This window comes from Nocardioides sp. Root140, assembly GCF_001426745.1.
Classification (GTDB): domain Bacteria; phylum Actinomycetota; class Actinomycetes; order Propionibacteriales; family Nocardioidaceae; genus Nocardioides.
On the sequence record NZ_LMFI01000001.1, the window covers coordinates 1,303,254 to 1,360,924 of the forward strand.

General features: G+C 69.5%; 42 protein-coding genes and 1 riboswitch (2 of these 43 cut by a window edge). Of the genes, 20 read left to right on the forward strand and 22 right to left on the reverse strand.

The window, feature by feature from the left end:
* The 3 genes in view from ASD30_RS06385 to ASD30_RS06395 are tightly spaced (at most 32 nt apart) and all read left to right on the forward strand, a layout consistent with a single transcriptional unit that may run on beyond the window.
* Positions 1-1,666, forward strand: the 3' portion of a protein-coding gene (locus ASD30_RS06385; RefSeq protein ID WP_056678384.1) for an AAA family ATPase. The gene continues 1,334 nt to the left of window position 1, outside the view; the window shows 1,666 of its 3,000 coding nt (coding positions 1,335-3,000); its start codon lies beyond the left edge, outside the window; its stop codon occupies positions 1,664-1,666.
* 32 nt (positions 1,667-1,698) lie between these two features.
* On the forward strand, positions 1,699-3,225 hold the full coding sequence (locus ASD30_RS06390) for a TldD/PmbA family protein (RefSeq protein ID WP_056678387.1): 1,527 nt from the start codon (positions 1,699-1,701) through the stop codon (positions 3,223-3,225).
* Positions 3,225-4,610, forward strand: a complete 1,386-nt coding sequence (locus ASD30_RS06395) for a metallopeptidase TldD-related protein (protein WP_056678390.1) — start codon at positions 3,225-3,227, stop codon at positions 4,608-4,610. Before ASD30_RS06390 ends, ASD30_RS06395 begins: the two co-directional genes overlap by 1 nt.
* A 529-nt stretch (positions 4,611-5,139) precedes the next feature.
* Here ASD30_RS06395 and ASD30_RS06400 read toward each other — a convergent pair.
* From ASD30_RS06400 to ASD30_RS06445, 11 genes are all read right to left on the reverse strand, one after another.
* Complete coding sequence (locus tag ASD30_RS06400) at positions 5,140-5,946, reverse strand: hypothetical protein (RefSeq protein ID WP_056678394.1); 807 nt, start codon at positions 5,944-5,946, stop codon at positions 5,140-5,142.
* A gap of 305 nt (positions 5,947-6,251) precedes the next feature.
* Positions 6,252-6,449 (reverse strand): hypothetical protein, encoded by a 198-nt coding sequence (locus tag ASD30_RS06405; RefSeq protein WP_056678397.1) that lies wholly within the window; start codon positions 6,447-6,449, stop codon positions 6,252-6,254.
* Positions 6,450-6,833: 384 nt separating this feature from the next.
* On the reverse strand, positions 6,834-12,023 hold the full coding sequence (locus ASD30_RS06410; RefSeq protein ID WP_056678400.1) for an ExeM/NucH family extracellular endonuclease: 5,190 nt from the start codon (positions 12,021-12,023) through the stop codon (positions 6,834-6,836).
* A gap of 259 nt (positions 12,024-12,282) precedes the next feature.
* Positions 12,283-12,885: a CDP-diacylglycerol--glycerol-3-phosphate 3-phosphatidyltransferase gene (gene pgsA, locus ASD30_RS06415; protein ID WP_056678404.1), complete on the reverse strand. Its 603-nt coding sequence runs from the start codon at positions 12,883-12,885 to the stop codon at positions 12,283-12,285.
* A complete protein-coding gene (gene rimO / locus ASD30_RS06420) occupies positions 12,885-14,384 on the reverse strand; it encodes a 30S ribosomal protein S12 methylthiotransferase RimO (RefSeq protein WP_056678407.1) in 1,500 nt (499 codons plus the stop codon). Before rimO ends, pgsA begins: the two co-directional genes overlap by 1 nt.
* Positions 14,385-14,534: 150 nt before the next feature.
* Complete coding sequence (locus ASD30_RS27825) at positions 14,535-15,554, reverse strand: sunset domain-containing protein (RefSeq protein ID WP_056678408.1); 1,020 nt, start codon at positions 15,552-15,554, stop codon at positions 14,535-14,537.
* A complete protein-coding gene (locus ASD30_RS26420) occupies positions 15,554-15,703 on the reverse strand; it encodes a hypothetical protein (protein WP_156393519.1) in 150 nt (49 codons plus the stop codon). Before ASD30_RS26420 ends, ASD30_RS27825 begins: the two co-directional genes overlap by 1 nt.
* 10 nt (positions 15,704-15,713) lie before the next feature.
* Entirely contained in the window at positions 15,714-16,391 is a 678-nt protein-coding gene (locus ASD30_RS06430; RefSeq protein ID WP_162250921.1) for an OmpA family protein, read from the reverse strand.
* Between the two features lie 245 nt (positions 16,392-16,636).
* Entirely contained in the window at positions 16,637-18,250 is a 1,614-nt protein-coding gene (locus ASD30_RS06435) for an AMP-binding protein (RefSeq protein ID WP_056678414.1), read from the reverse strand.
* A 100-nt stretch (positions 18,251-18,350) separates the two neighbouring features.
* On the reverse strand, positions 18,351-20,204 hold the full coding sequence (locus ASD30_RS27420; RefSeq protein WP_056678417.1) for a helix-turn-helix domain-containing protein: 1,854 nt from the start codon (positions 20,202-20,204) through the stop codon (positions 18,351-18,353).
* Between the two features lie 26 nt (positions 20,205-20,230).
* Positions 20,231-22,807: a DNA translocase FtsK gene (locus ASD30_RS06445; RefSeq protein ID WP_082563586.1), complete on the reverse strand. Its 2,577-nt coding sequence runs from the start codon at positions 22,805-22,807 to the stop codon at positions 20,231-20,233.
* 168 nt (positions 22,808-22,975) lie between these two features.
* On the opposite strand from ASD30_RS06445, the gene ASD30_RS27830 reads away from it, so the two are divergent.
* Both ASD30_RS27830 and ASD30_RS06455 read left to right on the forward strand, forming a co-directional pair.
* Entirely contained in the window at positions 22,976-25,828 is a 2,853-nt protein-coding gene (locus ASD30_RS27830) for a M4 family metallopeptidase (RefSeq protein ID WP_056678423.1), read from the forward strand.
* Positions 25,829-26,056: 228 nt separating this feature from the next.
* Positions 26,057-29,446, forward strand: coding sequence for an Ig-like domain repeat protein (locus ASD30_RS06455; protein WP_156393521.1), 3,390 nt, complete (start codon positions 26,057-26,059; stop codon positions 29,444-29,446).
* 67 nt (positions 29,447-29,513) lie between these two features.
* Here the strand turns inward: ASD30_RS06455 and ASD30_RS06460 are convergent, their stop codons facing one another.
* Both ASD30_RS06460 and ASD30_RS06465 read right to left on the reverse strand, forming a co-directional pair.
* A complete protein-coding gene (locus ASD30_RS06460; RefSeq protein ID WP_056678428.1) occupies positions 29,514-30,410 on the reverse strand; it encodes a M56 family metallopeptidase in 897 nt (298 codons plus the stop codon).
* Position 30,411: 1 nt separating this feature from the next.
* On the reverse strand, positions 30,412-30,876 hold the full coding sequence (locus ASD30_RS06465) for a BlaI/MecI/CopY family transcriptional regulator (RefSeq protein WP_082563587.1): 465 nt from the start codon (positions 30,874-30,876) through the stop codon (positions 30,412-30,414).
* Between the two features lie 83 nt (positions 30,877-30,959).
* Here ASD30_RS06465 and ASD30_RS06470 point away from each other — a divergent pair, with 83 nt between their 5' ends.
* From ASD30_RS06470 to ASD30_RS06490, 5 genes are all read left to right on the forward strand, one after another.
* Positions 30,960-32,429 (forward strand): cytochrome ubiquinol oxidase subunit I, encoded by a 1,470-nt coding sequence (locus ASD30_RS06470; RefSeq protein WP_056678435.1) that lies wholly within the window; start codon positions 30,960-30,962, stop codon positions 32,427-32,429.
* Positions 32,430-32,438: 9 nt separating this feature from the next.
* Positions 32,439-33,458 (forward strand): cytochrome d ubiquinol oxidase subunit II, encoded by a 1,020-nt coding sequence (gene cydB, locus ASD30_RS06475; protein ID WP_056678439.1) that lies wholly within the window; start codon positions 32,439-32,441, stop codon positions 33,456-33,458.
* Positions 33,455-36,877: a thiol reductant ABC exporter subunit CydD gene (gene cydD, locus ASD30_RS06480; RefSeq protein ID WP_056678443.1), complete on the forward strand. Its 3,423-nt coding sequence runs from the start codon at positions 33,455-33,457 to the stop codon at positions 36,875-36,877. The genes cydB and cydD overlap by 4 nt, the downstream gene beginning before the upstream one ends.
* An 81-nt stretch (positions 36,878-36,958) precedes the next feature.
* Positions 36,959-37,762 (forward strand): class I SAM-dependent methyltransferase, encoded by an 804-nt coding sequence (locus tag ASD30_RS06485; protein WP_056678446.1) that lies wholly within the window; start codon positions 36,959-36,961, stop codon positions 37,760-37,762.
* Positions 37,759-38,196: a GNAT family N-acetyltransferase gene (locus ASD30_RS06490; protein ID WP_056678449.1), complete on the forward strand. Its 438-nt coding sequence runs from the start codon at positions 37,759-37,761 to the stop codon at positions 38,194-38,196. The genes ASD30_RS06485 and ASD30_RS06490 overlap by 4 nt, the downstream gene beginning before the upstream one ends.
* An 88-nt stretch (positions 38,197-38,284) precedes the next feature.
* Here ASD30_RS06490 and ASD30_RS06495 read toward each other — a convergent pair whose 3' ends face one another.
* The 5 genes from ASD30_RS06495 to ASD30_RS06515 form a co-directional block, all read right to left on the reverse strand.
* Entirely contained in the window at positions 38,285-39,973 is a 1,689-nt protein-coding gene (locus ASD30_RS06495) for a ribonuclease J (RefSeq protein ID WP_056678455.1), read from the reverse strand.
* Positions 39,974-39,983: 10 nt separating this feature from the next.
* A complete protein-coding gene (gene dapA, locus ASD30_RS06500; RefSeq protein ID WP_056678459.1) occupies positions 39,984-40,883 on the reverse strand; it encodes a 4-hydroxy-tetrahydrodipicolinate synthase in 900 nt (299 codons plus the stop codon).
* 79 nt (positions 40,884-40,962) lie between these two features.
* Complete coding sequence (locus ASD30_RS06505; protein WP_056678462.1) at positions 40,963-41,886, reverse strand: LLM class F420-dependent oxidoreductase; 924 nt, start codon at positions 41,884-41,886, stop codon at positions 40,963-40,965.
* 41 nt (positions 41,887-41,927) lie between these two features.
* The gene (locus ASD30_RS27440) at positions 41,928-42,857 is read right to left on the reverse strand and encodes a dihydrofolate reductase (RefSeq protein WP_082563588.1); all 930 of its coding nucleotides are present in this window, start codon (positions 42,855-42,857) and stop codon (positions 41,928-41,930) included.
* A 49-nt stretch (positions 42,858-42,906) separates the two neighbouring features.
* A complete protein-coding gene (locus ASD30_RS06515) occupies positions 42,907-43,716 on the reverse strand; it encodes a thymidylate synthase (protein ID WP_056678465.1) in 810 nt (269 codons plus the stop codon).
* A 34-nt stretch (positions 43,717-43,750) separates the two neighbouring features.
* Here ASD30_RS06515 and ASD30_RS06520 point away from each other — a divergent pair, with 34 nt between their 5' ends.
* Positions 43,751-44,518 carry an acyl-CoA thioester hydrolase/BAAT C-terminal domain-containing protein gene (locus ASD30_RS06520; protein WP_056678467.1) on the forward strand — a complete coding sequence of 256 codons (768 nt, stop codon included), beginning with the start codon at positions 43,751-43,753 and terminating at the stop codon, positions 44,516-44,518.
* 472 nt (positions 44,519-44,990) lie between these two features.
* On the opposite strand, the gene ASD30_RS06525 is transcribed toward ASD30_RS06520, so the two are convergent.
* A complete protein-coding gene (locus ASD30_RS06525; protein ID WP_056678470.1) occupies positions 44,991-45,251 on the reverse strand; it encodes a hypothetical protein in 261 nt (86 codons plus the stop codon).
* Positions 45,252-45,352: 101 nt separating this feature from the next.
* A riboswitch (cobalamin riboswitch) is annotated at positions 45,353-45,404 on the forward strand.
* A gap of 105 nt (positions 45,405-45,509) precedes the next feature.
* Here ASD30_RS06525 and ASD30_RS06530 point away from each other — a divergent pair.
* From ASD30_RS06530 to ASD30_RS06555, 6 genes are read left to right on the forward strand one after another with little or no spacing between them, the layout of a single operon-like run.
* On the forward strand, positions 45,510-46,241 hold the full coding sequence (locus tag ASD30_RS06530) for an SCO2322 family protein (protein WP_056678474.1): 732 nt from the start codon (positions 45,510-45,512) through the stop codon (positions 46,239-46,241).
* A gap of 10 nt (positions 46,242-46,251) precedes the next feature.
* Positions 46,252-47,376 carry an energy-coupling factor transporter transmembrane component T gene (locus ASD30_RS06535; protein ID WP_056678475.1) on the forward strand — a complete coding sequence of 375 codons (1,125 nt, stop codon included), beginning with the start codon at positions 46,252-46,254 and terminating at the stop codon, positions 47,374-47,376.
* Entirely contained in the window at positions 47,373-48,941 is a 1,569-nt protein-coding gene (locus ASD30_RS06540) for an ABC transporter ATP-binding protein (RefSeq protein ID WP_056678478.1), read from the forward strand. The genes ASD30_RS06535 and ASD30_RS06540 overlap by 4 nt, the downstream gene beginning before the upstream one ends.
* Positions 48,938-49,738, forward strand: a complete 801-nt coding sequence (locus tag ASD30_RS06545) for an ECF transporter S component (RefSeq protein ID WP_056678481.1) — start codon at positions 48,938-48,940, stop codon at positions 49,736-49,738. Before ASD30_RS06540 ends, ASD30_RS06545 begins: the two co-directional genes overlap by 4 nt.
* A complete protein-coding gene (locus ASD30_RS27445) occupies positions 49,735-51,153 on the forward strand; it encodes a bifunctional adenosylcobinamide kinase/adenosylcobinamide-phosphate guanylyltransferase (RefSeq protein WP_235532520.1) in 1,419 nt (472 codons plus the stop codon). Before ASD30_RS06545 ends, ASD30_RS27445 begins: the two co-directional genes overlap by 4 nt.
* Positions 51,150-51,965 carry an adenosylcobinamide-GDP ribazoletransferase gene (locus ASD30_RS06555; RefSeq protein ID WP_200951077.1) on the forward strand — a complete coding sequence of 272 codons (816 nt, stop codon included), beginning with the start codon at positions 51,150-51,152 and terminating at the stop codon, positions 51,963-51,965. The genes ASD30_RS27445 and ASD30_RS06555 overlap by 4 nt, the downstream gene beginning before the upstream one ends.
* Before the next feature lie 138 nt (positions 51,966-52,103).
* Here the strand turns inward: ASD30_RS06555 and gcvT are convergent, their stop codons facing one another.
* Entirely contained in the window at positions 52,104-53,231 is a 1,128-nt protein-coding gene (gcvT, locus tag ASD30_RS06560; RefSeq protein WP_056678483.1) for a glycine cleavage system aminomethyltransferase GcvT, read from the reverse strand.
* Between the two features lie 32 nt (positions 53,232-53,263).
* On the opposite strand from gcvT, the gene ASD30_RS06565 reads away from it, so the two are divergent.
* A complete protein-coding gene (locus tag ASD30_RS06565; RefSeq protein WP_056679432.1) occupies positions 53,264-54,805 on the forward strand; it encodes a leucyl aminopeptidase in 1,542 nt (513 codons plus the stop codon).
* Between the two features lie 55 nt (positions 54,806-54,860).
* On the opposite strand, the gene ASD30_RS06570 is transcribed toward ASD30_RS06565, so the two are convergent.
* Positions 54,861-55,667, reverse strand: coding sequence for an NYN domain-containing protein (locus tag ASD30_RS06570; RefSeq protein WP_056678486.1), 807 nt, complete (start codon positions 55,665-55,667; stop codon positions 54,861-54,863).
* Positions 55,664-56,014 (reverse strand): hypothetical protein, encoded by a 351-nt coding sequence (locus tag ASD30_RS06575; protein WP_056678488.1) that lies wholly within the window; start codon positions 56,012-56,014, stop codon positions 55,664-55,666. The genes ASD30_RS06570 and ASD30_RS06575 overlap by 4 nt, the downstream gene beginning before the upstream one ends.
* Before the next feature lie 76 nt (positions 56,015-56,090).
* On the opposite strand from ASD30_RS06575, the gene lpdA reads away from it, so the two are divergent.
* Complete coding sequence (gene lpdA, locus ASD30_RS06580) at positions 56,091-57,521, forward strand: dihydrolipoyl dehydrogenase (protein WP_082563590.1); 1,431 nt, start codon at positions 56,091-56,093, stop codon at positions 57,519-57,521.
* 50 nt (positions 57,522-57,571) lie between these two features.
* Positions 57,572-57,671, forward strand: partial view of a 2-oxoglutarate dehydrogenase, E2 component, dihydrolipoamide succinyltransferase gene (gene sucB, locus ASD30_RS06585; RefSeq protein ID WP_056678491.1) — the 5' portion only. 1,733 nt of this gene lie beyond the right edge of the window; only the first 100 of its 1,833 coding nucleotides appear in the window; its start codon is at positions 57,572-57,574; its stop codon lies beyond the right edge, outside the window.

Here is a 57,671-nt window from a genome sequence, read left to right on the forward strand (position 1 = left end):
CGCAGAGCGCGGCGTCCTCGATGCTCGCCTCGAGGCCCACATGCGTGCGGCCGAACTGCGTGACCAGCTGACCCTTGCCGTCGACGAGCGCCGGGCCAGCATCGACGAGTGCCAGCTCCTCAAGGAGCAGTGGCTTCAGCTGTGCGAGGCGCGCATCCGCGGGATGGCCGCCGAGATCGCCACCGATCTGGCCGTCGGTGCCAGCTGTCCGGTCTGTGGCTCTGCCGACCACCCGCACAAGGCCGAGGCCGCACCCGGTGCGCCTACGGCCGCAGCGGAGAAGGAGGCTCGTCGTCTCCTCGACGACGCCGAGGTCGACCGGGTGGCCCGTGACGCGCGGGTGCACGAGCTCAGCGCCACCCTCGCCGTGGTCGAGCAGCAGCTCGGCGACGACTCCAGAGAGACAACCCGGGCCGAACGCGCACGCATCGAAGCAGCGCGTTCCGCGGCTGCTCACGCGGCCCGGGCCACGGGCGAGTTCGAGCCGGCGCTCATCCTGGCCGAACGCAGCCTCCAGTCCGCCGCCAACGCACTCTCGACCTGCCGGGTCGAGATCGCGAGCAGGCGGGCGCGCCTCGAGTCGGACAGTGCGTCCGAAGAGCGGATCGCCGGCGAGATCAACGACCTGCTCGCCGGCACCGGGCACGACGACCTGGCCGCACTCGCCGCCCATCACGAGCGCATCGCCACCGCCTGCGACGAGGCATTGCGACTTGAGCGGGCCCGCGAGACCGCTGTCGAACAGGCCGACAAGGCAGTGCAGGCTCTCGACACCTGGCTGCACGAGCACGACTTCGCCGACGCCGCGCAGGCACTCGACGCGGTCCTGTCCGACCGTGAGACACACGAGCTCGAGTCGGCGATCTCCGCCCATGACTCCCGATCGGCCGCCGCCAGCGCCGTGCTGGACGACCCCGTCGTGGCGCAGGCCCTCGAGCTTCCGGCACCCGACGTCGACGCGGTCGACGCAGACCATGCCCGGGCACTCGACGAGCTCGGCAGCGCCCGCACCCTGGCCCAGACCCGACGCACCCGTTCGACCCGGCTCGGTGATCTCCACGAGCAGCTCGGCCTCGCGCACAGTGCGTGGCTGCCCGTGCACTCGGCGTACGCCGTCGCCGCGGAGCTGGCCTCGTTCGTGGAGGGCAAGTCTGCCGACAACGAGCTGCGGATGCGCCTCTCGGCCTATGTGCTGGCCTGGCGGCTCACCCAGGTGGTGGCCGCAGCCAACGAGCGACTGCTGCGCATGAGCGACCAGCGCTACTCCCTCGAACACACCGGCCACCGCGGTGCCGGCGAGTCGCGCGGTGGGCTGAGTCTGCTGGTGCTCGACGAGTGGTCCGGCGAGCGGCGCGATCCGGCGACCTTGAGCGGCGGCGAGACGTTCGTGGTCTCTCTGGCCCTCGCCCTCGGCCTGGCCGACGTGGTGACCCAGGAGGCTGGCGGGGCCGAGCTCGACACGCTCTTCGTCGACGAGGGGTTCGGCTCCCTCGACTCCGACACCCTCGACGACGTCATGGACACCCTCGACACCCTGCGCGACGGCGGGCGCGTGGTCGGGGTGGTCAGCCACGTGGCCGAGATGCGCAGCCGCATCCCGACCCAGCTGCGCGTGGCCAAGGACCGCACCGGGTCGTCGGTGACGATCTCGCGCGTCGACGGCTGACCTTCCCCGCCCGACCGGCTACGTTTGTGCGCATGTCAGCGCCAGGCCTCGACCCGACGTTCATTGCACTCCCCTATCGCAAACTCGCCGACGCGGCCCTGAGTCGCGCCCGTGACTTCGGCGTGACGCACGCCGACTTCCGGTTCGAGCGGGTGCGCTACCAGGACCTCGAGGTCCGCGACGGGGTGCTCCAGGATGCCAGTGAACACGTCGACCTCGGCTTTGCCGTGCGAGTGATCCACAACGGGGCCTGGGGATTCGCCTCCGGCATCCGGCTGACCACCGACGACGCGATCCGTATCGCCGAGGAGGCCGTGCAGGTGGCGCAGGTCGCGGCCGGCATGACGCGGCGCGAGATCGTGCTGGCCCCCGAGCCGGCGTACGACGACGCCACCTGGGTCTCCGCCTACGAGGTGAACCCCTTCGACGTGCCGACCGCGGAGAAGTCGGCCCTGCTGATCGGCTGGACGAATCGTTTGCGCGAGCACGACGCCGTCGAGCACGCCAGCGCCTCGCTCCAGCAGGTGCAGGAGAACAAGTTCTATGCAGATCTCACCGGGACCGCGACCACTCAGCAGCGCATCCGCCTGCAGCCGCACTTCGAGGCGATGGGATCACACCCCACCAGCGGGGTCTTCGACTCGATGGCCAGCATCGCGCCGCCGGTGGGCCGCGGTTGGGAGTTCCTCACCGGAGACCTCTACGACTGGGACGCCGAGCTCGCCGAGGTGCCTGCGCTGCTCGAGGAGAAGCTGGCCGCCCCGAGTGTCGAGTCCGGCACCTACGACCTGGTCATCCACCCGTCGAACCTGTGGCTGACCATCCACGAGTCGGTCGGCCACGCCACCGAGCTTGACCGGGCGATGGGCTACGAGGCCAACTACGCCGGAACCTCCTTCGCCACGCCCGACAAGCTCGGCTCCCTGCAATACGGGTCCCCCGCGATGAACGTGACCGGCGACCGCACTGTCGAGCACGGGCTGGCCACCATCGGGTACGACGACGAGGGCGTCGCCACCCAGCAGTGGGACATCGTGCGCGACGGCGTACTCGTGGGCTACCAGCTCGACCGGCCGATCGCCGGCCGGAGCCCCGAGCTCGCCGGACCCGACGGTCGCTCCAACGGCTGTGCGTACGCCGACTCCCCCGGCCACATCCCGATCCAGCGGATGGCCAACGTGTCGCTCCAGCCCGCGGACGACGGACCATCGACGGAGGAGCTGATCGGCCGCGTCGAGCGAGGGCTGTACGTCGTCGGCGACAAGTCGTGGTCGATCGACATGCAGCGGTTCAACTTCCAGTTCACCGGCCAGCGGTTCTTCCGGATCGAGGACGGCAAGCTCGCCGGGCAGGTCCGGGACGCCGCCTACCAGGCGACCACGACCGACTTCTGGAACTCCCTCGAGGCCGTGGGCGGGCCGCGGACGTGGCAGCTGAACGGCGCGTTCAACTGCGGCAAGGCCCAACCCGGGCAGGTCGCGTCCGTCAGTCACGGGGCCCCGACCTCGTTGTTCCGCGGAGTGCGGATCCTCAACACGACCGAGGAGTCAGGCCAGTGATGACCACGCCCCAGGACCTCGTCGAGCACGCCCTGGCCGCGAGCCGGAGCACCAACTGCATCGTCATCGCGCGGGTCTCCACGTCCGCGAATCTGCGCTGGGCCAACAACACCCTGACCACCAACGGGGTCATGCACGGTGGCACCTTCACGGTGATCGCGTTCCACGAGCGCCGCGACGGCATCGCCACCGGGTCGGTCACGGGCAGCGCCACCACCAAGGACCAGGTCAGCGCCCTCGTGGAGTCGGCGGACAGTGCGGCCCAGATCGCGACCCCGGCCGAGGACGCCCAGCCGCTGACCGAGGCAGCCGCCGCCTCTGGGTGGGCGGAGCGCCCGGCCGAGACTTCCATCGGCGTCTTCGCCGACTTCGCGCCCCAGCTCGGCGAGGTCTTCCAGCGCGCCGAGGCCGCCGACCGCGTCCACTACGGTTTCGTCGCGCACGACGTCGTCACGACGTACGTCGGCTCGACCACGGGCCTGCGCCTGCGCCATTCACAACCGACCGGACACTTCGGCGCCACCGGCAAGACAGCCGACCTGGCCAGCAGTGCCTGGGTCGGCGGGGCGACCCGCGACTTCAGCGATGTCTCCGCCCATGACCTCGACGACGTCCTCGCCCAGCGGCTGGGCTGGGCACGGCGCCGCGTCGACCTCCCGGCCGGCCGCTACGACACGATCCTCCCGCCGACGGCGGTCGCTGACCTGGCCATCTACGCCTACTGGGAAGCCGGTGCCCGTGTCGCCCACGAAGGCCAGTCGGTCTTCTCCCGTCGAGGTGGCGGCACCCGCATCGGAGACCGGATAGCGGATCCCCGCGTGCACCTCTTCAGTGACCCGTCGTACGCCGGCCTGGAGTGCGAGCCCCACGTAGTGGCCGCGTCGTCGAGCAACACCTCGAGCGTGTTCGACAACGGCATCCCCCTGGACCGTACCGACTGGATCCGTGGCGGTGAGCTCGCCGCCCTGCACCAGACCCGGCACTCCGCAGCGATGACCGGCCAACCGGTGACCCCCGCCATCGACAACCTCGTGCTGTCGGTCGACGGTGGCGAGGGCGACGTCAACGACCTGGTGGCCGGCACCGAGCGGGGGCTGCTGCTGACCTGTCTCTGGTACATCCGCGAGGTCGACCCGCAGAACCTCCTGCTGACCGGCCTCACCCGCGACGGGGTCTACCTGATCGAGAACGGCGAGGTAACCGGGGCGGTGAACAACTACCGCTTCAACGAGAGCCCGGTCGAGCTGCTCAACAGGTTCAGCCACGCCTCCGCCACCGCGCCCGCGCTCAGCAGGGAGTGGGGCGAGGACTACTTCTCCCGCACCGCCATGCCTGCGCTGCGCGTCCCCGACTTCAACATGTCGAGCGTGTCCCAGGCCCAGTAACTGCTGCCTCACCCCGATGGCCTCGGCCCTCTGCGGCTGAGGAGGTCGCCGGTGCCCTCGGTGGTTGAGGAGGCCCGCGTCCTCTCGGTGGTTGAGGAGGTCGCTCTGGCGACCGTCTCGAGACCACGCTTGGCCGGGCCAGTGCAGTTGCTGTGGGCGGGTGTGGGCGTGGCGGTAGCCCCGGTCACCGTGTTCTGTGGTGGCGGGCTGCGCTGGTGGTGCTGTGGGGCCGGTGCTGCTTGTGCTGTTCCCGAAGCTGCGGATGACGTTGCCCGCGGATGAGGCTGCAGGTGTCGGGGTTCAGTTGGTGGGGAGTTCGATGGTCCCGTGGGTGGTGACCAGCCAGGTCCGGCGGTACTGGTTAGTCCAGGTATAGGTGCCGTCCTTGTTCCTGACGTACGACCACCGGCCATGCGTTTTGGCGAGGTGATGTCGCCGACACAACGGGGCAAGTCTGTCGGGGCTGGTCTGGCCCGGTGGCCCGTGGTCGTCGTAGGACTCAATGTGGTCGAGGTCGCAACGCCTCGAATCAACCGAACAGTGCGGGAAGACCTTCGGGTGGGTCGTGCTGGTCGACGGCCCAGGTCTGGTTGAGGTCGAGGACTGGGGTGAGGGTGGCGTCGGGGCCGAGGTCGCGGATCCAGTCGAGGATCTTCTTGACGGTGACGGCTCCGAACAGGTTAGTCTCCGCCATCCCCGGTGCCGGCTCGTGGTCACCGGCGCAGTCGGTTCCAGCGGTGCCAGTGGCTGAGGCGGTGGTTCCAGAGGACGTGGTGGTTCCAGTGGTTGTGGTGCCGTTGGTGGCGAGGTCGGCGAGGTTCACGTGGATGTAGAGCCGGGTCTTGAGGTAGGACTTGCGCGGCGTGACCTGCTTGCCCGCACTGGCTCCGTCGCCGTCGCCGTCGGGGATGAGGCCGAGGAGGTCTGCGCTGGCCTGCCGATCCGCGATCACACCGAGGGCTTTGGCCCTGCGTTGCCCCAACGTGTCGGTGTCACCCAGGCGGCCCATGGTGGTGGCCTCATCACTGATGAGGTCGTGGAACTTCGCCAGGTCCACCGAGTCACCCATCGCATCCAGCCGGCTGGTGCCGTTCCCTGCACCGGCGCCGTGGTCGACGGTGACGTCCCACTGGTCCTTCCCGGGCACCGGCGACGGCTCGTTGTCGAGTTTGTCGGGGTGGAACTTCACGATCGCAGACCTGATCGTCTTCTCGATGGTCGGGATCCCATACCTACCCAACCGGGCGAGTTCGGTGTCGATCCACTCGGCGGCCTCGGCGGAGAGGTCGTGGGTGTCTTCGGCGATCTTGCAGCCCCGCCACGCCTCCAACTCCAACGCATCGACCGCAGCCCAGGTTCGGGGCGAGTTCGGTGTCGATCCACTCGGCGGCCTCGGCGGAGAGGTCGTGGGTGTCTTCGGCGATCTTGCAGCCCCGCCACGCCTCCAACTCCAACGCATCGACCGCAGCCCAGGTCTTCGGGAGCCGGTGGTGCAGGTCCAACGTGTTCGCCAGCAGCCGTTTTGCGGTCCAGGAGGCCACGGCGGTGGCGGTGGCCCAGGACTCGTTCACGAACACCGCCACCAACGGTGTCCCTTCACCACCCAACGCTTGGTCGTAGTCGGCCAGTCCGGGGATCCCGTCACCCCACGTCGCCGCATCCACCCCGGGCCCCGGCCGGGTTGGTCACACACAACTGGTAGGCGAGGCGGAGCTTGCGGCGCTCGGCACGCCAGGCGGTGTCCTTGGCGTCGGTAATCAGGTCGAGCAGGACCGCACCTTCGAGGTCGTCGACCTCGAAGACCTCGAAGGGTTGGGCTCCTGCATCGGTTTCGATCATGGGTCCATTGCATCAGGCACCACCGACAGCCGACACCCCCAAAACCGGTTGTCCACAGGCCCCGGAGAAGATTCCTCGAACTACTTTCTGGGAGTGGTGTCGAGACAGTCGCAGACCGATTTCCCCAACCAGCGAAGGGTGCCGGGCGGGGTGGCTTCGAGACAGGCACGGGGAGCGACTTCCTCAACCACCGAGCCACCAAGGATCCAGTGTTCGCGCATCAAAAGCACACGGTTCGCGCATCAAAAACGCACGGCTCGCGCATCAAGAATGCACGGTTCGCGCATCAAGAATGCACGGTTCGCGCAGAAGACAGCCGGCGCCCGGGAGAGGAGATCCCCCGGACGCCGGCTGGGTGGTGCTACAGCGTGACCACCTGCGTGACTACTTCACGACCCGGATCGTGACCGTCTTGCTCACCGGGTTGTTGAGTGCGTTGCCGGCGTACTTCACGACCGCCTTCTTCGCACCCGTGGTCGGGAACTTCGCCAGCGTGATCGTGGCCCGGCCGCCAGAGAGCGACCTGGCGTACGTCCTGCCGCCGACCTTGACCGTCACCTTGCCGGCCACGACCTGCCCGGCCGCCTTCAGCGTCACGGTGACCTTGGCCGCCGTCCTCTTCGCGTGGATCACGCGAGGCCCGACGGTGACGGTCATCTTCGGCGTGGCCTTCACCACGGTGACCTCGTGCAGGCTGTACGCCGACTTGGTGTGGTCGTCGCCGATGTAGAGCACGTGGATCGTGTGCTTGCCGACCGTGTCGAACGGGTTGACCGCCAGGCGCGCCTTGCCGTTGACCAGTTCGGCCGCCGTGGTGAGCTCACCGTCGATGTACACACCCACGTAGCCGGTCGGCGTGAAGCCGAGCGCCGTGACCGTGGTGTCGATGATGATGCGACCCGACTTGACCACCGGCTTGGTGGTGCTCAGCTTGCTGGTCACCAACGGAACGGCCTTGGTGACCTTCACCTGGATCGTGGTCTCGGAGGCCAGGTTCTGCTCGTCACCCGCGAAGCGGACGGTGAGCGTGTTGTTGCCCATGTCGAGACCCAGGGTGTCGAACTGCACCGTGGCCGAGCCGTCGGTCAACGTGCCGGTTCCAATGACCTCGTCGTCGAACAGCACCTCGACCTCGCCGGTCGTGGGGTTGGCGGAGGTCAGTTCGGCGACCACCTCACCCGTGCTGCCGTAGGCGACGTCGTCGGCCTCTGCCGTGATGCTGGTCGGCGTGGGAGCCAACGGCAGACCGACCTGGGTCAGCGTCGGGTCGGCAACCGCGCCGACCGTCCACGTGCCCTGGAGGTCGGCCGGAGCGGTGAACGCCACCGTGGCCGAACCGTCGGTCACCGGGAACGTGCCCATCGGCACCGAGTCGGTGTCGTTGCGCAGGAACACGCGCAGCTCGGTGTTGTCCGGGCTGCCACCCGACGTCAGGTCGAGGTTCGACAGCGTGAACGAGACCTCGTCACCGGCCGAGACGCTGGCCGGGAGGCCACTCTCGACGACCTGCTGACGCGCGAAGTCCGGGGCGACCGGCTTGTGGCCCTGGAGGTAGCTGATCCACAGGTCGCGGTCGACCAGGCCGGTGTCGCTGGCCTGCCCGTCGGTGAAGGCGAAGAAGTTGTCTCCACCCGCCGCCAGGAACGAGAACGTCGACACGGTGTACGTCGCCGTGGGGTCGAGTGCCACACCGTCGATGATCACCGACGTGATGCGCGAGCCACGCGGCTTGGTGGCGTCCTGCGTCACCCGGACGTTGTCCGAGAGGCCCAGGGCCAGGAACGGACGCGAGGCGCCGTCGGGCTGCCACTGCTGCTCGAGGATCTCCTTCAGCTGTGCACCGGTCACGTCGACCAGCGACACGTTGTTGACGAACGGCAGCACGGCGTTGGCCTCGGCGTAGGTGACCACGCCATCGGTGTTGGCCGGGTTGCCCGCCGTGTTGCCGGCGTACGTCATGTCGGCACGCAGGCCACCCGGGTTGACGATGCCGAGGTCGGCCTCGAAGTCCGAGGGCAGGCCGTCGCGCAGGGCGTTGCCGACCAGGTCACCGAGCGTCGACTCGGCGGCACGGTCCTCGGCCCCCGCCGGGGTCTTGGCCCGGGTGATGTCGGCGGTCACCTCACCGACCGGCTGGTTGCCGATCTCGGCGGCGTGCGCGATGGCGGCGTCGACGATCGTCTTGACCTGGGCCACTCGCGGGTACGCCGCGACCAGATCGGCGTCCGGCACGGTCGTGCGGGCCACGTTGCGCGACTGGTAGGAGACGACGGCGCCGGTGGCGGAGTCCACCGTGAGCGAGACCTGGCCCACGTTGTCGGCGTACTGCCCGGTCTGGATGATCGGGCGGGTGACACCGGCCTGGCCGGGGACCGGAGCGTCCCAGGCGTAGGTCTGGTGCGTGTGGCCGTTGAAGATCACGTCGACGGACGCGTCGAGGGTCGCCATCTCGGCGAACTCGCCGCCCTTGGCGATCTCGTCCTCGTAGCTGGACCCGACACCCTGCGTGGCGCCCGCGTGGAAGCTGGCGATGATCACGTCGGCCTCCCCGTTGGCGTCGTCGCCGTCGCTGAGCTCACCGGCGACCCGGTTGACCGCCTCGACGGGGTCGCCGAAGTCGATGTCGACGATGCCGGCGGGGCTGACCAGCGAAGAGGTCTCCTCGGTCACGGCACCGACCACGGCGACGGTGACACCGTCGACCTCGAAGGTGGCGTACTCCGGGAGCACCGGGTCGGTCGTGCCCTTGGCGTAGACGTTGGCGCCGAGGTAGTCCCAGTTGGCGTTGCGGGCGTTGTCCGGACCGATCACGCGGTCGCGCAGGTCGGGCCAGCCCTTGTCGAACTCGTGGTTGCCGACCGCGGACGCGTCGAGGCCGAGCGCGTTCATCACGTCGATGGTCGGCTGGTCGCCGTCCACCGCCGACGCGAACTCGGAGGCACCGATGAGGTCACCGGCACCCACCATCAGCGTGCTGTCGGCACCGCCCTGCTCGGTCAGCTGCTCGACCGTGCCGGCCCACTTCACCGTGTTGGCGTTGATGCGGCCGTGGAAGTCGTTGACCCCCAGCAGGTTGAGCGTGACCTCGCCCGCGACCGGGGTGTCGTCGGCGGAGATGCCGACGATCTCAGGGTCGTGGTCGGAGCTGCGGTAGACGTTGGGCTCGTAGAAGTCCGTCACGTTGTAGTTGTGACGGCTGTACTCGAAGGCCACCGACTCGCCGGAGTTGATGTTCCAGACGTCGGCGCCCTGGACGGTCGCGAGAGCCGCGTCGTTGGCGAGCACGTGGTCCAACGAGCCGGAGAGCCCGCTGAAGCTGTACGTCGACTCACCGGGGGTGTTCGACTCGACGTTGGTGAACCCGCCGTCGTACAGCACGTGCATCGGGTCTTCTTCGGTGTAGGAGTTGAAGTCTCCGGTGAGGAAGACCTTCTCCGTGCCGCGGGCGGCCGCGAACTCGTCGGCGAACGTCAACAGCGACGCGGCCTGACGGGTGCGGTCGCCGTTCCAGCCGCCCTGGCCGTCACCGGAGTCGGCGTTGTCGCCAGTGCCGGGGCTGCCCTTGGACTTGAAGTGGTTGACGATCACCGCGAACGCGGCGGAGTCTGCAGCGCCGGCGGGCTTGAAGGCCTGGCCCATGGGCTCACGAGCGTTGGCGAAGTCGGCGTTGCCGACCAGCACCTCGGAGGCACCGACCAGGTCGACGCTCGCGGGCTTGTAGATGAACGCCGTGCGGATCACGTCCTGCTCGGCGGTCGGCGGCAGGTCGGCCGCCGCGGGCGACGGGGCGAAGGCCCAGACGTCGGAACCGGCGGCGGCGTTCAGCGCGTCGACCAGGGTGGAGAGGGCGTCGTCACGGTCGGCCTCGCCGAGGGCGACCGAGTTCTCGATCTCCTCCAGTGACACGACGTCGGCGCCGAGGGCGTTGATGGCGGCGACGATCTTCGTCTGCTGGCGCTCGAGGTCCTCGGCCTCGGCGGCACCACGCGGACCGTTGTTGGCGCAGGTGTTGTCGGTGACGGGGTCACCGGCGCGGTCGTTGTAGTAGGTGCAGCCGGGAGCCCAGTCGACACCGAGCGTGTTGAAGTAGTTCAGCACGTTGAAGGTGGCGATGTGCAGGTCGCCGTCGACGGCCTCGGGGGCCGGCGTACGCGTGTTGGTGAAGGTCGCCGTGGAGGCACCGTTGTCGGTGACCTGTGCGGTCGGCTGGAACTTCCACACGTTGTTGCGGTACTCGAGGATCACCGGGCCGGTCAGGGTCGCGGTCGCGCCGACCCGTACCGGGTTCGCCTTCGAGATCCACGGCAGGGCGGTCCCCTGGTTCTCCGCGCTGAAGAAGTTCAGGCTCGCTCCGTCGTCGAGCACGACACCGCGGGCGAGGTTGTCGGCCTTGACGGCGTCAGCCTCCGGGGTGCCCGGGCGGGCGACGTCGGTCCACTGGATCAGCGGCTTGGTGCCGGTGGCCAGGCCGAGCTCGCCGTACTGGTTGGAGGAGTAGGTGTTGGAGACCGTGAACGTGTCGGTGGGAGCGAGCAGCTCGCCCTCGTGTGCCTCGCGGTCGGCCTCCGTGGTCGGGTACGCCGCGGCGAGCGGGGTGACCGGGTCGTGTGCGTCGGGCAGCACCGTCACGTCGGCCGCAGCCGCCGGGGTGATCTCGGTCGTGCCGCTGAACTCGGAGACCAGGCCCTTGACCTCGACCAGGTCGCCCACGGCGAGCGTGGACTCGTCGACGTTGGGCCCGTAGACGAAGACCGCGTCGGAGGCGCCCGGGGTGGCGTCGGTGGCGCCTCCGGTGCCGGCGGTCTGGATGTAGAAGCCGTTCAGGCCGCCCGCGGGGTACGTCGCGGTGACGACGCCCCGCGTGGTGGCGATGTCGCCGACGTGCGGCGAGGTGGCCGTCGTGCCCTGGACCTCGGCGATGCTGGCGACGACCTCGGCCGGCGGCTCGGGCTCGACGTAGACCGTGCCCGGCGTCGGGACCGAAGCGATGAAGTCAGCCGAGTTGTCGTTGGTGTCGGCGTTCTCAGCGCCGCGGGTGGCGGACGTGCCGTTTGCCGTGGCCGGCGCCTTCGCGGTCTCGAAGCTCGTGGTCGTGCTCCCCCAGCCGAGGAAGTCGACGACCGCCGGGTTCGTGACGTTGCCGGTACCGGGATCGATGCCCGTGGTTCCGTCAGCGAGGAAGACCTGCCCGCCGGTGCCGGAGAGGTTCAGCGTCGACGTGGCATCGGGAGTGTTGGGCAGGGCGACGCCGTTGGCGCCACCGCCTCCTTGAACCACGTAGTACCCGCCCGCGGGGACGTTCGCTCCCGCGGGGAAGGGGAAGACATTGCCCGAAGCCGTCGTGCTGGTGGCGGAACGGTACTGAAGGCTCTTGCCGGTCAGCACGATCGGTTCGGCGGTCGGGTTGTGGATCTCGATGAAGTCGACGTTGTAGGCGGCGCCGGAGTTGCCGCCTCCGCCGTACGCCTCGCTGATGACGAGGCCGCTGCCGTCGGGGGCGGCGGATGCGGACGGGGCAATGGCGAGCGTCGTACCCACCAGTGCGAACGCGGAAATGGCAGCCAGCGCAGACATGCGCGGCCGCCGGGTCAGGCCAGACAATGGGACTCCCAGGAACGTCTCGGACAGAACGGTCAGGGGAAGTGCCAGCCCGAACTGGCATATGACCGGGATTGGTCATGTTGCCCCATCATCCGCAACGTGACCAGCGTTACCGGCAAACTTTCGGTAACACCCTGATGCACGGATCAATCTTCCGGGACCGGCCTGTGTTCAACACCGGGAGAAGCGCGACAATTGCGGCAAGGTCTGCCCTTGACAGGGCCCTGCGAGCTCAGGCAGAAGTGCGCATCTGGTGCCGTTGACGCCAGGCGTCACGGAAGAACTCGTAGCCCGACCAGAGCGTCATCGCGACCGCGCCGGCGAGCAGCACCTGGCTGATGTAGAACAGCACGTCGCCGGGCACGTCGAGCGCACCGTCGACCTGGCGCAGGGGCAGGCAGAGCCCGGAGAGCGCGAGGGCCTGCAGCACGGTCTTGATCTTGCCGCTCTGGGCGGCAGCGATGACCACGTTCTTCATGATCGAGAGCCGGAGCAGCGTGACGCTCCACTCCCGGACCAGCACCACGATGGTCACGATCCACCAGATGTCGCCGACGACCGAGAGCCCGATGAAGGCCATGCCGGTGATCGCCTTGTCGGCGATCGGGTCGGCGATCTTCCCGAAGTCCGTGACCAGGTTGCGGGCCCGCGCGATGTCACCGTCGACCTTGTCGGTGATCATGGCGGCCACGAACAGCGCGAAGGCGACCAGACGCCACGTGATCGAGTCGCCGCCGTCGTGGAGCAGTGCCCAGCCGAAGAACGGAACCATGAGGATCCGCAGGGTGGTCAACGCGTTGGGCACGTTCCAGTTGCTGGCGGTGGCGTCGGTCATCAGGCCCCATCCTTAGTGCCGCTCGTCGTCGCAATCAGGTCCACGCCGTCTGTGCGGATGACCGTCGCTGTGATGATGTCACCCACCGCCACACCCGCGGGCGCCTGCTCGATCAGGGTCGTGCCGTCGACCTCGGGTCCCTGGTGCGCTGCCCGGCCTTCGGCGCCGCCGTCGACCAGGGCCTCCACGAGTACGTCGACGGAGCTGCCGATGCGCTCCTCGGCCCGTTGGCCGTTCAGCTCCTCGACCAGCGCGGTCACGTGCTCGGTGCGCTCACGGACCTCGTCGGGGTCGAGCTTGCCGTCGAAGGACTCGGCCTCGGTGCCGTCCTCGTCGGAGTAGCCGAAGACGCCGGTCACGTCCATGCGCGCGGCCTCGAGGAAGTCGCACAGGGTCTGGAGGTCGTCCTCGGTCTCGCCGGGAAAGCCGACGATGACGTTGGACCGGACGCCGGCCTCGGGGGCGATCTCGCGGATCTGCTCGAGCAGGCCGAGGAAGCTCTCGGGATCACCGAAACGACGCATGCGCCGCAGGACGCTGGCGGACGCGTGCTGGAAGGAGAGGTCGAAGTAGGGCACGACGCCCGGGGTGCCGGCGATCGTCTGGATCAGTCCGGGTCGCGTCTCGGCCGGCTGCAGGTAGGAGACCCGCACCCGCTCGACACCGTCGACCGCAGCGAGCTCGGGCAGCAGTGTCTCGAGCAGGCGGAGGTCGCCGAGGTCCTTGCCGTAGGACGTGGAGTTCTCGCTGACCAGGAAGAGCTCCTTGACGCCTTGGCCGCCCAGCCACTGGGCCTCCTGCAGCACGTCGCTGGGGCGGCGGCTGACGAACGAGCCACGGAAGCTGGGGATCGCGCAGAACGAGCACCGACGGTCGCAGCCGCTGGCCAGCTTCAGTGGTGCCATCGGTCCACCGTCGAGGCGTCGGCGTACGGCACGGGGACCGGAGGCGGGTGCCTGGTCGGCGGTCAGGTCGGGCGCGTCGATCGTCGGGGCCGCACCGTGCCCGGGGACGCTGACGGCAGAGGCGTCGCGCTCCACCGGGCTGATCGGCAGCAACAGGCGACGGTCGGACGGTGTGTGTGCCGCGTGCGACTCCCCCGCCACGATCGAACGGAGTCGGGCCGCGATGTCTGGGTAGTCGTCGAAGCCCAGGACCGCGTCGGCCTCGGGCAGGCTCTCGGCGAGGTCCTTGCCGTAGCGCTCGGCGAGGCAGCCGACGGCGACGACGGCCTGGGTGCGGCCACCCTTGCCGGCCGACGCCTTGAGGTCCGCGGCCTGGAGGAGGGTGTCGACGGAGTCCTTCTTCGCCGCCTCGACAAAGCCGCAGGTGTTGACCACGACGGTGTCGGCGTCCTCGGGGTCGTCGACGAGGCGGAAGCCGTCGGCTTCAAGTCGTCCGGCCAACTCTTCGGAGTCGACCTCGTTGCGGGCACAACCGAGGGTCACCATCGCCACGGACAGGAGTCCGTCGCCTGGGCGGGTCTGTGAAGTCGTCATGGTTGGCTCCGAGTATGCCGGTCCGGAGCGGTCCGGGCACCTTTCCGGCCCCCCTCCACCACGGTGAGGACGGTCACGCGGCGTACGACGACGGCCCCGGAGCACCATGCAGAACTGGTGTCCGGGGCCGTCGCTGGCACTGCCAGGCGCTCAGTCGTTCCAGCGGGCGAAGCCGGCGGCGCGGGCCGCGTCCTCGGAGTCGAACCACACCTCGGCAACCGTGCGGCCGAAGTACGGCGACTCCTCGGTGTGGAACTTCATCGAGTCCGCGTTCCCCTTGATCGAGAACGCACCACCCGGCGAGGCACCACCGTCCAACGGATCCGCGGAACCCGGACCATGCGCACCCTCCGGGATCGACGCAAAGGCCGCCGGAGCAGCGTCACCGGACTTCTCGTCCCACCGCACGAAGCCCGCGCCACGGGCCGCGTCCTCGGAGTCGAACCACACCTCGGCAACCGTGCGACCGAAGTACGGCGACTCCTCGGTGTGGAACTTCATCGAGTCCGCATTCCCCTTGATCGAGAACGCACCACCCGGCGACGCGCCACCGTCCAACGGATCCGCGGAACCAGGACCATGCGCACCCTCCGGGATCGAAGCGTCCGCATCGCCGGCGTGCGCACCGGCCAAGGTCGCCGCTCCGGCGCCACCTGCGGCGCCCGCAGTGCCCGCAACAGCGGCATGACCCGTGGCGGTGTCCGACGTGGCGGTGTCCGACGTCGACCAGGAGTCGGCGCCGGCGTCGGTGGAGCCGGCACCGGCGTCGTAGGAATCCTCGACGGGGTCCGGATCACCGGCATGGGCTCCGGCCAGGGTCGCTGTCCCGGCTCTCCCGACAGCACCCGCACCCGCGGCACCGGCCACAGTGCCGGAGTCTTCCGTGCCGGGGTCGTACGTCGACTCTGGCTCGGCGTACGACGTCGGTTCAAGAGCCGGCTCCTCGGCGGAGTCGGCGGAGTCCGCGGAATCGGACGCGGAGGACCGGTCACCGACCAGGGTGGCCGCGCCGGCACCGCCGACAGCCCCCGCACCTGCTCCGGCGGCGACCCCGCGGCTCGTGACGGAGCTGACCTCCACCTTGCGCAGGGTGAGGAACAGCGTGATCAGGGCGCCGAGCAGTGCAGCGAGCACCACCCACAACCAGTTCTCTCCCAGCAACCAGCCCATCAGAGTGCTCCTCCAGCCCTGGCGCCGGTCCCGGCCTCCAGATCGTCGACGTGCGGAAGTGCGATCTTGACGATCACGTAGGTGATCAGCGCCCCGACGAGGAAGCCGATCAGGATCAGGAACCACATTTGTCCGAACAGCCACATCATGTCGTTCTCCTCACTGAACCGTGATGTCGGCGAACCGGTTGAGATCCCGGCCCTCCTGGGTGGAGTTGTCACCGATCGCGCCGTCGGCGCCGACGCCCTCGGCGGTGGTCACCGTGACGCCTGCCGCCTCGAGGACCGCAGCGACTGCGTCGGCACGTCCCTGCGAGAGCGGGCTGGTCGGGCGGGCCCGGTCGTCGGTGTGGCCCGTGACCGCGACGGAGGCGCCGCACTCACCGAGCAGCGAAGCCACCTTGTCGACCTGTGCGGCCTCCTTGCCGGCCAGGTCGGATGCCTTCTCACCGAAGGCGACCATGTTCGGGCCGAGCACCTTGTCGACCTGGCCCTGGAGGGCGTCACAGTCGGGAGCCGCACCGTCTCCGCTGGCCGCGGAGGTTTCCGAGGACGGCTCCTCGGACGGCGCAGCGGAGGTGTCGCCCGTGGTGTCGCCGGCGGCCGTCACTCCTTCCACGTCCGCGACACGGACGCCGTCGACGTCCTTGACGAGGCCCTCCACGTCGGTCGATCCGGTGCCGCTCGCCTTGGCGAGGTCGACCGTGCCGTCGCGGCCCTCGAAGTCGACCTGGGCACCGGTGATGCCCTTGTCCTCAAGTGCCGCTTGCGTGCGTTCCTTGAGGTCCGACTCCGTGTCTCCACGGCCGATGCCGAACGCGAGTGCGGCCAACAACAAGGGGACAAGCAAAAGGGCGAGCCACCAAGGCCCGCCCAAATTTCTGTGTCCCCACCGAGTATCGCGTTCAACGCGCCTCGACTGACTTGAATTCACCATGAGGTCTCCCGAGTTAGTTGGATACAAGACCTTTCCAACTCAGGAACCTAGTCCGTTTTTGGACACTTTGACCAGACCTGTCGAGTAAGTCGCCCTCCGGCGTGTCGCCGGAGGGCGTCGTTCCAAGGCGCTGGCGCAGGCTCCGGCTAGGCGCCGAGGCCGAGCTGCTGGATCGCATGCTCGCGCATCTCGACCTTGCGCACCTTGCCGGTGACGGTCATCGGGAACTCGTCGACCACACTGACGTAGCGCGGCACCTTGTAGTGCGCCAGCTTCCCCTTGCAGAACGCCCGCAGGGACTCGGCATCGAGCGGCTCGGCACCTTCCCGCATCCGCAGCCAGGCCATCAGCTCCTCGCCGTACTTCTCGTCGGGTACGCCGATCACCTGGGCGTCGAGGATGTCGGGGTGGGTGTAGAGGAACTCCTCGATCTCACGCGGGTAGATGTTCTCACCGCCACGGATCACCATGTCCTTGATCCGGCCGGTGATGGCGAGGTTTCCGTCCTCGTCCATCACCGCCAGGTCGCCGGTGTGCATCCAGCCGTCGATCAAGACCTCGTCGGTCTTCTCCTGGTCGTTCCAGTAGCCGAGCATCACCGAGTAGCCCTTGGTGGCGAACTCACCGGTCTCGCCACGGGGCAGCGTCTCGCCGGTGACCGGGTCGATCACCTTGACCTCGAGGTGTGCGCCCACACTGCCCACGGTGCCGACCTTGACGTCGAACGGGTCGTCGGGCGTGGTCTGCGTCGAGACCGGCGACGTCTCGGTCATGCCGTAGCAGATCGTCATGTCGCGCACGCCGGCGTCGAGCACCTTGCGCATCATCTCGGCGGGGCACGGCGAACCGGCCATGATGCCCGTGCGCAACGACGAGATGTCGTACGTCGAGAAGTCCGGCAGCGACCACATCGCGATGAACATCGTCGGTACGCCGTACAACGACGTACAGCGCTCGGAGTCGACGGCGTGCAGGGTGAGCTCCGGGTCGAATCCGGGAGCCGGGATCACCATGCAGGCGCCGTGCGTGGTGGCCGCGAGGTTGCCCATCACCATGCCGAAGCAGTGGTAGAAGGGCACGGGGATGCAGATGCGGTCCTGCTCCGTGTAGGCACAGCCGCGGCCGACGAAGTAACCGTTGTTGAGAATGTTGCGGTGGCTGAGCGTTGCACCCTTGGGGAAGCCCGTCGTACCCGAGGTGTACTGGATGTTGATCGGATCGGTGGGCGACAGGGTCGCCTGCACCTCCGCAACCCGGTCCGGCTCGACTTCGGTGGCTCCGGCGACCAGGTCGTCCCACGAGGACTGGCCGATCACCACGACCCGCTCGAGGCTGGCGCAGTCACCACGAACCTCGTCGACCATCGCCGGGTAGTCGCTGGTCTTGAACGACTCGGCCACCACCATCGTGGAGATGCCGGCCTGGTTGATCACGTAGGCGACCTCGTGGGTGCGGTAGGCCGGGTTCACGTTGACCAGCACGGCACCGATCTTCGCGGTAGCGTATTGCACCATCGTCCACTCGGGACAGTTCGGAGCCCAGATGCCGACCCGGTCACCGGTCTGCACACCGGCGGCGAGGAGACCGCGTGCGAGCTCGAGGACGGCCGAGGAGAACTCGGCGTAGGTCCACCGACGGCCGCTGGCCACGTCGACCAGGGCGTCGCGTTCGGCGTACGTCGACGCGGTGGCGTCGAAGTTGTCGCCGATCGTCTGCTCGAGGAGTGGCACCGAGGTCGACCCGACGGTGTGGCTGGGCACGGGAGATGAAGTTTCCTGACTCACGGCTTCATCCTGCCCCAGACCCTCGACGGCGCAACAGCAACTGCCGCGCCGTCGAGGCAATATGTCCAGAAGTTGATCAGTTCTGGACGCGATAGGTCTTGTTGGTGGCCTTGCCGTCCGGACCCAGGGCACCGCGTTCCTTGCCGTCGATCTCGACGTCGATCGCTCCGCCGTCGGAGGCCTCGACCCGCACCGGCGCGAGCACGTCGATGCGGTGCACGTCGCCGTAGACCACGTCGTCATCGAAGATGACCTTGCCCTTGCCGTTGCGCACCTTCAGGTGGGCCGACCCGTCGGCGGTCACCTTGAGCGTCACGTTCTCGACGGTCGGAGCGGTCTGGTTGGGGCCGTCGGAGCCGTTCAGGATCGGGGCCGGGCTCTGCAGCTCGACCGGGGTGTCCATGATCAGCCGGGCGATCGACCAGGCCAGCACGAGCGTCATGATCGCCGCGATCAGGATCGACCAGTTCGGCCCGCCCCTGGTGGACCGGATGCCACCGCTCGAGCCGGTCGCGAGGTCCGCCTCGAACACCTTGCGCGGGTTGATCGGGGCGTTGGCGTAGCGCTCGTCGTAGGCAGTGAGCAGCGGCGCCACCTCGAGCCCCAGGACACGGGACAGGGTGCGGAGGTGGCCCCGCGCGTAGAAGTCGCCACCACACGGCACGAAGTCGTCGACCTCGATGGACTCGATGACGTGTGGCCGGATGCGGGTGCGTTCGGCCAGTGCGTCGACGGTCAGGCCGATGCGGGTGCGGGCCGCGGTGATCTCGGGGCCGATGACCGGCTCCACGGCCGGCTCGACTGTGAAGTCGTCGATCACCAGTGGCTCGATGTTGTGCTTCATCGTGGCGATCGGGCGCACCCGGTCACCCCAGACACTGTTCTCCTCGACCAGCGGCACACTGCCCTGGCGTCGGAGCTCCCGCCCCTCGGGCAGCTCGCCGGTCGTCTCGTCGTCAGCGGTGTCACGCGCGGTGGCGCCGTCGACCCTCAGCCCGTTGAGCCCGGGGTTGCTACGGATCTCGACGCGGGCCACTGGGGCCGGGTCACGCAGCGGGGACGGGGTGGCGCTGGCAACCAGGGGCTGGGTCAGCTCCTCGTCGTCGAACGGTGCGTCGTCGTCGACACGCGCCTCACGACGCCCCGCGACCCGGTCGGCCAGTCCTGCCTTGAAGGCGCCGAATGCCGTGGCCATGCGGGAACCGAGCGGCTCCCGGTCGGTGTCGTCGTCTTGGTCGGCCTCGTTCTCGAGTGCGACCTCGGGGGTCTCGTCGTACGACGAGAGGTCGGCGTGGTCTTCGGTCTGTTCGTCTGCCGCCTCGACCGGAGACTCGTCGGAGCCGTCGAGCTCGTCCTCGACGTCCTCGACGACGGGCTCGGGCTCGACCACGCGGGTCGCTCCCCCGGCGAGCTGGCGCAGCGCCGTGGTGAGGTTTTCGGTGAGTCCGGGGACCCGGGTCGTGAGCCCCAGGGGCAGGGCGAGAGGTGCGCCATACAGCTTCTCGCTGATCAGGCTCTGCCGGCGGCCGGGACCGTCGAGCTCGGCACGCACCCGCTCGGGGTTGTGCGGCACCAGCACGAGCTTGCCGTCGCGCAGCAGTCCACGGCGCGGTGTGTGCTCGATGGCCGCGAGGGCGCCCCAGGGCAGCCCGCGCCAGGCCTTGCCCAGCCGGAGCCGGACGCCTTGGCTGTCGGCGACCATCAAGGGCGTGCGGGCGTCGACGAAGGCGTGCAGCCACACGCCGCCGACCAGTGCCATCACGGCGAAGATCACCCAGTCGAGGGTCGCGCCGGTCTGCACGGCACGTCCGAGGTAGGCGATCGCGACGGCCGAGGCGACTGCACCGATCAGTGCCGCCAGGCCGCCGTTGCGCCGCACCTCGACCACGTCGGGGGCGGCCCCCAAGACGCTGCCGGTGGTGTCGTCCACGTCGGTGGCGAACCTTTCTACTGCGCTCACATCTCCCCCTGCAGGGTCGCGATGACTCCGTCGATCTCATCCGGCTTGACCAGCACGTCGCGGGCCTTGGATCCCTCGCTGGGACCGACCACGCCGCGACTCTCCATGATGTCCATCAGGCGACCCGCCTTGGCGAAGCCGACCCGCAGCTTGCGTTGCAGCATCGAGGTGGACCCGAACTGCGTCGAGACCACCAGCTCCACGGCCTGCACGACGAGATCGAGGTCGTCGCCGATGTCGTCGTCCAGGTCGCGCTTGCTCTGCGCCGGCGCCGTGACGTCCTCGCGGTACGACGGCTCCAGCTGCTGCTTCACGTGTGAGACGACCGCGGCGACCTCGGCCTCGGTGACCCAGGAGCCCTGCACACGCACGGCCTTGCTGGCGCCCATCGGCAGGAAGAGCCCGTCACCCTGGCCGACCAGCTTCTCGGCGCCCGGCTGGTCGAGGATGACCCGACTGTCGGAGAGCGACGAGGTCGCGAACGCCAGGCGGGACGGGACGTTCGCCTTGATCAGGCCGGTGACCACGTCGACCGAGGGCCGCTGGGTGGCGAGGATCAGGTGGATGCCCGCCGCACGGGCCAGCTGGGTGATGCGGACGATGGCGTCCTCGACGTCACGCGGGGCGACCATCATCAGGTCGGCGAGCTCGTCGACGATCACGCACAGGTAGGGGTACGGCGTCAGCACGCGCTCGCTGCCCGGCGGCACCTCGACCTTGCCGGCACGGACCGCCTTGTTGAAGTCGTCGACGTGGCGGAAGCCGAAGTTGGCCAGGTCGTCGTAGCGCATGTCCATCTCGCGCACGACCCACTGGAGCGCCTCGGCGGCCTTCTTGGGGTTCGTGATGATCGGCGTGATCAGGTGCGGAATGCCTTCGTAGGCGTTCAGCTCGACCCGCTTCGGGTCGACCATGATCATGCGCACCTCGTCGGGCGTGGCCCGCATCATCAGCGAGGTGATCATCGAGTTGATGAACGACGACTTTCCGGAACCGGTGGCACCGGCGACCAGGAGGTGCGGCATCTTCGCGAGGTTGGCGACGACGAAGCCGCCCTCGACGTCCTTGCCGAGCCCGACCACCATCGGGTGGTGGTCGCTGCGCGCCGTGTTGGAGCGGAGCACGTCGCCGAGGGAGACGATCTCCTTGTCCACGTTGGGGATCTCGACACCGATCGCGGACTTGCCGGGGATCGGGCTGAGGATCCGGACGTCGGCCGACGCCACGGCGTAGGCGATGTTCTTCGACAGCGCGGTGACCTTCTCGACCTTGATGCCGGGCCCGAGCTCGACCTCGTAGCGCGTCACGGTCGGGCCACGCATGTAGCCGGTCACCTGCGCGTCGATTCCGAACTCGTCGAGCACCTGGGTGAGCCGGTCGACCACCGCGTCGGAGGCCTTCGACTTCGCCTTGTGCACGGAGCCCGGCTTGAGGTCGTCGCTGCTGGGCAGCGAGTAGGTCACGTCGCCGGAGAGGGCCAGCTGCTCGACCCGGGCCGGCAGCTGGGCGTGCGGCGGGGGCTCGAGGTCTCCCTTGGGGGCAGGCTCCTCTGTCGGCTCGTCGAACGGGATCGGGGTGGGCTCGTCGTCCTGCTGGGCCACGTCGAGGGCGTCGAGCTTGCGCCGACGCTTCTTGACCTCGCGGTCCTCCAGGACCGGGGAGTCGTAAGCCGGGTCGCCCATCTCGGGGTCGATCTCGTCGGTGGCGGACTTGCCGCGACGCTTGCGGATCGGCTCCGTGGCCGGCTCGCCGTCGGAGTCGGGCTCCGGGCGGTTGCGACCGAGCATGCGGTCGCGCGCCTCGGCCAGCCTGGCGGGGATCTGGTAGACCGGCGTCGCCGCGATGACCAGCACACCGAAGAGCGCCAGCAGCACAAGAAGGGGTACGACGACGAACGGTGAACGCAGCAGGTCCAGCAAGAGACTGGAGATCACGAACCCGATGGCTCCGCCGGCCTGCTGGAGGCGCTCGGTGTCGCCCATGACCGGACGCGGACTGCCGTTGGCGATGTGCACGATGCCGAGCACGCCGAAGGACAGGGCGGCCCAGCCGATCAGCTGGCGACCGACGGGTCCGTTCTGCTCGGGGTCGCGCATGTTGCGCCAGCCGACGTAGACCAGGAGCAGCGGCACGAACCAGGCGAGCTTGCCGACCGATCCGGCGACCGCCGTACGCACGCCGTCCATGACGCCACCCGGGAGCTGCCACCAGACCCCGGCCGCGACGACCACGGCGAGCCCGAAGAGGAACAGGCCGGCGCCGTCACGGCGCTGCTCCGGTTCGAGGTCGCGGGCACTGCGGCCGATCGAGCGCGCGGTCGCACCGAGGGCGTGGGCGATGCCCAGCCACACGGCCGCGACGGCACCGCCGATCGCCACGAAGGCGCGCGAGATGGGGCCAGGTCCGTTGCGAACTGCTCGAGGTGCCGGGCGCTTCGCCGTGGAGGGCTTGCGCTTCGGGGTCGGCTTTCGTTTGGCCTGGCTGCCGGCACTCCGGGTCCGGGTGCTCGAGCCAGTCCTTGCAGACGTGCTCTTGCTCCGCGAACCCGGCGGGGAAGACGTACGGGTCGCCATGCTCAGGACTCTAGGCGATCGCCACTCCAGTCACATGGATAACAGGATGCGTGTCGCACGATTCGACTCCCGCCCAACTCTGGACCGACAGGCTCCAACCTCTTAGTGTGACGTGGGTCACGACACACCCCCAGTCGTGACCCCGACCTCGAACTGGAGGGCACCACAGTGAAGTTCCTCAGGCAGGGCCTCGCCCTGGCCGTCGCGGGAGCCGGCCTCGCCGCGCTACCCGGGCTGAGCGCGAGCGCATCCCCCGCTCCGACAGTCGACGACCGCTCGATGGTCCAGAAGATGAAGGATGAAGCCGACGGGCGAGTCAGCTTCACCAAGGAGACGTCAACCGGGAGGGTCGGCTTCGTCAGGGTGGCCCGCACGGGCGACCTGCTGCCCTCCACCGATGTCAAGGCAACCGACAAGTCGCGTGCGTACCTCGACAAGTACGCACCCGCGTTCGGCGCCACCAGCGACCAGCTGGTGCAGACGCAGGTGGTGCGCAACCGCTACGGCACCACGGTCTCCTATGCCCAGCGCTACAAGGGGCTCGACGTCTTCGGATCCATGGTGCGCGCCCACCTCGACAAGCAGGGCGACCTCACCTCGGTCAACGGCTTCGCCGCCCCCGGCCTCGACCTGTCCGTGACTCCGCGCCTGAGTGCCGGCAAGGCAGGTCAACGCGCCGTGGCCGCGGTCAAGGCCGACCCGCCCGCCCATGGCGGGGAGAAGGCCGACACGGCGGGCGTCAAGGCAGTCAGCACGGACCTGGTCGTCTACCGCACCGGCTCGACCCGCGGCGCCGACGGCAGCAACGTCCTCGCCTACGTCGTGGAGGTCTCCAACGGGGCGAACATCCGCGACATGGTCTTCGTCGACGCGAACACCGACAAGCTCGTCAACCGCTACTCGATGGTGCACGACGGACTCGAGCGCCACGTCTACGAGCAGAGCTACGCGCCCGCCTCGCAGGTGTGGCAGGAGGGTGATCCCTACCCGGGCTCCCTCAACGAGGACCAGAAGAACATCGTCGACGCGACCGGTGAGGCCTACTGGTTCTTCAGGAACGGCTTCAACCGCGACTCCTACGACGCGGCGGGGCACAAGATGGAGATCGTCAACAACGACCCCCGCATCTCGTGCCCGAACGCCAACTGGAACGGCACCACCACCAACTACTGCAACGGGGTGACCTCCGACGACGTGGTCGCCCACGAGTGGGGCCACGCCTACACCGAGTACACCCACGGCCTCATCTACCAGTGGCAGCCCGGCGCCCTCAACGAGTCCTACTCCGACATCTGGGGCGAGACCGTCGACCTGATCAACAACCGCATGGACGAGGACGAGGGCGACATCGACACCAAGCGTCCCGACAACATGTGCTCCACCCACTCTCCCCTGCCGACCGTCGTGACGATCAACTCCCCTGCGGAGATCGCGAAGGTCTGCGAGGCCGGGCCGGCGGCGTTCGGTCCCGAGCTGACCGAGGCCGGCATCACCGGTGACGTCGTGGTCGGTCTGGACGACACTGCTGCTCCCGGCCCGTCGACGACCGACGCCTGCTCCCCGCTGAGCAACGCCTCCGCCGTCGCCGGCAAGATCGCGCTCGTCGACCGAGGCGGCTGCGCGTTCACCATCAAGGTCAAGAACGCCCAGGTCGCCGGTGCCACCGGTGTCCTGGTGGCCGACAACGTGGAGGCAGCACCGTCGGGCATGTCCGGTGTCGACGACACCATCACGATCCCGTCGGTGCGCATCCGGCTCAGCGACGGCAACATCATCAAGGGCGGCCTGGCCAACGGCCCGGTCAACGTGACCATGTCTCTCGCCCAGGACGAGCGCTCGGACTCCTTCCGCTGGCTCATGGGCGAGGACAGCCCGGCCTTCGGCGGCGCGATCCGTGACATGTGGTCCCCCACCTGTTACGGCGACCCCGGCAAGGTCTCTGACGCGCAGTACTACTGCGCGACCGACGACGGCGGCGGGGTGCACAGCAACTCGGGTGTGCCGAACCACGCCTACGCACTGACGGTCGACGGTGGCGAGTACAACGGAGTGAGCGTGACCGGAATCGGCCTCACCAAGGCCGCCGCGGTGTACTTCCGCGCCATGGCCGAGTACCAGACACCCGCCACCGACTTCACCGACCACGCCGACTCGTTGGCCCAGGCCTGCACCGACCTGGTCGGCCAGCCGATCAACGAGCTCAGCACGGACCCGGACACCACCGCGGTGTCCGACCAGGTGATCTCCGCGACCGACTGCGCCACGTTCGACCAGGTCGCCTCCGCGGTCGAGCTCCGCGAGGAGCCGGTCCAGTGCAACTTCCAGCCGCTGCTCGACCCGAACGCCCCGTCGCTGTGCGGCGCGGACGCGGAGACGGTGACGGTCTGGTCGGAGGACTTCGAGGACGGACTGGCCGGATGGGACACCGACTCCGAGGTGGTCTACCCGGGTGCCACGGGAGCTCCGTGGGAGGCCACCACCGAGGCACCTGACCACACCGGCACCGCGGCGTACGGCGTGGCCGACGACCGCGGCCAGTGCGACGGGTCGGCGCAGGACTTCTCGACGCGCGACTCGATCATCAGCCCGGTGATCACGCTGCCGAAGGGCAAGCTCGCGGGGCAGAAGCTGTCCTTCGACCACTACGTGGCCACGGAGACCGGCTTCGACGGCGGCAACGTGAAGTACCGGGTCGGCAAGAAGGCCTGGAAGGTCGTCCCCGCGTCGGCGTACGTGTTCAACGCGCCGAGCACGCTGGCGACCGCCGAGGCCGGGAACACCAACCCGCTGGCCGGTGAAGACGGGTTCACCGGCACCGACGGTGGCGTGGTGAACGGGTCCTGGGGCCAGTCCCAGATCAACCTGGCGGCGCTGAAGATCAAGGGTGGGTCGTTCCAGATCCGCTTCGACATCGGCCGCGACGGTTGTGGCGGGATCGACGGTTGGTACGTCGACGACGTCCGAGTGACCCTGTGCCAGGTCCAGAAGGGCATCAAGCCGGCCACCGGGAGGACCGACTGACACACCCTCTCCAGCACAGCGGGCCCCCGCCGGACCTCTTCCGTCGGGGGCCCCGCTGTGTCGAGCCGAAGGAGGGAGCGTCCGGCGTCCGGGAGATTCAACGGTGACCAACCCGTTATGCGGAATCTTCTGTGCGCTCTAGACCTTGGTAGCCACAACTTCTAGTGTGACGCAGGTCATGGGCACACCCCCGCCCTGACCTCGGAATGACTATTGGAGGGCACCATCGTGAAGTTCCTCAGGCAGGGCATCGCCCTAGCCGTCGTCGGGGCTGGCCTGGCCGCGGTCCCAGGGCTCAGCGCCACCGCCTCACCCGTGCCGGCCCAGGACGACAAGTCCCTGGTCCAGCAGATGCGCAGCACCGCTGACGGTTCCACCAAGATCAGCGCTGAAGACGCCACCGGCAAGGTCGGCTTCGTCCGGGCCGCTCGCGGCGGCGACCTCATGCCGACCCAGAACGGCACACCGGCCGTGAAGGCCGACGCCTACCTCGACAAGTACGCCGAGGCGTTCGGTGCCCCGCGTGGCCAGCTGGTCCGCGACAGCATCGCCAAGAACGACCTCGGCACGAGCGTGGCCTACGTCCAGGAGTACAAGGGTGTGCCCGTGTTCGGCACCCTGGTCCGGGCGTTCGTCGACAAGGGTGGCGACCTCACCAGCGTGAACGGCGAGGCAGTGCCCGACCTCAACCTCTCGGTGACCCCCAAGATCACCGAGGCAGAGGCAGGCAAGCGCGCGGTCACCCTGGTCAAGGCGCAGCCGCCGACGTCCGATGGCAAGTCGAACACCACGGGTGTGAAGGCCAAGGCCGCCACGCTGCTCGTCTACCGAAGCGGCCTGGTGCAGGGCGTCAAGGGCAAGAGCCAGCTGGTCTACCAGGTCGAGGTCACCAACGAGAAGAACGTGCGCGACATGGTCTTCCTCAACGCCGACACCGGCAAGGTCGTCAACCGCTACTCCACGGTCGACAACGCCCTGGACCGCGAGCTCTACGAAGCCGACGCGAACCGCGACCTCACCCTGGTCTGGAAGGAAGGCGACGACCTCCCCGGCACGTTGAACACCGACCAGGAGAACCTCGTCCGCTCCACCGGCGAGTCCTACTGGTTCTTCAAGAACTCCTTCGGCCGCGACTCCTACGACGGCAACGGCGCGACGATGCGCACGATCAACAACGACCCCGCCATCGCGTGCCCGAACGCCAACTGGAATGGCATCACCACCAACTACTGCGACGGCGTCACGTCCGACGACGTCGTGTCCCACGAGTGGGGCCACGCCTACACCGAGTACACCCACGGCCTGATCTACCAGTGGCAGTCCGGTGCGCTCAACGAGGGCTACTCCGACATCTGGGGCGAGACCGTCGACCTGATCAACAACCGTGAGGACGAGGGCGAGGGCGACCTCACCAAGCACCGCACCGTCGGCCTCTGCGCCGAGAACGGTCCGCGCGCCGTCCAACTGGTGATCAACAGCCCGGCCGACGTCAAGAAGATCTGCCTCGCCGGTCCGGCAGCCTGGGCAGCCGTTCCGGACACCACCGGGTTCACGAACGACATCGTTGTTGCCACTGACGAGGCCAACCCCGAAGGGCCTGCGACCAACGACGGGTGCTCGTCGCTGACCAACGCGGCCGATGTGTCGGGCAAGTTCGCCCTCGTCTACCGCGGCACCTGCGCGTTCACCCAGAAGGCACAGAACGCCCTGGACGCCGGTGCTGCTGGCGTCATCATCGGCAACTCGCCCGGTGGCGGCCCGTTCGGTCCCGGTGGCGGACTAGAGGAACCCCTCGAGATCCCGGTCATCGGCATCTCGCACGACGACGCCAACCGCATCAGCGGTGCAACCGGTCCGGTCAACGGCACGATCCGCCTCTCCGGCTCGGCCGAGACCAACGAGTCCTACCGCTGGCTGGTCGGTGAGAAGTCGACCGCCTTCGGTGGCGCGATCCGCGACATGTGGATGCCGACCTGCGCCGGTGACCCCGGCAAGGTGTCCGACGCCGAGTACCACTGCTCGACCGACGACAACGGTGGCGTCCACGGCAACTCGGGCGTCGTGAACCACGGCTACGCGCTGCTGGTCGACGGTGGCACCTACAACGGCACCACGGTCAAGGGCCTCGGCCTCGACAAGGCAGCAGCCATCTACTACCAGGCGATGACCGTCTACCAGACCCCGGTGAGCAACTTCACCGACCACGCCAACTCGCTCGAGGCCTCCTGCGCCGACCTGACCAACAAGGCGATCAAGAAGCTCTCGACGCGGGAGAACGACTCGACGGTCAACTACGACAAGATCACCGCCGACGACTGCGCACAGGTCGCGGCGATGACCAAGGCCGTCGAGTTCCGCCTCGACCCGACCGAGCAGTGCGGCTGGCAGCCCCTGCTCGACCCGAACGCCCCGGCCGTGTGTGGCGAGGGCTTCGAGACCCAGGAGATCTTCTCCGAGGACTTCGAGTCGGGCATGGACGGCTGGACCCTCTCCGGCGAGTCCGTCAACGGGCCCTACCCGGACCCGGCCGACTGGGCGACCACCTCGGAGTACCGCGGTGACCACACCGGCTCGGTGGCCAAGGGCAACACCCCCGACCAGGGCGACTGCGCCGACAACGACATCTCCAGTGCGAACTACATGACGAGTGACGCGATCGCGATTCCGGACGACGCCTCGGCGCCGCGGATGACCTTCGAGCACTACATCGCGACGGAGACCGGCTTCGACGGCGGCAACGTGCGGATCAGTGTCAACGACGGGGAGTTCGTGCCGGTTCCGGCCGACGCGTTCACCTTCAACGGTCCCCTGCAGATCTCCACGGTGGCTGAGCAGAACACGAACCCGCTGGCCGGCGAGCCGGGCTTCACCGGCACCGACCCGGGCACGCCGTTCGGCAGCTGGGGCGAGTCGCAGATCGACCTGGCCGCGGCCGGTGTCTCGGCCGGCGACTCGGTCAAGCTCCAGTTCGCGATCGGCCGCGACGGCTGCGGCGGCGTCGACGGCTGGTACGTCGACGACATCAAGGTGCTCACCTGCGAGATCGCCGCGGACATCACCGCGACCGTCTCGCCGGCCAAGCCGAAGTACGGCACGGCGGCTTCGGTGAAGGTCAACGTCACCTCGATCGGCGACGACATCCCCACCGGTGACGTCACCGTCACCGAGGGCGACACCGAGCTCGGCACCGCCACGCTCAACGGCATCGCCGCCGCATCGATCGCCCTGCCCAAGACCCTGTCGGTCGGCAAGCACACGCTGACCGTCACCTACTCCGGTGACGACAACTTCAGCGAGTCGACGGCAACCCTGGACGTGACGGTGGCCAAGGCCACGGGCGTGGTCAGCGCGACGGCCAAGCCGTCGACCATCCGGAAGGCCCAGACCAGCACCGTCACGGTGACGGTCAAGGCCGCCGGTGTCTCGCCGACGGGCAAGGTCACGATCGTCAAGGGTGCCAAGGTGCTCGGCTCGGCCACGCTGAGCTCCGGAAGGGCGACGATCAGGGTCGCGGGCTCCAAGCTCGTGATCGGCAAGAACAAGCTGACCGCCAAGTACGCCGGTTCGGCGACCGTGGCGGCCGGCGCAAGGGCCTTCGTCATCACGGTCACTCGATGACCGCATGACGGCCTGACGCATTGGCGCGTGGCCCCGCCGGATTCGTCCGGCGGGGCCACGTGGCATTTCAGGCGAGGGAGTTGAACCACGGGACGACGACGAACGCGGTCGGCAGGGCGAGCACGCCGGACGCGGCCACCACGAGCAACGTGGCCTGGAAGCGGTGCTCCCCCACGTCGCGCAGCAACGTGACCCTGGTGACCAGGCTCGAACCACTCGCCGCGGAGCTCCCGCCGACTGCAACTCCCGACGCACCGAGAGCCGCCGCAGGGGCACGCCCCTCGGCGAGGGCGACCAACGCACGGGCCAACGGCATGGCACCGGAGACCCGGGCCGCCGCACGATCGGCGAGCACCTCGGCCAGCAGCTGCACCTCGGCCAGCGCCGCCTCGCTCGAGACCCAGCGAGGGAAGGCGCGATGCAGCACGCTGAACGCCTCCAGCACCAGGTCGTGCCGGGCCCGGAGGTGGGCGCGCTCGTGGGCCAGCACCGCCTCCACCTCGCCGGTCTCGAGGCGATCGAGCGCCCCGGCCGAGACCACGACCCGGGCGCCGTTCATGCCCGGCACGCAGTAGGCCACCGGCACGTCGTGCTCGAGGACACGCGCCCCCGGGCCGTCGTACGACAGCAGGTCGAGCTGCCTGCGGTGCCGCCGGCGCAGGGCGCGCAGCGTCGTACCGACCTGATGTCCGCTGAGCAGCAGTCGGCCGACGACGATGACCGTGAGGGTCAGCGCGACTCCGGCGACGACGAAGCCGAACACGCTCGGCTCCTGGCGCCACGCGTGGTCGGTGACCAGGGAGAGCCCGGCACCGACCGCCGCGAGGACCGCGCCGAGCGCGACGCTCTGCCACAGCAGCATCGCGGCCCGCGGCGTGCGACGCAGCACGTGCCACCGAGCCATCAGCGAGGGCACCGGGCCGGCGAGGAGCACGGCCAGGGCACCCAGGACCAGGGTGGTCATGTCAGGAGTCGGCCGGGTCGACCCGCGAGAGCTCGGCCAGGGCCTGCTTGAGGGCCGCGATGTCGTCGGCGCTGGCCTCCTCGACGAAGGCGACGAGCGCGGACTGGCGGCTGTCACGGCCGAAGTCGGTGAGCGTCTCGCGCATCAGCTCGGCAGTCATGCTGCCCCGGGACGCGGCAGCGCGGTAGCGGTAGGCCCGACCGTCACGCTCCTGGTGCACGACGTCCTTCTTGGCCAGCCGGTCGAGCACGGTCATCACGGTCGTGTAGGCGATGTCGCGAGTGCCGGCGAGCTCGGCGTGCACCTCGCGCACGGTGCACGACTCCTGCTCGGGTCGCGACCACAGCACCTCCATCACCGCACGCTCGAGGTCACCCAACCGTGAAGACGGCCGGGAGGCCTGGCGCTGGCGTGAGGGTTCGCCGGACGTGGGGCGGGCGACGGCGCGTCGTTTCGCTGCGGGCATGGAATCGATTGTACCTACGGCGCCAGGCGTACTACGCTCGGTAGTACCTACTACTCGTTGTCGTAGAACAGGGAGTCACCCGCATGGACGTCGTCGACATCGCACGCTGGCAGTTCGGAATCATCACCGTCTACCACTTCCTGTTCGTGCCGATCACGATCGGTCTCTCCGCGATGATCGCGATCTTCGAGACGATGTGGATCCGCACGAACAACCCGACGTACCTGCGGCTGACGAAGTTCTTCGGCAAGCTCTTCCTGATCAACTTCGCGATCGGCGTCGTGACCGGCATCGTCCAGGAGTTCCAGTTCGGGATGAACTGGTCGGACTACTCGCGCTTCGTCGGTGACGTGTTCGGCTCGTTCCTGGCCATCGAGGGACTGCTCGCCTTCTTCCTGGAGTCGACGTTCCTTGGCCTGTGGATCTTCGGCTGGGACAAGCTCCCCCGCTGGATGCACGCCGCCTGCATGTGGATCGTGCACATCGGCACCCTGCTGTCGTCGTACTTCATCCTGGCCGCCAACTCGTGGATGCAGCACCCGGTCGGCCACACCTACAACCCCGAAACGGGTCGCGCGGAGCTCACCGACTTCTGGGCGGTGATGTTCAACAAGGTCCAGGTGGTCGCGTTCCCGCACGTGATCACCGCCTGCTACCTGACCGGTGGCGCGTTCGTGCTGGGCATCTCCGCGTGGCTCTACCTGCGCCGCCGTACGCCGGACGAGGACCGGCCGGTCTACCTCACGGGCGCGCGCATCAGTGCGTGGATCGTCCTCGTCGCCGGGGTCGGCGTGGCGATCACCGGCGACCTGCAGGGCAAGGTGATGACCGAGGTGCAGCCGATGAAGATGGCCGCCGCCGAGGGGCTCTACGAGACCTCCGAGTCGTGCGCGCCGTTCTCGGTCTTCACCGTCGGTACGCCGGACGGCCGCCACGAGAAGTTCGCGGTCACCGTGCCCTGCCTGCTCTCGTTCCTCGGCACCGGCACGTTCGACGGCAAGGTCGAGGGGATCAACCCGCTGCGCGAGAAGTACGCCGAGCAATACGGCACCGACCCCGGTGCGACGTACTACCACCCGGAGGACTACGTGCCGGTGATCCCGGTGACCTACTGGTCGTTCCGCTTCATGATCGGGCTCGGCATGTCGGCTGCCGCCGGCGCCGCCCTGCTGCTCTGGGTCATGCGTGGCGGACGACGTCCGCGTTCGAAGTGGTGGGGCGTGCTTGCGCTGTCGCTGCCGTTCCTGGCCGTCTTCGGCAACTCCTTCGGCTGGATCTTCACCGAGATGGGCCGCCAGCCCTGGGTGGTCTACGGGTTGATGACCGTCGACAACGCGGTCTCCCCCGGTGTCTCGGTCGGCGAGGCGCTGACCTCGGTGATCGTGCTGACCTCGCTCTACGCAGTGCTGGCGGTGATCGAGTTCGGGTTGCTGGTCAAGTACGCCAAGGCCGGCGCCGAGCCGTTCGTCGAGCCACCGGACCCGAGCCTGCGCGGACCGTCGAGCGGTTCCGACGGCTCCGACGACGACGCACCCCTGACGTTCGCCTACTAGGAGACGACCATGGAACTCACCACCGTCTGGTTCATCCTGATCGCCGTCCTGTGGCTCGGCTACTTCACCCTCGAGGGCTTCGACTTCGGCGTTGGCATGCTGCTGCCGGTGCTGGCCCGCAACGACACCGAGCGCCGGGTCATGATCAACACGATCGGCCCGGTCTGGGACGGCAACGAGGTGTGGGTGCTGGTCGCCGGCGGCGCCACGTTTGCCGCGTTCCCGGAGTGGTACGCGACGATGTTCAGCGGGTTCTACCTGCCCCTGCTGGTGATTCTCGTGGCGCTGATCGTGCGCGGACTGGCCTTCGAGTACCGCCACAAGCGGCCGGAGGCGCAGTGGAAGGCCAACTGGGACCGGGCGATCATCTACGGCTCGCTGGTGCCGGCATTCGTGTGGGGTGTCGCGTTCGCGAACATCCTGCGCGGTGTGCCGCTGGACGCCGACCACGAGTTCACCGGATCCGTGCTGACCCTGCTCAACCCGTTCGGCCTTCTCGGCGGGTTGACCACCACCCTGCTCTTCCTGACCCACGGCGCGATGTTCGTGGCGCTCAAGACCGACGGCGAGATCCGGCACCGGGCGCGGGCGCTCGCCTGCCGCCTCGGTGCGGGCGCAGCCGTCGTCGCCGTCGTGTTCATGCTCTGGGCCCAGTCGTTGAGCGGTACGACGGGCAGCGCGGTCGCCTTCGCCGTCGCGGCCCTCACGTTGCTGGCGGCACTGGTGGCGGCGGCTCGCGGCCGCGAGGGCTGGGCGTTCACGGGCACCTTCGTCACCATCGGCCTCGCGGTGACCGGATTGTTCCTGGCGCTCTTCCCCGACGTGATGCCCTCGAGCACCGACGCCGCGTTCTCCCTCACGTCGACGAACGCGGCGGCCACGGCGTACACCCTGAAGGTGATGACGTGGGTCGCGGTGATGTTCACGCCGCTGGTGATCGGCTACCAGGCGTGGAGCTACTGGGTGTTCCGCAAGCGGATCGCGGTGCACCACATCCCGACACCGGCTCCCGAGGCGGCCGCGTCGTGAGGCCACTCGATCCGCGGGTCCTGCCCCACCTGCGTCCGGCCCGGCTGCCGCTGGCGGTGGTCGTGGGTGCCAGTGCGCTCGGCGGCGCCCTCGTCGTGGCGCAGGCGTTCGCGGGTGCCGCCCTGGTCGCCGGGGTCCTCGCCTCCCCGTCGGGTGAGGGTTGGCACCGGGCTGCCTGGTGGTTCGCGGGCATCACGACCGCCCGAGCCGTCGTCGGCCTGCTGGTCGACACGGCGGCGAGCCGGGCCGCCGGTCGGGTGGGCAACCGGTTGCGGCGCCTGGTCCTCGAGGCGACCCTGCGCCTGTCGCCGAGTGATCTCGGCCGGCGACGTCGCGGCGAGCTCACCACCCTGGCCACCCGCGGCGTGAGCGCCGTCGAGCCCTACCTCACCCGCTACCTGCCGGCCTTGGTGCTGGCCGCCGTGCTGCCGGTGCTGACCCTTGCCGCCATCGCCACGCAGGACCTGCTCAGCGCGCTGATCGTGCTGCTCACCCTGCCGCTGCTCCCGGTCTTCGCGATCCTGATCGGTCTCACCACCCGCGACAGGGCCGACCGGCAGTGGCAGGCGCTGGGCACCCTTGCCGGTCACTTCCTCGACGTGGTGCGCGGACTGCCCACGCTGGTCGCGCACCGCCGGGCCTCCGCACAGGTGCCGCAGATCCGCGCCGTGACCGAGCGCTACCGGCGCACCTCGGCAGACACGCTCAAGCTGGCCTTCACCTCGTCGGCCGCCCTCGAGCTGATCGCGACCATCTCGGTGGCGCTGGTCGCCGTCAGCGTCGGGCTGCGTCTCGCCGGTGGGTCGATGGACCTCCGGACCGCGCTCGTCGTACTCCTCCTGGCGCCGGAGGCCTACTGGCCGCTGCGTCGCGTCGGCGCCGAGTACCACGCCGCCGCCGAGGGCACCGCCACCTTCGACGCCATCTCCTCTCTCACACGAACCGTCAATTCTTGTGCCGCGAACCGTGGATTCTTGATGCCCGAACCGGCAATTCTTGATGGCTCGCCCCGGACCATCCGGCTCGACGAGGTCGCGCTGGCCTGGCCCGACCACGACCCGATCGTGCGCGGCCTGACCGCCCGCCTGCTGCCGGGAACGATCACCGCGATCGTCGGGCCCTCGGGCTGCGGCAAGAGCACGCTGGTGCAGGCGCTGCTCGGCGAACTGCCACTCTCCGGTGGCATGGTGCGGGTCGGCGCCGACGACCTGTCGGCGGTCGACCGTACGGCGTGGCGCGGTCGCGTCGCCCACCTGCCACAGCGCCCGTGGCTGTTCGCCGACACGATCTCGGCCAACCTGCGCATCGGCCGGCCCGAGGCCAGCGACGCAGACCTGTACGCCGCACTCGCCGCCGTCGACCTCGCAGAGTTCGTCGCGGACCTGCCCGACGGACTCGGGACACGGCTCGGCGAGGAGGGCCTCGGGCTCTCCGCCGGACAGCGCGCGCGGCTCGGGCTGGCCCGGGTGGTCCTCGCTGCGCGGCCGTACGTCGTGCTCGACGAACCGACCGCGCATCTTGACGCGCACACCGAGCGCACGATGCTCGACGTGATCCGTCTGCTTGCCGAGACCAGCACGGTGATCGTCGTCGCGCACAAGGATGCGGTGGTCGACATTGCCGACCAGGTCATCGACCTCGGGCCGCTCGGTCGAGTGAGGGCGGCCGAACTGGCGACGGGTCGATGCGAACTGGCGACACGTCGACGCGTCTCGTCGGGGGTCGAACCCGCCGGGCCCGTCGAGCCCGTTGCTCCGGCCGAGGCTGCCGGCTGGTCCACACGCATCCCCGTGCCCACTGCGCTCAGGTGGGCGCTCGTGGTCGTCCTGGCCACGCTGGCCGCGGCGTCCGGTGTCGCGTTGACCGCCACGGCCGGCTGGCTGATCGCCCGCAGCGCCGAGCAGCCGCCGGTCCTGATGCTGACCGTCGCGATCGTCGGAGTCCGCACGTTCGGCCTGGCCCGTCCGGCCCTGCGCTACGTCGAGCGCCTGCTGGGCCACGACCTCGCCCTACGCACCCTGGCCACCAGGAGGGCCAGCATCTTCGAGCAGCTCATCCCGCTCGTCCCCGGCCGACTGGGCCGACACGGCGACGTGCTCACCGGGGTCGTCGACGACGTCGACGCGCGCCTCGACCACCTGCTCCGGGTCCGTCTGCCTCTGGCCACCTGGCTGGGTGTCTCGGCGTTGTCCGGGATGCTCACCTGGGTCGTGCTGCCACGCGCCGTGGCGCCGGTGCTGGCCGTGGCACTCATCGGTGGCACCGGCGCACTCGTCATCGGCTGGGCCGGTGCCAGACGGCACGAGCCAGGCTTCGTCGAGGCGCGCGCCGACGTAGGCCGTCGCGCGTCCGACGTGGTCGGCTCGGCTCGGCAGCTCGTGCTCTGGGGTGCAGGCACGACGACCCTGGACCACGTCGACCGTGCCGCGAGGCACCTCGACCGGCACTCAAGGGCCAGCGCCACTGGCGTGGCATCCGGCCGCTCGATCGCCCTGCTCAGCGCCGGTCTCGGCACGGTGGCCGTGGCCGTCGTGGGTTCCCCGGCGATGGCCGAGGGCCGGCTGAGCAGCCCGATGCTGGCCCTGCTCATGCTCCTCCCCCTGGCGCTCGCCGAGGTGACGTCGCCGCTGGCCGACGCCGGGGCGCTCTGGGTGCGCACCCGGGCCGCCGAGCAGCGCCTCGCAGCACTCACCGCCACGCCGCCGGCCGTCGCCGACCCCGAGGTCGCCGCGCCACTTCCGCAGTCGCCGCACACCATCACCCTCGCCGACGCCTCGATCTCCTGGCAGGAGGGCGTGGACGCCGTACGACACCTGTCCCTCGACCTCCCACCCGGTGCACTGGTCGGCGTCACCGGCCCCTCGGGCTCCGGCAAGTCGACCCTGGCCCTCGCGCTGATGAAGCTGCTGCCGGTCACCGCCGGCACGCACACGATCGACGGGGTCCGAGTCGCCGACCTCGCCGGGGACGACGTACGCCGGGTGGTCGGCCTGCTGGACGACGATCCGTACCTGTTCGGGTCCACGGTCGTCGAGAACGTGCGCCTGGCCGAGCCGGCAGCCACTGACCTGGAGGTCGAGCTGGCCCTGCGCGCGGCCCACCTGGGCGACTGGATCGACACCCTCCCCGACGGCCTGCACACCCGCATCGGTGACAGCGGGGTCGAGGTCTCCGGTGGCGAGCGCGCCCGGATCGGCCTGGCCCGTGCGGTCCTCGCCCGCCGCGACGTGCTGGTGCTCGACGAGCCGACGGCTCACCTCGACACCGCGACCGCACGGGCCGTGGCCGCCGACCTGCTGGCCGCCAACACCGGCCGCAGCCTGGTCTGGATCACCCACGACACCGTGGGCCTCGACGCGATGGACCACGTCGTGCGGTTGGGCGATGCGGCCGAGGCGCCCGTCGGGGTGGCCGGCTGAGCGCTCCAGCGGTGGCCCAGCGTCGTGACAGTGCCGTTGAACGACGCAGGGCCACCGCTGGAGGGCACTAGGGTGGCGCCGATGACCACCGACACCCGCGGATCCCGCCACTGGTCCGGCCTGGCCGGCGCCTACGCCGACACGTTCGCGCACTACTGCGCCGGCACCATCCCGTCCGTCCTCGAGCGCGCGGCCGTCCCAGGTGCCTGCGACGTGCTCGAGGTGGGAGCAGGCACCGGCCTGTTGTCGGCCCGGCTCGTCGAGACCGGCGTCCGGCTGACCGCCACGGAGCCGGACGCGGACATGCTGGCGATCGCACGGGACGCCCTGCCCGACGGCACCGACCTGATTCGTGCCGGGCTGCCGGAGTTGCCGTTCCGGACCGGGCTGTTCGACGTCGTGATCGCCAACTTCGTGATCAACCACGTGGGCGATCCGCGCGCCGGAGTGGCGGAGCTGGCGCGCGTCGCGCGACCCGGCGGCCGGGTGCTCTTCACCGTGTGGCCCTCGCACCCCACGGCCCAGGCCGAGCTGTTCGCCCGTGTGCTGGCGGAGGCAGGGGTGACTCCCCCGCCCTCCGACATGTTGCCGCCGCACCTCGACTTCGAGCGCTCCCCTGAAGGCGTCGCCGCGCTCTGCGACGACGCCGGCCTGGCCGATGCCTCCGTCACCGAGGTCGCGATCCGCTGGCGAATCCACCCCGACGACTTCTGGCGCGGGATCGAGGCCGGCATCGGCGTCATCGGCAGGACCGTGCAGTCACAACCTGACGAGGCGCGTGCCCGCTTGCGCGCGTCGTACGACGACCTCAGCCGCGACCTGCTCGACGGCGACGACCTGGTGTTTCCCGCAACCGCTCTGCTGGCCGAAGGAGAGAAGGCATGAGCGTCACCGTCGGACCCCTGGAGGCGGGAGACCGCGTCCAGTGGGAGTCCCTGTTCACCGGCTACCTCGAGTTCTACGAGTCGGCGTTGCCCCAGCAGGTCTACGACCGCAACTGGGAGGCGTTCGCCGCGGACGACACCTTGCATGCCCTCGGTGCGCGGATCGACGGACGGCTGGTCGGCATCACGCACTTCCTCACCCACGCCGACACCTGGGGTGACGACGTCTGCTACCTCAAGGACCTCTTCACCGCCTCCGACGTACGCGGCAAGGGTGTGGCGCGGGCGCTGATCGAGGCGGTCGCCGCGTGGGCCTCCGCGCACGGCTGCGCCAAGCTCTACTGGCACACCCACGAGACCAACGCGACGGCGCGGCTGCTCTACGACAAGGTGGCCGAGAACCGCGGGTTCATCCGCTACCAGCGCGCGCTCTGACCCAGGGCGAAACGCAGGACGGAGCTCGGGACGTCCTGCGTTGCGGCTCCCGGGGCAACCACGACGCAGGACGTCCTGACGACGCGGGTCAGGCCTCGATGACGACCGGGACGATCATCGGACGGCGGCGGTGCTTGTTGCTCACCCAACGTCCGATGACCCGGCGGATCGACTGCTGCAGCTGGTGGCTGTCGTTGACGCCCTCGGCCATCGCCTTGTCGAGCGCGTCGATGATCGGCTTCTTGATCGCGTCGAACGTCGAGTCGTCCTCGGCGAAGCCACGCGCGTGGATCTCGGGGCCGCTGACCACCTTGCCGGACTGCGAGTCGACGACCACGATCACCGAGATGAAGCCCTCCTCGCCGAGGATGCGGCGGTCCTTGAGCGACGACTCGGTGATGTCGCCCACCGACGTGCCGTCGACGAAGACGTAGCCGCACGGCACCTTGCCGGCGATCTCGGCCTTGCCGTCGATCAGGTCGACCACGACGCCGTCCTCGGCGATGACGACGTTCTCGACGCCGGTCTCACGGGCCAGGGCGGCGTTGGCGCGCATGTGCCGGATCTCGCCGTGGATCGGCAGCACGTTCTTCGGCTTCACGATGTTGTAGCAGTAGAGCAGCTCGCCGGCGCTGGCGTGGCCGCTGACGTGGACGAGGGCGTTGCCCTTGTGCACGACGTTGGCGCCCCACCGGGCGAGTCCGTTGATCACCCGGTAGACAGCGTTCTCGTTGCCGGGGATCAGCGACGAGGCCAGGACGACGGTGTCGCCCTCCTCGATGTGCACGAAGTTGTGGTTGCGCTGGGCGATCCGCGACAGGGCACTCAGCGGTTCGCCCTGGGAGCCGGTCGAGATCAGCACCTGCTTGTGCGGTGCGAGGTCGGCCAGCTCCTTGGCGTCGACGATCACACCCGGCGGCACCTTGAGGTAGCCGAGCTCCTTGGCGATCGCCATGTTGCGCACCATCGAGCGGCCGACGTACGCGACCTTGCGGCCGTGGGCCACCGCGGCGTCGAGCACCTGCTGCACCCGGTGGATGTGGGAGGCGAAGCATGCCACGATGATGCGCTGGTCGCGCGACTTGTGGAAGACGCTGTCGAGCACCGGCCCGATGCTCTTCTCGGTCGTCGTGAAGCCGGGCACCTCGGCGTTGGTCGAGTCGGTCATGAAGAGGTCGACGCCCTCGTCACCGAGCCGGGCGAACGCGTTGAGGTCGGTGATCCGGCCGTCGAGCGGCAGCTGGTCCATCTTGAAGTCGCCGGTGTGCAGCACGAGGCCGGCGCCGGTGCGGATCGCCACGGCGAGCGCGTCGGGGATGGAGTGGTTGACCGCGACGAACTCGAGGTCGAAGGGCCCGAAGGTGATCGTGTCGCCCTCCTTGACCACGTGGTGCACCGTCTCGCGGAGGCGGTGCTCGCGCAGCTTCGAGCCGAGCAGCGCCAGGGTCAGCTCGGAGCCGACCAGCGGGATGTCGCCGCGTTCGCGGAGGAGGTACGGCGTGGCACCGATGTGGTCCTCGTGGCCATGGGTCAGCACGAGCGCCTCGACCTGGTCGAGGCGGTCACGGATGGACTCGAAGTCGGGCAGGATCAGGTCGACGCCGGGGTGGTGGTCCTCGGGGAACAGGACGCCACAGTCGACGATCAACAGGCGGCCGTCGTACTCGAAGACCGTCATGTTGCGTCCGACCTCGCCGAGGCCGCCCAGCGGGGTGATCCGCAGTCCACCCTCCGGCAGGTCGTGCGGTGCGGAGAGCTCGGGGTGCGGATGGCTCAAAGGGTGCTCCTCAGATGAGACCGGAGGCCGCGAGCCCGGTGCGAAGTGCGGCGACTTCGTCGTCGTCGAGTTCGACGAGGGGGCTGCGGACATGCCGGTTGTCGATGACGCCGAGCAGCTGAAGTGCTGCCTTGGCGGTGGTCGCTCCGTAGTTGGGGACGCCCATGACGGCGTCGATCGCGGGGAGCAGGCGCGTGAAGATGGTGAGGGCCTCAGCCGTGTCGCCGGCCAGGTAGGCGTCGACCAGGGCCCTGGTCTCGTTGCCGGCAGCGTGAGCGACGACCGAGACGACGCCGACGGCGCCATGGGCCAACCAGCCGAGGTTGGCGATGTCGTCGCCGGAGTAGACCGCGTAGCCGAGCTCGCGCAGGCGTACGCCGCGTGCGAAGTCACCGACCGCGTCCTTCACCGCGATGACCGACTTGATCTTGATCGCCTCAGCATAGGTTTCGAGGGCAATCTGGGTGGCGGTGCGACCCGGGACGTCGTACAGCATCACCGGCACGTCGGTGGCCGTGGCCACCTGCGTGAAGTGGTGCAGCACGCCCTTCTGGGACGGCTTGTTGTAGTAGGGGGTGACCAGCAACAGGCCGTCGGCGCCGTTCTTCTCGGCCTGCTTGGCCAGCTCGATCGAGTGCACGGTGGTGTTGGTGCCGACGCCCGCCACCAGCTTGATGTCGGCTCCGACCGCGTCACGGACCGCCGCCAGGATGTGGCCGTCCTCCTCGACCGTGGTCGTCGGCGACTCGCCGGTGGTGCCGGAGACCACGATGCCGTCGTGGCCGTTGTCGACCAGGTGCTTGGCGATCTTCTGGGTGCCCTCGAAGTCGACGGAGTCGTCGTCGTGGAACGCAGTGGCCATCGCGGTGAGCACGCGACCGAAGGGCGCGTCGGGGGCAGCGGAGGTCATGGGGACAGGCTATCGCTCCCCGGCCCGGACTCCACGCACGACCCGACCGCCATGGGACGTGAGGCTGGTCTCCGAGACCTCAGACGTGCGGCATGACCTCGGCGGCCACGACCTCCAGGTGGTCGAGGTCGGCCAGGTCCAGCACCTGCAGGTAGATCCGCTCCGCGCCGAGCGCCTCGAAGCGCTTGATCTTGGCGATCGCCTCGTCAGGCGTGCCGGCCAGGCCGTTCTCACGGAGCTCGTCGGGCTCGCGACCGATCGCCTCGGCCCGGCGCTTGATCTCGGCCTCGTCGCGGCCCACGCAGAGCACCAGCGCGTTGGACCAATGCAGCGAAGCGGGGTCGCGGTCGATCGCCTCGCACGCTGCCCGGACGCGGCCGAACTGGGTCGCGGTGGTCTCCTCGTCGACGAACGGCAGGTTGAACTCGTCGGCGTAGCGCGCGGCCAGCTCCGGCGTACGACGCTTGCCGAGGCCGCCGATCAGCACCGGCGGCTTCGCCTGCGCGGGCTTGGGCAGCGCCGGGGAGTCGGTGATCGGCCAGGTGGCGCCGTCGTACGAGAACCGCTCCCCCACGGGCGTCGCCCACAGGCCGGTGATGATCGCCAGCTGTTCCTCGAAGCGGTCGAACCGCTCCTTCGTCGACGGGAACGGAATGCCGTACGCCGAGTGCTCGGCCTCGAACCAGCCGGCACCGATGCCGAGCTCGACCCGCCCTCGGCTCATCTGGTCGACCTGCGCCACCTGGACCGCCAACGGGCCGGGGTGCCGGAACGTCGCCGACGTCATCAGGGTGCCGAGCCGGATGGTCGTGGTCTCGCGGGCGAGGCCGGCCAGCGTGGTCCACGCGTCGGTGGACCCGGGCAGGCCCTCGGTGCCCATGCCGAGGTAGTGGTCCGAGCGGAAGAACGCTCCGAAGCCGAGTCGCTCTGCGGCCAGGGCGACCTTCAGGAGGTCGTCGTACGTCGCGCCCTGCTGGGGTTCGGTGAAGACACGGAGTTCCATGCGTTCACCCTGTCATGCGTGCCCCAACGGACGTGGCGCGCTCAGGCCGGGAAGCGTTCGCGCAGCAACGGCAGCACGTGGTGCTCCAGCAGCGGCGCGAGGTCGTCGTACGCGTCGTCGAGGCCCATCCAGCGCATCTCCTCGATCTCGGAGGCGATCACCGGTTCGGCGTCAGGCGTGGTCAGGAACGCGTCGGACTGCACAAGGTGACCGGGCTCGTTGGCGGCCAGCGCGAGAAAGCTGCCGAGCGGAAGCAGCTCGCCGGGCCGGAGTCCGACCTCCTCCTCCGCCTCACGACGGGCGGCATCAATCGGCGCCTCCCCCGGCTCGAACTTGCCGCCCACCAGCATGAACCTGTCGGTGCCGCGCTTGCGGACGGTGAGCACCTGCCGGTTCCGGACGAAGGCGACCGCCGCCACCTCGATCGTGGGCGGAGGAGCGATGCGTTCCCACCAGACCCAGTCGAGCCCGGGTCCGGGGACCCGCTCCTTCTCGGCCCACTCGCCCGGGTCGAAGTCGGGGAAGTGTGCGTCGCCCTCGGGCTCGAGGTCGATCTCGGTGAGCACCTGATGGGTGGCCAGCGGCATCGCCTGCTCGTAGATCTGGGTGCCGCCTGCGATCACGGTGTGGCCGGGTTGGCCGGCGGCCAGGGCCAGGGCTTCCTCGAGCGAGTGCGCGACCAGCACCTGGTCGGCGTACTCGCCGGCGGTCCAGTCACGATCGCGGGTGACCACGATCGTCGTACGCCCCGGCAGTGGCCGGCCGATCGAGTCGTACGTCGCCCGCCCCATCACCAGGGTGTGGCCGAGGGTGACCCGCTTGAAGTGCGCGAAGTCCTCGGGGATGCGCCACGGGATCTCGCCCTTGTTGCCGATCACCCGGTTGCCGGCGTACGCCGCCACCATGACCACGCGCCGGTCGGCACCGCAAGGATCCACGGTTGGCGCATCAAGAACTGCCGGTTCGCGCATCAAGAATCCACGGCTCGTGTGTGAGCTGCTCGGCGAGGGTGACGTCGCGTCATACGGCGATGGGGGCCTTGATGCCCGGGTGCGGGTCGTAGCCCTCGATCGAGATGTGGTCGAGGTCGAACCCGTCGATCTCGGTCACCGAGCGGTCGAGGTGCAGCGTCGGCAGCGCGCGCGGCTCGCGGGTCAGCTGCAGGCGGGCCTGGTCGAGGTGGTTGGAGTAGAGGTGCGCGTCGCCGAGGGTGTGCACGAAGTCGCCGACCTCGAGCCCGGCCACCTGGGCCACCATGTGGGTGAGGAGGGCGTAGGAGGCGATGTTGAACGGCACGCCCAGGAAGACGTCGGCGCTGCGCTGGTAGAGCTGGCAGCTCAGCCGGCCCGGCCCGTCGTCCTGAGGGGCGACGTAGAACTGGAACATCGTGTGGCACGGCGCCAGCGCCATCTCGGGGATGTCGGCGACGTTCCACGCGGAGACGATGTGGCGGCGGGAGTCGGGGTTGGTGCGGATCTGGTCGATGACCTGCTTGATCTGGTCGACGTGGTGGCCGTCGGGCGTGGGCCAGGAGCGCCACTGGTAGCCGTAGACCGGACCGAGGTCACCGTTGTCGTCGGCCCACTCGTCCCAGATCGTGACGCCGCGGTCCTGGAGCCACTTCACGTTGGTGTCGCCACGCAGGAACCACAGCAGCTCGGCGAACACCGAACGGGTGTGGATCTTCTTCGTGGTCACCATCGGGAAGCCGGCGGAGAGGTCGAAGCGCATCTGGTGCCCGAAGACGCTGCGAGTGCCGGTGCCGGTGCGGTCGTCCTTCTCGACGCCGTCGTCGAGGACACGTTGGACCAGATCGAGGTATGCCTGCACGCCTGCAGCCTACGACGCGTGCTTCCATGGATGGGTGACCCACACCGAACTCGGACTACTGGTCCTTTCCGGATCCTCCGGACGTCTCGAGACGCAGCGGTGCGAGGTGCTCCGCTCCCACGGCATCGCCGCCGAACCGGTCCAGTGGTTCGGCGGCCCCGGCCAGCCCGCCACACCCCGCCGCATCCCCCTGGAGACCTTCCGGGAGCCGCTCGACCGGCTCGCCGGGCAGGCCCGGCGCATCGGCGTCCTGGGTACGTCGTTCGGCGCGGAGGCCGCACTGCTGCTGGCGATCCGCGACATCCGCATCTCCGCTGTCGTGGCGCTCTCTCCCACCTCCGTCGTGTGGGAGACCTCGGACATGGTCGATGACCGGCCGGTGCACGATGCCAAGTGGACCTGGCACGGCGAACCCCTGCCCGGGGTGCCGTACGTCGAGCAGGCCGGACGCGACCTCGCCGACACGTGTGCCCTGCACGAGGCCAGCCTGGCCGAGCTGAACGGGCAGCGTGACGAGGTCACCATCCCGGTCGAGAAGATCGACGCCGACGTGCTCGTCGCTGCCGGAGGGGACGACCGGGTCTGGCCGGCGAGCCGGTTCTGCGAGGAGATCGTCTCGCGCCGGTCCCGGCACGGCCAGGACACGACGTACGTCTTCCACCCGAAGGCCGGCCACCGCGTCGTACTCCCCGGGGAGGTCGCACCCCTCCCGCGGGCCGACCTGCCGCCCGGTGGCACCACCGCCGCCGAGCGCGAGCACGGCGAGCAGGTCCTCGACGCACTGCTGGCCCTGGCCCGCTGACCAGTCGCCGGTTCGTGCCGACCCGTCGTGAGTTCGACCGCAGCCGACAGGCTGCCTGTGGAGGGACGTCGGGAATCTGTGGACAACCCACACCGCTTCTGTGGACGACACGCGCATTACCTGTAGAACCAAGGGAATGTTCCCGGAAACCCTTGCGTGGCGCGGGTCACACGACATAGAACTGTGCCTACGCACTTCCTCCGGGAAGAGCGGGACAGTCCGGAAGCAAGGTTCACACGTCGGGGCAACTCGACGCAGTGACTGGGTGACGAAGTCACTGGGGCCGGACACAAAGGACTGTCGATCGGTTTGCGTCACCGGTACCGGTCAAACGAAGGGCCCTTGCAACTCATACTTGCGAGGGCCCTTCACCTATTTCTGCACTTTAACTTCCCTGTACCCCGCGCAGGCCAACGCCGTACGGCGTGTCGCCAAACAGTCAGGGCACCAGCACCGCGTCAGACGTGCAGGGTCAGGCGTGCAGTGACATCGGGCCGTAGACCTCACGCTCGGCCTCGAACAGGGTCACCGCGTCGACACCCTCGGCGGCCAGCTCCGCGTAGAACTCCCCCACCCACGACTCCGCGTCCGCCTGGCTGGAGAACGTCTGGCCGGCCAGGTCGCCGGTGATCTCCACCACGGCGCCCGCGGCGTCCTCGAGTCGCCAGACCCACGGAGTGGGCGGCTGGGGGCTCGGCTTGAAGGTCGGCGGCTCTTCGGGAACGTTTGCCATGGGGTGAGACTAGCCGGACCATCTTTGACGAACGGGGGCGGCGGTGGCAGATTTCGGCGTGGTACCCCGCGGCAACGCGTCGTACTGCACGTCCCGCTCTGGGGAAGCCGGTGAGAGTCCGGCGCTGACCCGCAGCCGTAAAGCCGGAACACCGGACGGGATGGTGGCTCCACCCGTCGAGGTCTGCGGATCGGGAGCCGGACGCTCCGGGTCCGGTTCAGCTCCGTGTGCCCCACTCATCAAGAAGGGCTCCCGCCCATGCGTTCGCTCCGCTCCTCGATCGCCACCGCGATCTCGCTGTTCCTTGCCGGACTGGTCATCGCTGCCACGCCCGGCAGCGCCCACGCCGCCGACGTCTACCGCTACTGGGCCTACTACACGGTGACCGACGGTGCCTTCGTCACCCAGGAGACCGGACCGGCCGGGGCCACGCCGGCCGACGGTTCCGTCGAGGGCTACCGCTACGCAGCCCCGGCGGACTTCAAGAAGCCCAACCTCCCGCGCGCCGACCTCGCGACGGTCAACTTCGACTCGGTCTGCGGCGACAAGGAGGCCGCTGCCGGCGAGAAGCGCGTGGCCGTGCTGATCGACTACGGCGTCGAGGCCGACGCCAACGGCGCCGAGGTCCCCCAGCCCGAGGCGCTGTGTGCCGTCGTGCCCGAGAAGGCCAACGGCCTGCAGACCCTCCAAGCAGTAGCGCCCGACCTGCGCACCAAGAAGTCGTCGTTCGGCCCGCTGCTGTGCGGCATCAGCGGCTACCCCGCCACGGGTTGCGCCGACGAGAAGGCCGACGCCGGAACGCCTGCCGACGAGGGCAACGTCGAGTTCGCCACCGCGTCCTCCGACGACAAGGGCGCCTCCGACTCGTCCAAGGCCAATGACGACAAGGACGACAGCAACACCGGCGTCCTGCTCGGCGTCGGCGGCCTCATCGTGGTGCTCCTCGCCGGCGGCTTCTACCTGAGCCGTCGCAACCGCTCAGCCGCCTGATCGACACCCCGTGCGCCCCCACCACCTGATCACCTACCCGCGTACCCTGCACCCGGGCGCGTGGTGGTTGTGGGCAATCGGGCTGGCCGCCGCCGCGAGTCGTACGACGAACCCGGTGCCGCTGCTGTTGATCATGGCGGTCACCTGGTTCGTCGTCTCGGCCCGACGTGGCGACACCCCGTGGGCGTCGTCGTACGCCCTGTTCTTCCGACTCGCGATGCTGGTCATCGTGATCCACCTGGTCTTCCAGACCCTGCTCTCGGGCAACACCCAGGGCACGACCGTGATGTTCACGCTGCCCGAGATCCCGCTGCCGGACTCGACCGGCATCCAGCTCGGTGGGCCAGTCACCCTCGAGGGCCTGCTCACCGCGTTGTACGTCGCCCTGCAGCTGGCCGCCATCTTCTGCTGCATCGGTGCCGCCAACGCTCTCGGCAGCGCCCGGCAGCTGCTCCGCTACGTGCCGGCCGCCCTCTATGAGATCGGCGTGGCCTGCATCATCGCGTTGACCTTCGCCCCGCAGCTGGCCACCGACGCCCGCCGGGTGCGCGACGCGGCGCGACTGCGCGGCGGCAGCAGAGGGCGGATCCGCCGCTTCGGCCGTCTCGCGATGCCGATGCTCGAGGGTGCCCTGGAGCGGTCGGTCGCCCTGGCCGCGGCGATGGACTCGCGTGGCTACGGACGCACGACGGTCTCCGACCCGCGCCAACGACGCCTCACCTCGGCCCTTGTCGTCACCGGCATGGTCGGGGTCTGCCTGGGCATCTACGGCATCCTCAACGGCACCGCGTCCAGCTGGATGGGCCTGCCCGCCCTGGCCGTCGGGTGCCTCCTCGGAGTGGCCGGACTGGTCGTCGGCGGGAAGCGCACCGGCCGCACCCGCTACCGTCCCGACCCGTGGGCGCTGCCCGAGCTGCTGGTCGTGGCCAGTGGGCTGACGGCCGCCGTGCTGACGTTCTGGCAGGTGCGCGTCGATCCGACGACGCTCGTGCTTGCATCGGTGTCGGACGTGCCGCCGGTGCCGATGCTGGCCTGCGCCGGAATCCTGGTCGGCCTGCTGCCGGCGTTCGTCGCGCCACCGCTGCCGTTGCCACCGCCCTCCCGTCGAGAGCGCGATCTCGAGGTGGCCGCATGATCGTCTTCGACCACGTCACGATCACCTATGCGGGCGCCCCCACGCCCACGCTGACCGACGTCGACCTGCACATCCCCGAAGGTGAGATGGCACTGGTGATGGGGCGCACCGGCAGCGGCAAGTCGACCTTGTTGCGCGCGGTCAACGGGCTGGTGCCGCACTTCAGCGGTGGCACCCTGCGCGGACGTGTCGTGGTCGACGGCCGCGACACCGCGACGCACCGCCCCCGAGACCTGGCCGACGTGGTCGGCTTCGTGGGCCAGGATCCGCTCGCCGGCTTCGTCACCGACAACGTCGAGGACGAGCTCGCCTACGGCATGGAGTCGCTCGGCATCTCTCCGGCGACCATGCGCAAGCGCGTCGAGGAGACCCTCGACCTCCTGGGCCTGGCCGACCTGCGCGGCCGTCCGCTGACCCACCTGTCCGGCGGGCAGCAGCAACGGGTCGCGATCGGGGCCGTGCTCACCACTCACCCGCGCGTCCTCGTGCTCGACGAGCCCACCTCGGCCCTCGACCCGCTCGGCGCCGAGGACGTCCTCGCCACCCTGCAACGACTCGTCCACGACCTCGGCATCACCGTGCTGCTGGCCGAGCACCGGCTCGAACGGGTGGTGCAGTACGTCGACCGCATCATCCACGTTCCCGGAAACGGCTCACCGGTCGAGTCAGGCCTGCCCGCCGACATCCTGGCCCGTACGCCGATCGCGCCGCCGGTCGTCCAGCTGGGGCGGGTGGCCGGCTGGAGTCCACTGCCGCTGACCGTGCGTGATGCGCGCCGCCGCTCGGTCACGTTGCGCGAGCAGCTGGCCGACGTACAACCGCCGGCGCACCGCGCCTCGACCCTCGGGGACGACGTGGCCGTGGTGCGCGACCTGGTCGCCGGCTATCCGAGGCGACCGGTCCTCCGCGGCATCACGGCCACGGTGAAGGCCGGCGAGATCGTCGCGCTGATGGGCCGCAACGGATCCGGCAAGTCGACGCTCCTGCGCACGGTCGTCGGCCTGCACAAGCCGACATCGGGTCGCGTCGTCGCCGATGACGTCGGCCTGGTGCCCCAGGTGCCGGCCGACCTGCTCTATGCGGCGACGGTCGCCGACGAGTGTGCGATGGCCGACCGTGATGCCGGAGTGGACGGCGGCACCACGCGCAAGCTGCTCGACCGGCTTGCCCCGGGCATCCCCGACGACCAGCATCCGCGCGACCTCTCCGAGGGCCAGAAGCTGAGCGTCGCGCTGGCAATCGTGCTCGCCTCAGAGCCGCGCCTCCTCCTGCTCGACGAACCGACCCGCGGGCTGGACTACGTCGCCAAGCACCAGCTGGTCGAGATGCTGCACCAGCTGGCCGACGCCGGACACGGTGTCGTGTTCGCCACCCATGACGTCGAGCTGGTCGCCGAGGTCGCCTCGCGGGTCGTCGTACTCGCCGACGGCGAGATCGTGGCCGACGGCGCCGCCCCCGACGTGGTGGTCTCCTCCCCCGCGTTCGCCCCCCAGGTGGCGAAGGTGATGGCCCCGCAGCCCTGGCTGACCGTGCACGACGTGGCCACCGCGCTGGGGCAGGCATGAGTGACGTCACCGCGGTCCGGGTGCACGCCTCCGCAGCCGTCGCGCTGATGCTGGCCAGCATCGTCACGCTCGGCGCGTTCGGCTGGCCGTTCATCTTCCAGCCGGGCGGCGGGGTCGAGGCGTCCTCGCACGGCAACGACGCGCCGTGGATCTTCGCCTTGATCCTGCCGCTGCTGGCCGCCATCGTGCTGGCCGAGCTCAACGCCGGCGGCATCGACTCGAAGGCGATCGCCCTGCTGGGCATGCTCTCCGCGGTCGGTGGCGCACTGCGTGCGCTCTCCCCCGGCGTCGCCGGACTCGAGCCGAGCTTCGCGCTGATCATGCTCGGCGGCCGGGTCTTCGGCCGCGGGTTCGGTTTCGTGCAGGGCTGCCTGTCCCTGTTCATCGGCGCCCTGATCACCGGAGGGGTCGGTCCCTGGCTGCCGTTCCAGATGATGGCCGCGGGCTGGGTCGGCTTCCTGTCCGGATGCCTGCCTCGTCGGCAGGGCCGCTTCGAGGTGGTCACCCTGGCCGTGCTCGGCTTCGGTCTCGGCCTGCTCTACGGCGCCTTGATGAACCTCTGGTTCTGGCCGTTCGGGCAGTACGGCGACGGGCTGAGCTTCACCGAGGGAGCCTCGACCGCGACGAACCTGGCCGCCTACGCGCGCTACTACGTGACCACGTCGGTGGTCTGGGACCTGGCCCGCGGCATCTTCACCTTCCTCCTGGTCCTGCTCGTCGGCACTCCCCTGCTGCGCGCACTGAGACGCGTCTCCCGGCTGGCCGCCTTCAATCCCGACGTGAGGTTCGAGCGATGAGCATCCGGGTGCTGGGCATCCGGGTGCTGGGCACGGGCTCGGCCGACGGATGGCCCAACCCGTTCTGCACCTGCGCCTCCTGCACTTCAGCCCGTACGGCGGGCGAGGTGCGGGCCCAGACCTCGGCCCTGGTCGACACGTTCCTGCTCGACTGCGGCCCCGAGACATTGCGCACTGCCGAACGCCTGGGCGTGCCGCTGTCCGGCGTACGCCACGTGCTGCTCACCCACGACCACCCCGACCACACGGCTCCGGCGTTCCTGCTCTACCGCTCGTGGGTCACCTCGCCGGACGAACCGCTCGACGTGGTCGGGCCGGCGTCGGTGATCGACTCGGCGCAGCAGTGGCTGGCACCCGACACCCACGTGCGCTTCCACGCGGTGGCTCCCGGCGACGTCCTCACGCTCGACGGCGGGGTGGTCCGCGTGCTCGGCGCGAACCACACCAGCGACGCCGTGCTCTACGACGTCGCCGCGCCCAGCGGCCGGGTGCTGTATGCCACCGACACCGGGCCGCTGCCGTCCTCGACCGTCACGGCCGTCGCCGATGCGGCGTACGACGTGGTGCTGCTCGAGGAGACGTTCGGCGACTTCCTCACCCACGGCACCGCCCACCTCGACCTGCCGTCGTTCGCCGAACAGGTGCGGCTCCTGCGTGCGGCCGGTGCCATCACGTCGGACACCGATCTGGTCGCCGTACATCTCTCGCACCACAATCCGCCCACGCCCGAGCTGTCGCGGCGACTGTCGGCGTACGGCGCCCGCGTGGTCGCCGACGGGACCGAGTTGGGCACCAACAAGAGGGGCGACACGGAACAAGGATCCGGATCGCAGTCACCGCGTGACAGCAGATCGCATCCTTCCGGGCGATCGGGCACCGGACCCGGCCGAACCCTGGTGATCGGCGGGGCCCGCAGTGGCAAGTCGACCGAGGCCGAGCGCCTGTTGGCCGCCGACGACGACGTGACCTACGTGGCCACCTCCTACCCCCGCTCGGACGACCCGGAGTGGGTCGAGCGGGTGCGACTCCACCAGCGGCAGCGACCCCAGTACTGGAGCACCGTCGAGACCCTCGACCTCGTCGCACTGCTCTCGGCCGACGGCGGGCCCCTGCTCGTGGACTGCCTGACGCTCTGGCTGACCCGGATCATGGATCGGCACGACGCCTGGGACGACGCCACCTGGGCCGCTGGCGCGGCCGACCTGGTGACGGGCGAGGTCACAGACCTCGTCGCGGCCTGGCGTACGACGAACCGCCGGGTCGTCGCCGTCACCAACGAGGTCGGTCAGGGGCTGGTGCCCGACCGTGCGTCGCTGCGGCGGTTCCGCGACGAGATGGGGCGACTGAACAGCCGCCTGGCCGCCGAGACCGAGGACGTGCGCTGGTGCGTCGCCGGACGCGTGGTGGAGCTGTGAACGCGGTCTGGTTGATGCTCGGCACCCTCACCTCACTGCGGGTGCCACCGCCGTCGCGGGTGGACCGGCAGGTAGCCGGCCGCGCCATGGTGCTGGCTCCGCTCGGCGGTGGCCTGCTGGCCCTGTTGACCGCCGGGCCACTGTGGTTCGCCGTCGACCGCGACGTCGGCCTCGGCGCCTGGGTGCTGGCCGTCATGGTGCTCGGGGCGTTGGCGTGGCTGACCCGCGGCATGCACCTCGACGGGCTGGCCGACGTGGCCGACGGGCTCGGTTCCGGGCGCCGCGGCGAGGGCGCCCTGGCCGTGATGAAGCAGTCCGACATCGGCCCGTTCGGCGTGGTCACGCTCGTCGTGGCCCTGATGCTGCAGGCGGCTGCACTGCAGCAGGCGATCTGGCTGGGTTGGGGTCCCCCGGCGCTTGCCGTCGCCCTCGTCGTCAGCCGCGGCGTGCTGCCGTTGCTGTGCACCCGCTGGTTCCCCGCGGCCCGTCCCGACGGGCTGGGTGCCACGGTCGCGACCAGTGTCGGTCTCGGGGGTGCCGTTCTCGGACTGGTCCTGGTCGGCGCAGCCGCCTCGGCCCTGGTCGCCCTGTCAGACCTCGCCCCGGGCTGGGGCGACGGGTTCGGTCTCGGGCTCGATCCCGGGCTCGGAGTTCGCCTCGCGGTGGCGAGTGCCGCATCGCTGCTGCCCGGCGTACTCCTCGCGCTGCGGGCCCGCAACAGGTTCGGCGGCGTGACCGGTGACGTCTACGGTGCCGGCGTCGAGGTGACCTTCACCGCCAGCCTGCTCCTCACCCTCGTCGCCCTCTCCTGACCGCGCGAACCGTGCCTCATTGATGCGCGAACCGTGGGTTGTTGCGCTTCGAGCCGTGGATTCTTGGTGCGGGACCGCAAGGATCCACGGCTCGGACGTCAAGAATCCACGGTTCGCGCATCAAGAGTGCACGGTTGGTCAGGACTCGCGGACGGAGGTGTCGACGAACGGGGGCTTGACCACGGTGAAGACCTCGCGCCGACCGCGGACGTCGACCGCGACCTCGGAGCCGTCTTCGACGAACTTCGGGACCAGCGCCAGGCCGATGCCCTTCTTCAACGTCGGGGAGAACGTGCCGGAGGTGACCTCGCACAGCGGGACGTCGGCGGTCAGCCGGACGGACATGCCGGGGCGCGGGATGCCACGGCCGACGGCGACGAGACCGCGCAGCAAGCGGTCGACACCCTTCTCGCGCTCGGCGAGGAGCACGTCGCGGCCCCAGAACGCGTCCTTCTTCCAGCCGACCGCCCACCCGACGCGTCCCTGGCTGGGGGTGACGTCGAGGGAGATGTCCTGGCCGTGGAGCGGGTAGCCCATCTCGGTGCGCAGGGTGTCGCGGGCACCGAGCCCGCAGGCCAGCAGGCCGAACTCCTCGCCGGCCGCGACGAGGGCGTCCCAGAGGGCGCCGGCGATCTCGTTCCTCGCGATCAGCTCGTAGCCGCGCTCGCCCGTGTAGCCGGTGCGGCAGACCACGACACCGAGGCCCTGGAACTCGTCGCCGGCCAGCTTCGCCTCGACGAACGACATGTAGTCGTGACCGGTCGGCAGGCCGACCTTCTCGAGCACCTCGTCGGACCGGGTGCCCTGGACGGCGAGGACGGCGTACTCCTTGTGGTGGTTCGTGACGTGCACCCCCTCGGGTGCGCCGGCCTGCAGGCGGCGTACGACCTCGGCGGTGTTGGCGGCGTTCGGGACCAGCAGGATGTGCTCGTCGTCCTGGTAGTAGGCGATCAGGTCGTCGACGATGCCGCCGGTGGCGTCGTCGCAGCAGAGCGTGTACTGCGCCTTGCCGGGGGCGATCCGGCCGAGGTCGTTGGAGAGCGTGGCATTGACGTAGGCCGCGGCGCCGGGGCCGGTGACCATGGCCTTGCCGAGGTGGCTGACGTCGAAGATGCCGACCGCCTCACGGACGGCGGTGTGCTCCTTGACCACGCCGGAGGAGTACTCCAGCGGCATCGACCAGCCGCCGAATTCTGCGAACTTCGCGCCAAGGGCAACGTGCCTGTCGTGGAGGGGTGAGGTGAGCAACGAGGATGCGTCGGACATGGGCCGAACCTATCCCAACTACAGTGCTCGATGTGACGACGTACACACTCCGCAGCGCCAGCCCCGCCAAGACCCGAGCCGACGTGGTGATCGTCGGCGTTGCCAGGAACGGCAAGGGCCCGACCATCGCCACGGGCGGAGAGGACGTGGCCACCGCCTACGGGCGCAAGTTCCGCCCCCTGCTGGCCAGCCTCGGATTCACCGGGAAGGTCGGCGAGACCGCCAAGATCCCCACCAGCGGCACGATCAACGCCCCGCTGCTGCTGCTCGTCGGGCTCGGTGACCAGCAGAAGCTGACCCCCGCCGTCGTACGCCGGGCAACCGGCGCCGCGTCACGTGCGGTGACCAACGCGGCGTCCGTCGCCCTGGCCCTGCCGGCCGAATCGCCGGAGCTGGTGCGCGCCGTGACCGAGGGCTACCTCCTGGGCGGCTACACGTTCACCGACTTCAAGCGCGACTCGTTGCCCGAGAGCACCGCGGCCGGCGAGATCGTCGTGCTCAGCAGCATCGCCCGCCAGCAGGAGGCCGTCGCCGCGTTCGACCGCGCGCAGCTGTTCGTCGAGGCCCAGAACCTCACCCGCCAGTGGGTCAACCGTCCGGCCAACGACCTCAACCCGCCGTCGTTCGCCGACGAGGTCGTGGCCCAGCACGCCGCCCTGACCAAGGGTCGGGGTGCGCCGAAGATCGACCTCAAGGTGTGGGACGAGAAGGACCTCGCGGCCGACGGCTGCGGCGGCATCCTCGGCGTCGGCGGCGGGTCGGAGACTCCCCCGCGCATGGTCAGGCTGACCTGGTCGCCCGAGGGTGCGACCGGCCACGTGGCGCTGGTCGGCAAGGGCATCACCTACGACTCGGGCGGCTACACGATCAAGCCGGCCAACTCGATGGTGACCATGAAGGAGGACATGGCCGGTGCGGCCAGCGTCATCCAGGCGCTGTTCCTGATCGCGAGGCTCGGCCTGCCGGTCAAGGTGACTGCGTGGGCGCCGATGGCGGAGAACATGATCTCCGGTGCGGCGATGCGCCCCGGCGACGTCCTGACGATCCGGGGCGGCACGACGGTCGAGGTCACGAACACCGACGCAGAGGGCCGGCTCATCCTGGCCGACGCACTCGTGATGGCCGCCGAGGAGAAGCCCGACACCATCATCGACATTGCCACCCTGACCGGCGCCATGGTCGTCGCGCTCGGTGAGAAGGTCGCAGGCCTGATGGGTTCGGACGACGTCGTCGCCGACGTCGAGGCGGCCGCCCAGTCCACCGGCGAGGCGTTCTGGCACATGCCGATCCCCGACGAGATGGCCGAGCGCATCAAGAGCAGCAAGGTCGCCGACATCGCGCAGCACGACTGGGTGCGCTGGGGCGGCGGGCTCTTCGCGGCCGCGTTCCTGCGAGAGTTCACCGACGGCATCCCGTGGGCGCACCTCGACATCGCCGGTCCCGGCTACAACACCGGCGGCGCCCACGGCCACACGCCGCCCGGCGGGACGGGCTTCGGTGTCGCCACACTCGTGGAGTACGTCGCCGCCCGCGCCGAGGCCGCATCCGCCGAGGCAGCGTCCGGCGACGCCTGAGCACACCGACGACACGAACGGGTCCACGCCGCTGCGGCGTGGGCCCGTTGATTTTTCAGGCCTTCTTCGCCTGGGCCTTCTTGGGCTGGGTCTTCTTCGCCGTGCCCTGGACGCCCTGGTGGCGCCGATCGCGGAACGACACCGCCGAGGTGGAGTCGTCACGGCTCTCGAAGAGCTCGGTGGCCCGCAGCAGGTCCGTGACCCGCTGGTAGCCGTAGTTGCGGGGATCCATCGACGACTGGTTGCGGATCCGTTGCCCGACCGCCGAGGCCCGCGCCCAACCCGACTCGTCGGCGGTGCCCGACACCGCCTCACGGAGGAGCTTCACGAGAGCCGCGTCGCCGCGCAGCTTGGGGGTCGGCACCCGAGTCGGCGGCGCTGACGTCGCGGCATCAGACGGCTCGTCGACGTCGTCGGAGGAGACGATCTTGTCGAGGTGGAGGAACTTCGTGCAGGCGTTCACGAACGGGGCCGGTGACTTGGAGTCGCCGTACCCGAAGACGTCGGCGCCCCGCTCACGCAGGTGCATCACCAACGGGGTGAAGTCGGCGTCGCTGGACATCAGGCCGAAGGCGTCGGGCTGGTCACGATGCAGCAGGTCCATCGCGTCGACCACGAGCGCGATGTCGCTGGCGTTCTTGCCCTTGGTGAGGGCGTACTGCTGGACCGGTCGGATGGCCCGTTCGTGGAGGACGGCCTTCCAGTGGTTGAGGTGCGAGTCGTCCCAGTCGCCGTACGCGCGTCGGGTGCGCGCCTCGCCTTCGTTGGCGAGGTCGTCGAGCACCACGTCGACCTTGCTGGCCTGGGCGTTGTCGGCATCGATCAGGAGCACGATGCGGCGCCGTTCGCCGGTGTCGCTCACTGGTTCTTCATCCGGCGGTTGTAGTCGCGCATGCGCTGCGGGATGCCGACCACCGCGGCGTCGTACGACGGCACCTGGTGCTTGTTGGCGAAGCTGTGCGCCCACTGCACCGACGCCACCCGGCGGCGGGTCCACTCACCGTCGTGGGCGACAAGGAGCAACGTGACGTCACTGACCGCGGTGCGTGGTTCCACGAAACCCTCGACCCCCCGACGCGAGGTGACGAAGTCGCGCAGGTGCTGCTCGTCGGCGGCGCTGGCCGCGCGCACGCTCGTCGAGCCGGTGCGTGCACCGCCGGTGGGGCGGCTGCTGCGCGAGCCGCGTCGGAATCGGTCGAACAAACCCATGCGGACAGTGTGACGCACGGGTCGACATCTCGTCCGCAAGAAGGGTGGTGTCGGCCCGGTTGGAGTTAGTGCAAGGATGGGCGGCGTCGTTTCATCAGGAGTGGAGGACAACGTGGCAGACGCGGCAACACCGCAAGCCGGCAACACCTTTGACGTGGTCATTCTCGGAGCCGGTTCGGGCGGCTACGCCTGCGCCCTGCGCGCGGCTCAACTGGGCCTCACGGTGGCCCTGGTCGAGAAGGGCAATCTCGGAGGCACCTGCCTCCACGTCGGGTGCATCCCGACCAAGGCCCTGCTGCATGCAGCAGAGGTCGCCGAAAGCGCTCGAGAGGCCAGCCAGTTCGGCGTACGGGCCACGCTCGAGGGCATCGACATGGCCGGGGTCAACGCCTACAAGGACGGTGTCGTCTCCCGTCTCTTCAAGGGGCTGACCGGCCTGATCAAGTCCCGCGGCATCACCGTGGTCGAGGGCGAGGGAAAGCTGACCTCCCCGACGACGGTCGAGGTCGCCGGAACGACGTACACCGGCAAGAACGTGGTGCTGGCCTCCGGCTCCTACTCGCGTTCCCTGCCCGGCCTCGAGATCGACGGCGAGCGGGTGATGTCCTCCGAGCACGCCCTGCGTCTCGACCGGGTGCCGGCCTCCGCGATCGTGCTCGGCGGCGGCGTCATCGGCTGCGAGTTCGCCAGTGTCTGGAAGTCCTTCGGCGCCGACGTCACCATCGTCGAGGCACTCCCCCGGCTCGTCGCCGCCGAGGACGCCGCCTCCTCCAAGGTGCTCGAGCGCGCGTTCCGCAAGCGCAAGATCAACTTCCTCACCGGCACCCGTTTCGAGTCGGTCAAGACCACCGACTCCGGCGTCGTGGTGACCGTCGAGGGCGGCAAGACGATCGAGGCCGAGATCCTCCTCGTCGCGGTCGGCCGCGGGCCGACCACCGACGGCCTCGGGTACGACGAGGTCGGCGTCGCCATGGACCGCGGCTTCGTCACCACCAACGAGCGGCTGCGCACCAACGTGCCCGGCGTGTACGCCGTCGGCGACATCGTCCCGGGCCTGCAGCTCGCCCACCGCGGCTTCCAGCAGGGCATCTTCGTCGCCGAGGAGCTCGCGGGACTCTCGCCCCAGGTGATCGACGAGTCCGGCATCCCCCGGGTCACCTACTCCGACCCCGAGCTCGCCTCCGTCGGCCTCACCGAGGAGCAGGCCCAGGAGAAGTACGGCGAGGTCGAGTCGCTGACCTACGACCTGGGCGGCAACGGCAAGAGCCAGATCCTCAAGACCCAGGGCTTCGTGAAGCTGGTCCGCCGCAAGGACGGCCCGGTCGTCGGCGTGCACATGGTCGGCGCCCGCGTCGGCGAGCTGATCGGTGAAGCCCAGCTCATCTACAACTGGGAGGGATACGCCGAGGACGTCGCTCCCCTGGTGCACGCCCACCCGACCCAGAACGAAGCGCTCGGCGAGGCCCACTTGGCCCTGGCCGGCAAACCGTTGCACGCGCACGCCTGACCACCCCAAGATCTGTACAGACCCACAGAAGATTCGAGCGAAGGAAACACATGGCCACCGAAGTCACCCTCCCGGAGCTGGGCGAATCCGTCACCGAAGGCACCGTCACCCGCTGGTTGAAGCAGGTTGGCGACTCGGTGGCCATGGACG

Bases quoted from the DNA above. Each gene is read 5' to 3' on its own strand.
- ASD30_RS06390 (WP_056678387.1), top strand. From the start codon at position 1,699: ATGTCAGCGCCAGGCCTCGACCCGACGTTCATTGCACTCCCCTATCGC.
- ASD30_RS06395 (WP_056678390.1), top strand. From the start codon at position 3,225: ATGACCACGCCCCAGGACCTCGTCGAGCACGCCCTGGCCGCGAGCCGG.
- ASD30_RS06405 (WP_056678397.1), bottom strand. From the start codon at position 6,449: ATGATCGAAACCGATGCAGGAGCCCAACCCTTCGAGGTCTTCGAGGTC.
- ASD30_RS06410 (WP_056678400.1), bottom strand. From the start codon at position 12,023: ATGTCTGCGCTGGCTGCCATTTCCGCGTTCGCACTGGTGGGTACGACG.
- pgsA (WP_056678404.1), bottom strand. From the start codon at position 12,885: ATGACCGACGCCACCGCCAGCAACTGGAACGTGCCCAACGCGTTGACC.
- rimO (WP_056678407.1), bottom strand. From the start codon at position 14,384: ATGACGACTTCACAGACCCGCCCAGGCGACGGACTCCTGTCCGTGGCG.
- ASD30_RS27825 (WP_056678408.1), bottom strand. From the start codon at position 15,554: ATGGGCTGGTTGCTGGGAGAGAACTGGTTGTGGGTGGTGCTCGCTGCA.
- ASD30_RS26420 (WP_156393519.1), bottom strand. From the start codon at position 15,703: ATGATGTGGCTGTTCGGACAAATGTGGTTCCTGATCCTGATCGGCTTC.
- ASD30_RS06445 (WP_082563586.1), bottom strand. From the start codon at position 22,807: ATGGCGACCCGTACGTCTTCCCCGCCGGGTTCGCGGAGCAAGAGCACG.
- ASD30_RS06460 (WP_056678428.1), bottom strand. From the start codon at position 30,410: ATGACCACCCTGGTCCTGGGTGCCCTGGCCGTGCTCCTCGCCGGCCCG.
- ASD30_RS06465 (WP_082563587.1), bottom strand. From the start codon at position 30,876: ATGCCCGCAGCGAAACGACGCGCCGTCGCCCGCCCCACGTCCGGCGAA.
- ASD30_RS06470 (WP_056678435.1), top strand. From the start codon at position 30,960: ATGGACGTCGTCGACATCGCACGCTGGCAGTTCGGAATCATCACCGTC.
- cydB (WP_056678439.1), top strand. From the start codon at position 32,439: ATGGAACTCACCACCGTCTGGTTCATCCTGATCGCCGTCCTGTGGCTC.
- ASD30_RS06485 (WP_056678446.1), top strand. From the start codon at position 36,959: ATGACCACCGACACCCGCGGATCCCGCCACTGGTCCGGCCTGGCCGGC.
- ASD30_RS06490 (WP_056678449.1), top strand. From the start codon at position 37,759: ATGAGCGTCACCGTCGGACCCCTGGAGGCGGGAGACCGCGTCCAGTGG.
- dapA (WP_056678459.1), bottom strand. From the start codon at position 40,883: ATGACCTCCGCTGCCCCCGACGCGCCCTTCGGTCGCGTGCTCACCGCG.
- ASD30_RS06505 (WP_056678462.1), bottom strand. From the start codon at position 41,886: ATGGAACTCCGTGTCTTCACCGAACCCCAGCAGGGCGCGACGTACGAC.
- ASD30_RS27440 (WP_082563588.1), bottom strand. From the start codon at position 42,857: ATGCGCGAACCGGCAGTTCTTGATGCGCCAACCGTGGATCCTTGCGGT.
- ASD30_RS06525 (WP_056678470.1), bottom strand. From the start codon at position 45,251: ATGGCAAACGTTCCCGAAGAGCCGCCGACCTTCAAGCCGAGCCCCCAG.
- ASD30_RS06530 (WP_056678474.1), top strand. From the start codon at position 45,510: ATGCGTTCGCTCCGCTCCTCGATCGCCACCGCGATCTCGCTGTTCCTT.
- ASD30_RS06540 (WP_056678478.1), top strand. From the start codon at position 47,373: ATGATCGTCTTCGACCACGTCACGATCACCTATGCGGGCGCCCCCACG.
- ASD30_RS06545 (WP_056678481.1), top strand. From the start codon at position 48,938: ATGAGTGACGTCACCGCGGTCCGGGTGCACGCCTCCGCAGCCGTCGCG.
- ASD30_RS27445 (WP_235532520.1), top strand. From the start codon at position 49,735: ATGAGCATCCGGGTGCTGGGCATCCGGGTGCTGGGCACGGGCTCGGCC.
- gcvT (WP_056678483.1), bottom strand. From the start codon at position 53,231: ATGTCCGACGCATCCTCGTTGCTCACCTCACCCCTCCACGACAGGCAC.
- ASD30_RS06575 (WP_056678488.1), bottom strand. From the start codon at position 56,014: ATGGGTTTGTTCGACCGATTCCGACGCGGCTCGCGCAGCAGCCGCCCC.
- lpdA (WP_082563590.1), top strand. From the start codon at position 56,091: ATGGGCGGCGTCGTTTCATCAGGAGTGGAGGACAACGTGGCAGACGCG.